General features: G+C 58.3%; 52 protein-coding genes (1 of these 52 running past the window's edge). 37 read left to right on the top strand and 15 right to left on the bottom strand.

Translation table 11 applies throughout. The features are described from left to right. A protein-coding gene (locus GT003_RS26490) for an HD domain-containing protein (protein WP_161703680.1) crosses the window boundary here: on the bottom strand, positions 1 to 323 show its 5' portion. It extends 271 nt beyond the left edge of the window; 323 of the gene's 594 nt are visible here — the first part of the coding sequence; it begins with the start codon at positions 321 to 323; its stop codon lies off the left edge, out of view. 301 nt (positions 324 to 624) lie between these two features. Here GT003_RS26490 and GT003_RS26485 point away from each other — a divergent pair, with 301 nt between their 5' ends. The 4 genes from GT003_RS26485 to GT003_RS26470 all read left to right on the top strand — a co-directional run bounded on the left by GT003_RS26485 (position 625) and on the right by GT003_RS26470 (position 4,336). Continuing rightward, positions 625 to 1,644, top strand: a complete 1,020-nt coding sequence (locus GT003_RS26485; protein WP_161703678.1) for a glycoside hydrolase family protein — start codon at positions 625 to 627, stop codon at positions 1,642 to 1,644. A 51-nt stretch (positions 1,645 to 1,695) separates the two neighbouring features. Beyond that, positions 1,696 to 2,277 carry a hypothetical protein gene (locus GT003_RS26480; protein ID WP_161703676.1) on the top strand — a complete coding sequence of 194 codons (582 nt, stop codon included), beginning with the start codon at positions 1,696 to 1,698 and terminating at the stop codon, positions 2,275 to 2,277. Positions 2,278 to 2,381: 104 nt separating this feature from the next. Beyond that, positions 2,382 to 3,566 carry a GNAT family N-acetyltransferase gene (locus GT003_RS26475; protein WP_161703673.1) on the top strand — a complete coding sequence of 395 codons (1,185 nt, stop codon included), beginning with the start codon at positions 2,382 to 2,384 and terminating at the stop codon, positions 3,564 to 3,566. A gap of 497 nt (positions 3,567 to 4,063) precedes the next feature. Continuing rightward, the gene (locus GT003_RS26470) at positions 4,064 to 4,336 is read left to right on the top strand and encodes a 50S ribosomal protein L33 (protein WP_161703672.1); all 273 of its coding nucleotides are present in this window, start codon (positions 4,064 to 4,066) and stop codon (positions 4,334 to 4,336) included. Positions 4,337 to 4,492: 156 nt separating this feature from the next. On the opposite strand, the gene sdaAA is transcribed toward GT003_RS26470, so the two are convergent. Both sdaAA and sdaAB read right to left on the bottom strand, forming a co-directional pair. Beyond that, positions 4,493 to 5,512 (bottom strand): L-serine ammonia-lyase, iron-sulfur-dependent, subunit alpha, encoded by a 1,020-nt coding sequence (sdaAA, locus tag GT003_RS26465; protein ID WP_161703670.1) that lies wholly within the window; start codon positions 5,510 to 5,512, stop codon positions 4,493 to 4,495. A gap of 15 nt (positions 5,513 to 5,527) precedes the next feature. After that, positions 5,528 to 6,205, bottom strand: a complete 678-nt coding sequence (gene sdaAB, locus GT003_RS26460) for an L-serine ammonia-lyase, iron-sulfur-dependent subunit beta (RefSeq protein WP_161703668.1) — start codon at positions 6,203 to 6,205, stop codon at positions 5,528 to 5,530. Between the two features lie 235 nt (positions 6,206 to 6,440). Between sdaAB and GT003_RS26455 the strand changes: the two genes are divergently transcribed. From GT003_RS26455 to GT003_RS26430, 6 genes are all read left to right on the top strand, one after another. Continuing rightward, on the top strand, positions 6,441 to 8,123 hold the full coding sequence (locus GT003_RS26455) for a response regulator transcription factor (RefSeq protein ID WP_161703665.1): 1,683 nt from the start codon (positions 6,441 to 6,443) through the stop codon (positions 8,121 to 8,123). Next, complete coding sequence (locus tag GT003_RS26450; RefSeq protein WP_161703663.1) at positions 8,120 to 9,895, top strand: cache domain-containing sensor histidine kinase; 1,776 nt, start codon at positions 8,120 to 8,122, stop codon at positions 9,893 to 9,895. Before GT003_RS26455 ends, GT003_RS26450 begins: the two co-directional genes overlap by 4 nt. Positions 9,896 to 10,014: 119 nt before the next feature. Then, on the top strand, positions 10,015 to 11,478 hold the full coding sequence (locus tag GT003_RS26445) for an ABC transporter substrate-binding protein (protein ID WP_161703660.1): 1,464 nt from the start codon (positions 10,015 to 10,017) through the stop codon (positions 11,476 to 11,478). Between the two features lie 150 nt (positions 11,479 to 11,628). Next, positions 11,629 to 12,579: a carbohydrate ABC transporter permease gene (locus GT003_RS26440; protein WP_161703658.1), complete on the top strand. Its 951-nt coding sequence runs from the start codon at positions 11,629 to 11,631 to the stop codon at positions 12,577 to 12,579. Continuing rightward, complete coding sequence (locus tag GT003_RS26435) at positions 12,576 to 13,406, top strand: carbohydrate ABC transporter permease (protein ID WP_161703656.1); 831 nt, start codon at positions 12,576 to 12,578, stop codon at positions 13,404 to 13,406. The genes GT003_RS26440 and GT003_RS26435 overlap by 4 nt, the downstream gene beginning before the upstream one ends. 131 nt (positions 13,407 to 13,537) lie before the next feature. Continuing rightward, on the top strand, positions 13,538 to 15,379 hold the full coding sequence (locus GT003_RS26430; RefSeq protein ID WP_161703654.1) for a glycoside hydrolase family 127 protein: 1,842 nt from the start codon (positions 13,538 to 13,540) through the stop codon (positions 15,377 to 15,379). Between the two features lie 112 nt (positions 15,380 to 15,491). Here GT003_RS26430 and GT003_RS26425 read toward each other — a convergent pair whose 3' ends face one another. After that, positions 15,492 to 17,774: an alpha-amylase family protein gene (locus GT003_RS26425; RefSeq protein WP_161703652.1), complete on the bottom strand. Its 2,283-nt coding sequence runs from the start codon at positions 17,772 to 17,774 to the stop codon at positions 15,492 to 15,494. 339 nt (positions 17,775 to 18,113) lie between these two features. Between GT003_RS26425 and GT003_RS26420 the strand changes: the two genes are divergently transcribed. Continuing rightward, positions 18,114 to 18,761, top strand: coding sequence for a GntR family transcriptional regulator (locus GT003_RS26420; protein WP_170312348.1), 648 nt, complete (start codon positions 18,114 to 18,116; stop codon positions 18,759 to 18,761). A 118-nt stretch (positions 18,762 to 18,879) separates the two neighbouring features. Further along, positions 18,880 to 20,049 (top strand): helix-turn-helix domain-containing protein, encoded by a 1,170-nt coding sequence (locus GT003_RS26415; RefSeq protein ID WP_161703650.1) that lies wholly within the window; start codon positions 18,880 to 18,882, stop codon positions 20,047 to 20,049. A gap of 65 nt (positions 20,050 to 20,114) precedes the next feature. On the opposite strand, the gene GT003_RS26410 is transcribed toward GT003_RS26415, so the two are convergent. Further along, positions 20,115 to 21,023 carry an RraA family protein gene (locus GT003_RS26410; RefSeq protein ID WP_161703648.1) on the bottom strand — a complete coding sequence of 303 codons (909 nt, stop codon included), beginning with the start codon at positions 21,021 to 21,023 and terminating at the stop codon, positions 20,115 to 20,117. 311 nt (positions 21,024 to 21,334) lie between these two features. Between GT003_RS26410 and GT003_RS26405 the strand changes: the two genes are divergently transcribed. The 4 genes from GT003_RS26405 (at position 21,335) to GT003_RS26390 (ending at position 25,544) form a co-directional block, all read left to right on the top strand. Next, positions 21,335 to 22,297, top strand: a complete 963-nt coding sequence (locus tag GT003_RS26405) for a carbohydrate ABC transporter permease (protein ID WP_161703646.1) — start codon at positions 21,335 to 21,337, stop codon at positions 22,295 to 22,297. Continuing rightward, entirely contained in the window at positions 22,294 to 23,124 is an 831-nt protein-coding gene (locus GT003_RS26400; RefSeq protein WP_161703644.1) for a carbohydrate ABC transporter permease, read from the top strand. Before GT003_RS26405 ends, GT003_RS26400 begins: the two co-directional genes overlap by 4 nt. Positions 23,125 to 23,161: 37 nt before the next feature. After that, on the top strand, positions 23,162 to 24,499 hold the full coding sequence (locus GT003_RS26395) for an ABC transporter substrate-binding protein (RefSeq protein ID WP_161703642.1): 1,338 nt from the start codon (positions 23,162 to 23,164) through the stop codon (positions 24,497 to 24,499). An 82-nt stretch (positions 24,500 to 24,581) separates the two neighbouring features. Further along, positions 24,582 to 25,544: a mannonate dehydratase gene (locus GT003_RS26390; RefSeq protein ID WP_161703640.1), complete on the top strand. Its 963-nt coding sequence runs from the start codon at positions 24,582 to 24,584 to the stop codon at positions 25,542 to 25,544. 213 nt (positions 25,545 to 25,757) lie between these two features. On the opposite strand, the gene GT003_RS26385 is transcribed toward GT003_RS26390, so the two are convergent. Then, entirely contained in the window at positions 25,758 to 27,146 is a 1,389-nt protein-coding gene (locus GT003_RS26385; protein WP_161703638.1) for a mandelate racemase/muconate lactonizing enzyme family protein, read from the bottom strand. Positions 27,147 to 27,462: 316 nt separating this feature from the next. Between GT003_RS26385 and GT003_RS26380 the strand changes: the two genes are divergently transcribed. The 13 genes from GT003_RS26380 to GT003_RS26325 all read left to right on the top strand — a co-directional run bounded on the left by GT003_RS26380 (position 27,463) and on the right by GT003_RS26325 (position 35,601). Next, a complete protein-coding gene (locus tag GT003_RS26380; RefSeq protein WP_161703636.1) occupies positions 27,463 to 27,924 on the top strand; it encodes an SRPBCC family protein in 462 nt (153 codons plus the stop codon). Further along, the gene (locus GT003_RS26375; RefSeq protein WP_161703634.1) at positions 27,921 to 28,355 is read left to right on the top strand and encodes a GNAT family N-acetyltransferase; all 435 of its coding nucleotides are present in this window, start codon (positions 27,921 to 27,923) and stop codon (positions 28,353 to 28,355) included. The genes GT003_RS26380 and GT003_RS26375 overlap by 4 nt, the downstream gene beginning before the upstream one ends. 118 nt (positions 28,356 to 28,473) lie before the next feature. Next, entirely contained in the window at positions 28,474 to 29,274 is an 801-nt protein-coding gene (locus tag GT003_RS26370) for an inositol monophosphatase family protein (RefSeq protein WP_161703632.1), read from the top strand. A 60-nt stretch (positions 29,275 to 29,334) separates the two neighbouring features. Next, complete coding sequence (locus tag GT003_RS26365) at positions 29,335 to 29,655, top strand: L-rhamnose mutarotase (protein ID WP_161703630.1); 321 nt, start codon at positions 29,335 to 29,337, stop codon at positions 29,653 to 29,655. Next, positions 29,652 to 30,125, top strand: coding sequence for a hypothetical protein (locus GT003_RS26360; protein ID WP_161703629.1), 474 nt, complete (start codon positions 29,652 to 29,654; stop codon positions 30,123 to 30,125). The genes GT003_RS26365 and GT003_RS26360 overlap by 4 nt, the downstream gene beginning before the upstream one ends. A gap of 65 nt (positions 30,126 to 30,190) precedes the next feature. After that, positions 30,191 to 30,622 carry a metallophosphoesterase family protein gene (locus GT003_RS32710; RefSeq protein WP_239566128.1) on the top strand — a complete coding sequence of 144 codons (432 nt, stop codon included), beginning with the start codon at positions 30,191 to 30,193 and terminating at the stop codon, positions 30,620 to 30,622. Next, positions 30,619 to 30,885: a hypothetical protein gene (locus tag GT003_RS32705; protein WP_239566127.1), complete on the top strand. Its 267-nt coding sequence runs from the start codon at positions 30,619 to 30,621 to the stop codon at positions 30,883 to 30,885. The genes GT003_RS32710 and GT003_RS32705 overlap by 4 nt, the downstream gene beginning before the upstream one ends. A gap of 17 nt (positions 30,886 to 30,902) precedes the next feature. Then, positions 30,903 to 31,391 carry a DUF5662 family protein gene (locus GT003_RS26350; protein WP_338046027.1) on the top strand — a complete coding sequence of 163 codons (489 nt, stop codon included), beginning with the start codon at positions 30,903 to 30,905 and terminating at the stop codon, positions 31,389 to 31,391. A gap of 4 nt (positions 31,392 to 31,395) precedes the next feature. Continuing rightward, positions 31,396 to 31,971, top strand: a complete 576-nt coding sequence (locus GT003_RS26345; protein ID WP_161703627.1) for a GNAT family N-acetyltransferase — start codon at positions 31,396 to 31,398, stop codon at positions 31,969 to 31,971. After that, the gene (locus GT003_RS26340) at positions 31,943 to 32,524 is read left to right on the top strand and encodes a GNAT family N-acetyltransferase (protein WP_161703625.1); all 582 of its coding nucleotides are present in this window, start codon (positions 31,943 to 31,945) and stop codon (positions 32,522 to 32,524) included. The genes GT003_RS26345 and GT003_RS26340 overlap by 29 nt, the downstream gene beginning before the upstream one ends. Positions 32,525 to 32,546: 22 nt before the next feature. Then, the gene (locus GT003_RS26335; RefSeq protein ID WP_161703623.1) at positions 32,547 to 32,924 is read left to right on the top strand and encodes a GNAT family N-acetyltransferase; all 378 of its coding nucleotides are present in this window, start codon (positions 32,547 to 32,549) and stop codon (positions 32,922 to 32,924) included. Further along, on the top strand, positions 32,921 to 34,507 hold the full coding sequence (locus tag GT003_RS26330) for a hypothetical protein (RefSeq protein ID WP_161703621.1): 1,587 nt from the start codon (positions 32,921 to 32,923) through the stop codon (positions 34,505 to 34,507). Before GT003_RS26335 ends, GT003_RS26330 begins: the two co-directional genes overlap by 4 nt. Before the next feature lie 857 nt (positions 34,508 to 35,364). Further along, positions 35,365 to 35,601, top strand: coding sequence for a DUF3977 family protein (locus tag GT003_RS26325; RefSeq protein ID WP_161703778.1), 237 nt, complete (start codon positions 35,365 to 35,367; stop codon positions 35,599 to 35,601). A gap of 141 nt (positions 35,602 to 35,742) precedes the next feature. Here GT003_RS26325 and GT003_RS26320 read toward each other — a convergent pair whose 3' ends face one another. Beyond that, a complete protein-coding gene (locus GT003_RS26320; protein ID WP_161703619.1) occupies positions 35,743 to 36,723 on the bottom strand; it encodes a helix-turn-helix transcriptional regulator in 981 nt (326 codons plus the stop codon). A 258-nt stretch (positions 36,724 to 36,981) separates the two neighbouring features. Here GT003_RS26320 and GT003_RS26315 point away from each other — a divergent pair, with 258 nt between their 5' ends. Further along, positions 36,982 to 37,935, top strand: a complete 954-nt coding sequence (locus GT003_RS26315) for a glycoside hydrolase family protein (RefSeq protein WP_161703617.1) — start codon at positions 36,982 to 36,984, stop codon at positions 37,933 to 37,935. 152 nt (positions 37,936 to 38,087) lie between these two features. Here the strand turns inward: GT003_RS26315 and GT003_RS26310 are convergent, their stop codons facing one another. Next, the gene (locus GT003_RS26310; protein ID WP_161703615.1) at positions 38,088 to 38,957 is read right to left on the bottom strand and encodes an imm11 family protein; all 870 of its coding nucleotides are present in this window, start codon (positions 38,955 to 38,957) and stop codon (positions 38,088 to 38,090) included. Between the two features lie 276 nt (positions 38,958 to 39,233). Here GT003_RS26310 and GT003_RS26305 point away from each other — a divergent pair, with 276 nt between their 5' ends. Further along, positions 39,234 to 41,123, top strand: a complete 1,890-nt coding sequence (locus tag GT003_RS26305; protein WP_161703613.1) for a galactose-binding domain-containing protein — start codon at positions 39,234 to 39,236, stop codon at positions 41,121 to 41,123. A 147-nt stretch (positions 41,124 to 41,270) separates the two neighbouring features. On the opposite strand, the gene GT003_RS26300 is transcribed toward GT003_RS26305, so the two are convergent. The 4 genes from GT003_RS26300 to GT003_RS26285 all read right to left on the bottom strand — a co-directional run bounded on the left by GT003_RS26300 (position 41,271) and on the right by GT003_RS26285 (position 44,904). Next, positions 41,271 to 41,879, bottom strand: coding sequence for a GNAT family N-acetyltransferase (locus tag GT003_RS26300; protein WP_161703611.1), 609 nt, complete (start codon positions 41,877 to 41,879; stop codon positions 41,271 to 41,273). A gap of 948 nt (positions 41,880 to 42,827) precedes the next feature. Further along, positions 42,828 to 43,604, bottom strand: a complete 777-nt coding sequence (locus tag GT003_RS26295) for a class I SAM-dependent methyltransferase (protein WP_161703609.1) — start codon at positions 43,602 to 43,604, stop codon at positions 42,828 to 42,830. A gap of 1 nt (position 43,605) precedes the next feature. Next, a complete protein-coding gene (locus GT003_RS26290; protein WP_161703607.1) occupies positions 43,606 to 43,926 on the bottom strand; it encodes a GNAT family N-acetyltransferase in 321 nt (106 codons plus the stop codon). Between the two features lie 48 nt (positions 43,927 to 43,974). Further along, positions 43,975 to 44,904, bottom strand: coding sequence for an AraC family transcriptional regulator (locus GT003_RS26285; protein WP_161703605.1), 930 nt, complete (start codon positions 44,902 to 44,904; stop codon positions 43,975 to 43,977). Between the two features lie 185 nt (positions 44,905 to 45,089). Between GT003_RS26285 and GT003_RS26280 the strand changes: the two genes are divergently transcribed. After that, entirely contained in the window at positions 45,090 to 45,821 is a 732-nt protein-coding gene (locus tag GT003_RS26280; RefSeq protein WP_161703603.1) for a ThuA domain-containing protein, read from the top strand. Between the two features lie 280 nt (positions 45,822 to 46,101). After that, on the top strand, positions 46,102 to 46,248 hold the full coding sequence (locus tag GT003_RS26275) for a lmo0937 family membrane protein (RefSeq protein ID WP_161703601.1): 147 nt from the start codon (positions 46,102 to 46,104) through the stop codon (positions 46,246 to 46,248). 569 nt (positions 46,249 to 46,817) lie between these two features. On the opposite strand, the gene GT003_RS26270 is transcribed toward GT003_RS26275, so the two are convergent. Genes GT003_RS26270 through GT003_RS26260 form a run of 3 tightly spaced genes read right to left on the bottom strand, consistent with a single transcriptional unit; the run spans position 46,818 to position 51,833 of the window. Next, positions 46,818 to 48,533: an extracellular solute-binding protein gene (locus GT003_RS26270; protein WP_161703598.1), complete on the bottom strand. Its 1,716-nt coding sequence runs from the start codon at positions 48,531 to 48,533 to the stop codon at positions 46,818 to 46,820. Continuing rightward, entirely contained in the window at positions 48,530 to 50,017 is a 1,488-nt protein-coding gene (locus GT003_RS26265) for a response regulator (protein WP_161703596.1), read from the bottom strand. The genes GT003_RS26270 and GT003_RS26265 overlap by 4 nt, the downstream gene beginning before the upstream one ends. Continuing rightward, complete coding sequence (locus GT003_RS26260; RefSeq protein ID WP_161703594.1) at positions 49,992 to 51,833, bottom strand: histidine kinase; 1,842 nt, start codon at positions 51,831 to 51,833, stop codon at positions 49,992 to 49,994. The genes GT003_RS26265 and GT003_RS26260 overlap by 26 nt, the downstream gene beginning before the upstream one ends. 214 nt (positions 51,834 to 52,047) lie before the next feature. Here GT003_RS26260 and GT003_RS26255 point away from each other — a divergent pair, with 214 nt between their 5' ends. From GT003_RS26255 to GT003_RS26240, 4 genes are all read left to right on the top strand, one after another. Next, a complete protein-coding gene (locus GT003_RS26255) occupies positions 52,048 to 53,523 on the top strand; it encodes an ABC transporter substrate-binding protein (protein WP_161703592.1) in 1,476 nt (491 codons plus the stop codon). A 91-nt stretch (positions 53,524 to 53,614) separates the two neighbouring features. Continuing rightward, a complete protein-coding gene (locus GT003_RS26250) occupies positions 53,615 to 54,523 on the top strand; it encodes a carbohydrate ABC transporter permease (protein WP_161703590.1) in 909 nt (302 codons plus the stop codon). Between the two features lie 12 nt (positions 54,524 to 54,535). Then, positions 54,536 to 55,378 (top strand): carbohydrate ABC transporter permease, encoded by an 843-nt coding sequence (locus tag GT003_RS26245; protein WP_161703588.1) that lies wholly within the window; start codon positions 54,536 to 54,538, stop codon positions 55,376 to 55,378. Between the two features lie 24 nt (positions 55,379 to 55,402). Continuing rightward, on the top strand, positions 55,403 to 57,439 hold the full coding sequence (locus GT003_RS26240) for a DUF5107 domain-containing protein (RefSeq protein ID WP_161703586.1): 2,037 nt from the start codon (positions 55,403 to 55,405) through the stop codon (positions 57,437 to 57,439). Positions 57,440 to 57,671 lie beyond the last annotated feature (232 nt).

The raw sequence follows: 57,671 nt of genomic DNA, 5'->3' as shown, positions 1-57,671 counted from the left end.
AGCAGTCCGAAGATCCGTTTGGCCGCCGCTAATTCGCGTTCCCATTTATCCTCGTAGCCCTTGGTGTCGTAGGCGAACGTATCGCCCGTATCGATCTCGACCAAGTCATGAATGAGCAGCAGGTGAACGACCTTCTTCACGTCCAGCGTTTGATCCGCGGCATGCTCCTGAAGCAATAGAGCCATGACGGCGATATGCCACGTATGCTCGGCGTCGTTCTCGCGCCGCGAGCCGTTCATCAGGTACGATTGGCGCAGCACGTGCTTCAGCTCGTCGATCTCGCGTATGAACTGTATTTGCTGCCTGATCCGTTCTGCTTCCATCTCGAAAATCTCCTTCGTCGTGCAGGATTTCAATCGCCGATCCGTTACCGTGCATTTTATCATGGCCGAAGAAAATCGCAAAAGGACTTCTGTCTTGGCGTGAACGACCGGACTTACGGCCGGGTGGATTTCAGGTTGAACGGATCGGACGCGGGAGCCTACGAAGCAGGGATGGGGGGAGCGATGCCGAACTCGTACAGAAGGCGCTTGGGATGCTTGAATACGCGATGCATGGACAGCGCTTGCCGAATTGCGCGGTTGGCAGTCGGACAATCTTTCCGGATCGGAGTGAAGGAAGAACATGATTACCCAGGGGATCGAAAAGTATTTGACGCCGTATAAATTGGATCGTCCCGTGCTGACGGGTTCGGGCGTGCCGGGCGCTTACGACGAGCTCGCGGTGGATTGCCCGTTCGTGTTTCGCCATCAAGACAAGTTCTTCATGCTGCACGTCGGCTTCAACGGCGTCGCCTACCAAACGGCGCTTGCGACGAGCGACAATCTGATCGACTGGACGCCGTACGGCGTCATTCTAAAGCGCGGCGAAGGCAGCGGATGGGACAGCCGCAATGCGGCAGGCTGCTGGCTGCTGCGCGAGAACGACCTGGACGGCGTGCCGAAGCTGAAGAAGTGGAACGACCGTTACTGGCTCGTCTATCATGCGTATCCGGACGACGGTTACGAGGCCGGACCGGCGCGGATCGGACTGGCTTGGACGCAGGACGAGGATCTGCTCACGTGGAACCGACTGCCGGAGCCGATTCTGACGCCGGAGGACGGCGAGGCATGGGAACGCGGCGGCCTGTACAAGGAGTGCATCATCGAGCATGAAGGAAAATTCTATATGTTCTATAATGCAAAGAATATGCCCGACGCCGAGGATGACTGGATCGAGCAGACCGGGTACGCCGTGTCGGACAACCTGACCGATTGGACGCGCTCCGCCGCGAATCCGGTTCTGCGCGTGACCGAAGGCCGCTGGGATTCTCGCTTCGTGAGCGACCCGTGCGTCGTGAAGGACGGGGATCGCTGGCTGATGTATTTCTTCGGGTTTGACGGCCGGCATGCGCAGGAAGGCCTTGCGCTGTCGGACGATTTGACGTCATGGACGAAGCTCGAGGAGCCGATTCTGCGCAGCGGCGAAGCGGGCGAGATCGACGCGACTCATGCGCATAAGCCGAGCGTCGTCAGGCACGAGGGCGTGCTGTACCACTATTACTGCGCGTGCCGCCCGAACCGGCCGGGCGATCCGACGACGAATTTCGGCAATGAGTTCCGCACGATCTGCGTTGCCGCGTCCCGGCCGTTGGCGGGCGAATAGCCGACCGTGAATCGACCGTTGGACGACGGTTCGAAAAAGGAGGAAGCCGCAATGTCCGACAGGACGTTAAGCGAAGCTATTCGCCATGAGGCCGATCGGATTCTGAACGAGCACGGTCTTATGGCTGCAATGGCTGCATACGGACAGCCTGTCGTGCAAGGCAGCTATGCCTTGGATCTGATGACATGGCGGGACCTGGATATGTATTTGGTGACGGAGGACCGCAGTACGTCCTGGTTCTTCGAATTAGGCAAGGCGATCTCCGAATGCTTGCAGCCGTCTAAGATGAGCTACAGGAACGAGTCGAACGGCGAGTCGGCCCATTTGCCGAAGGGATTGTATTGGGGAACGTATGCCAAGCTGTTCGGTCAAGCGTGGAAGATCGACGTGTGGGCGATCGATTCGGAGCAGTACAAGCGGAAGGAAGAGGCGTTCGCGCTGCTGCAGGCCCGGCTTCATGACGGCAACCGGCCCGTCATCCTCGCTTTGAAGAACGAGCTGTACCGGCATGCGGATTACCGGAAACGCTTCTTCAGCGTGGATATCTATGAAGCCGTGTTCGAAGGCGTGCAATCCAAGGAACAATTTTCGGTCTGGCTGGAACGTCATCGAGGCCTGACGTATTCCTTCTAGCCGAACAGTCACGCTTACGAGAAGGCCGGTCTCCGAACTAGGCATGCCAGGGCGGGCAGGACTGGCCCGAATCTCAATTAACTTGCATGAAATGAGGGATACGCATGAACGAATTACGTACGCTGCATCGGGACGAGCTGGCGGATAGCTTCGCGTTGTCCGAGTTCGCGTTTCAGTATGAGCTGAAGGAGGAAGACAGGAACGAGCAGATCGGCCGAACCGACGAGAATCAAGTGTGGGGCTATTTCGCGGACGGCAAATTGGCTGCCAAGCTCCAGCTGATTCCGCTGCATATCTGGGTGAACGGACGACGTTTCGCGATGGGAGGCATCGGCGGCGTTGCCACCTGGCCGGAGTACCGGCGCGGGGGAATGGTTGCGCGGCTGCTCGGTCAATCGCTCAAGACGATGCGGGATCGGGGGCAGACGGTGTCTTTGCTGTCGCCGTTCAAGTTTGAATTCTATCGGAAATACGGCTGGGAGGCGTTCGTCGATCAACTCCACTACGAGATTCCCGTCGACAAGCTGCCCAAGTTCGAGGCGGCGGAAGGCAGCACGGTCAGGCGCGCGGCGAAGGATGGAAAGCTGCTGAACGCAATCTATGCGGAGTACGCGAAGCAATTCAACGGAATGATAGATCGCGACGAGGCATGGTGGACGACGAATACGCTGCGCAAGAAGGGCACGGCGGCGATCTACGCGAACCCGCAGGGAGAACCTCGGGGGTATGTCTATTACCACGTGAGCAATCGGGTTGCGACGCTGCATGAATTGGTGTTCCTCGACGAGGAAGCGCGAAGAGGGCTGTGGAAATTCATTGCCGATCACGACTCCATGATCGCGAAGGTGGAGGTTAAAGCGCCCGTGGACGATCAGCTTCCGTTCCTGACGCAGGATCCCCGGTTCAAGCAGGAGCGGGTCCCTTATTTCTCGGCGCGAATCGTCGATGTCGAAGCGTTTCTGAAGCAGTACGCTTTTGCGGTAGACGCTGAGGCCGAACCGATCCAGCTGCAGGTGACGGACAAGCATGCGGATTGGAATCAAGGGACCTACCGGCTGGAATTCACGGCTAGCGGGGAACCTGCTGCGGTCACGAAGCTTGGCGAAGGCGAAGTGCAGGAGGATGGCATGCTGAGCTGTACGATCCAAACGCTGGCGGCTCTTCTTATGGGGTATCAGCGAGCGGGCTTCATGGCGCGCATCGGGCGTCTGCAAGGCTCGCAGGAACAGGTGAACCGCTTGGAGGCGGCCATCCCGCAGCGAACGCCGTATTTGACGGATTTCTTCTAGACTGCTCGGAAAGCTGCTGATTTGCAGCATTTCAGCGCATGTTGAACGGGGAAAGCTTGAAAAGCTGCATTTTGGCATGATTTTCGGGCTGCACGCCAGCATAGGATGCTCAAAAGCTGCCGTTTTGCAGCAATCCAGGGCATTTGGGCGGATTGGTACTGAAAAAGCTGCCGTGACGCAGCTTTTCGATTCCGAGTGTATACGCGGGAGGCCGGGAGCCGACGCAAGCCATTTGGCAGCTTGCTCGCAATCCGGGTTTCCTCTTGCTCGACAGCTTGTTCGGAAGCCTGCTCGGATGCTTGCTCGACAGCTTGTTCGGAAGCCTGCTCGGATGCTTGTTCGGCAGCTTGCTCAGTTTGCACTTCGGTTTGGGCGTTCCTTCGGGAGCGCCTTTTTTCGATCCGCCCGATTCTATGAAATCCCAGTCACCCTCCTGCGTGCCGGAATAGATTAATAGAGTACTAGATTCAAAGGTACCCAAATGGGAGGAATGGCGGATGGCGATCAGCAAAAAAGAGCTTGCGAAGTATACAGGCAAGAAGATCTACGCGGTCAAGAAGGACGGAACGGTTGTGACGGGGACATTGGCGCAAATTTCGGGCAATCGCGTGGTGCTTGTGCAGGAAAAAGGGAAGACGGTCAAGACGAAGGCGCTTCTCCCCTTGGTACTCTTTGATTTGCTGGCGATTGGCTTGTTCACCGGATTTGACGGCTTCGGGTATGGCGGCTACGACGGCTACGGGTACGGCGGGTATGACGGTTTCTATTAAGGGATAAGAAGAGGCGCTCTTCTCCGGCTGCGGAGGGGGCGCCTTTTTCTTGCGTTGAGGGAGACAATGCTGGAACATTCATGTCGCAAGTGCGGTCAGGAAAGCAGCGGTGGCGGGGAAGAAGGGAAGAAGGCAAGGAAGTGCGGCGCTGCCCCGCTACTTCTTCTTCCGCAAATCCTTCATGATCTGCTGCCCCGTCGGCGTCTGGGCCAGCCCGCCTCTGGCGGTCTCGCGCAGCGTGTCCGGCATGGCGGTGCCCACCTCGAGCATGACCTGGACGACTTCGTCGGAAGGGATGACGCTGCGCACGCCGGCGAGCGCCATGTCGGCCGCGGCCAGCGCGGTGACGGCGCCGAAGCCGTTGCGGACGATGCAGGGCACTTCCACCAGGCCGCCGACGGGATCGCAGACGAGGCCGAGCGAATTCTTGAGCGCCAGGCCGACGGCGTGAATGGCCTGCGTCGGCTTCGCGCCGCGCATGTCCGCCAGTGCGCCCGCGGCCATGCCGATCGCGGAGCCGACCTCCGCCTGGCAGCCGCCTTCCGCGCCGGAGACGAACGAATTGTTGGCGATGACGTAGCCGATGGCACCCGCCGCGAAGAGACCGTGCGTCATGTCCTCGTCGCTCCAGCCGAACCGCTCCTGGCAGCTGACGAAGACGCCGGGAATGATGCCGCAGGAGCCGGCGGTCGGCGTCGCGATGATGCGGCCCATCGAGGCGTTGACCTCGGAGACGGCTAGCGCGTAGCTCATCGCGAGGCTTGCCTCGTCGCCGAGCAGCGTGTGCCCGCCGGGCGGCACTTCCGCGCCAAGCGGCGCTTCCGCATGGGGGGGCGATCCCGCGCCGAGCGTCGCCTTCGCGCCGGGCGAGGCATCCGCGCCAGGCGCCGCCCCTGCAATAGGCGGCACTTCTACGCTAGGCGTCGCAGCTCCGCCGCGATAAGCCAGAATCCGCTTCGCATCCTGGCCGGTGAGCCCGCTGCGGGACGTCGTGTCCTCCGTTAAGCCGCGGCGGACGGCATCCTTCATGATCCCGTAGTATGTCGCCATCTGCTGGAATTCCTCTGCGGGCGTCTTGCCGGACTCCCCGGCTTGTTCCTGCAGCATGTACCGGCCGATGGACAATCCGGCGGCTTCCGCTTGCTCGGCGAGCTGCCGCAGCGTTCGGAAATGCATGGAATCGCGCTCCTCTCACGTGATATGAACGAAACGAACGGAATGGATCTCGTCATAGGCGGCGAGCTCGCCTCGCAGCGTCGGCGGGAAATCCTCGTCCGTCTCCAAGACCATCATCGCCTCGCCGCTGCGGCTCTTGCGGTCGACGGACATGGTGCCGATGTTGATGCCGTGCTGCTGCAGCAGCCGCGCCACGATGGCGATCATGCCGGGCGCGTCGGCGTTCTGGATGACGAGCGTCGGATAATTGCCGGTCATTTTCACCTTGAAGCCGTCGATGTCGACGATCTCGATATTGCCGCCGCCGATGGAAGTGCCAACCAATGTAAACGCCGGCTTTTCATCGCCTGCGTCCGCGTACAGATGCAGCTCGGCGGTGTTGGGATGGGGGAACAGCCCTTTTCCCGTAATGGCGTCCGCCTGCATCCCCGACTGCTCCGCAATCGCGAGTGAATCCGGCAGGCGGACGTCGTCCGTCGCCATATCCAGCAGGCCGCCGACAATGGCGGCGTAGGTGCCGTGTCCCTCGTACGTCGCGGCGAACGAGCCGTAGAAAATGACGTCCGCCCGCTTCGGAAGCGGCCCGAACAGCTGCCGCGCCGCACGCCCGATGCGCGCCGCGCCGGCGGTATGCGAGCTTGACGGCCCGATCATCGGCGGCCCGATGATGGAGAAAACGTCTTTGAATCGCACGGCGACTCCCCCCGATGGGCCGGTTCCCGCCGGCCCGTTCATGATAAGTTCCAGTCAAAATGGTAGTATGTGGAACGCGCCGCGAATTATGCATTCCATCGGCATGAGCCACTTAGAAGGCCGTTTTAGCGACAGTGGGAAATAAATCCTATTGAAAAATTCCCTATCCAACGCCCGGCAGACGTAGTACTGTATGAAGAAAACAAGAGGTCAGACAGGCTGAAAGGAGATCGGGATGAACATTCTCATCGTAGACGATGAACCCCGGCATGTAAGAGGGATGGTTCACATGCTCCGGACGATGCGCCCGGATGCGCGCGTCACGACGGCGAAGGACGGGGAAACCGCGCTTGCGAGCGTGCGCGCGGAGCTGCCCGACGTGGTGCTGAGCGATATTCAGATGCCGAACATGGACGGGCTGACTTTCCTGAAGCGGCTGGAAGAGGAAGAGCTGAGAACGAAGGTCGTCATGGTATCGGCGTACAATCTGTTCGAATACGCCCAGACCGCGGTTCGCCACGGTGCCTATGATTATTTGCTGAAGCCGGTGGATACCGGCAAGGTGGATGCGCTGCTGGAGCGGCTGGAGCAGCAGCTCGCGGCCGAATTGCAGGAGCGGGAAGCGTCCGCCGAGATGCTGCAGCGGCTGCAGCTGGCTTCGCCTGCCTACCGAAGCCGGCTGCTTCATCAGTGGCTGGCCGGCGAGCTGCCGGCCGAAGAGCGGGCAGGACTGTACGATTGGGAGCTGCTGCGGGAAGTCGATGTCCTGATCGTGACAGAGATCAACCGGCAGCCGCAGCGTCCGACCGAGATGATCTCGAAGCCGCGCAACAGCGGCGATAGCGATAAGGAAGCGGATTCGCAGTCGATGCCGCTTCAGGCGCTGACGGAAGAGCTGAGCCGGCTGGCCTCGGCATTCGGACAGGCCTGCGTGTTTCCGCTGCAGACGGAGCCGAACCAAGCGATGCGGCTGGTCACCGCGCTGAAGCTTGCGAAGCCGCTGCGGCAGGAGGAGCTCCGCGGCGCGCTGCTCGCGATAACGGATGCCTGGCGGCAGCATGGCATCATCCGCCATGGCATTGGGTCCATGCCGACGTCTGGAGAAGAAGGCATGGGCAGCGGCGAGTATGCCGACATCCCTTCCCTGTACCGGCAAGCCCGGACTGCCCTCGGCTTCGCCTTCCATGACGAATGGCAGGGAGTCGTCTTCGGCGAAGCGCTTATTCCGCAGTCGGCAAGCGCGGCCTTCAGCCTCGACGGGGAAGAGCTGTTCGAGGCGCTTCAGGAACCGACGCCGGCAGCGGCCGAGGCGCTGTGCCGCCGTGCCTTCCGGGAGCTCGCGGCGCAGGGACATGCCGAGCCCAAGCTCATGAAGGATCATGCGGCGCTCATGCTGATGAAGATCAAGAGCCGCACCCGGGATATCGTCGACCCGCAGGTTGGAAACGTTCTCACCGGCGCGGCTGCATCGGATATTGCAGCGTGCCCGAGCAGCAGCGCGCTGATGGAGCTGCTGCTGGAGTGCCTGAACGCCGTGCAGCGTTCGCTCGCCGAGCGCAAGCAGGGCCGCGGCGAGTTCGTCGTGGACACCTGCTTGAGCTGGATCCAGGCGAACTACCAGGCGGACATTACGCTGGAGATGGCGGCGGTGCAGTTTCACTTCAACGCGTCGTATTTCAGCACGTTAATCAAAAGCCGGACGGGCCGCTCGTTCTCCGAACACGTGACCGAAGCGCGCATGCGGCGGGCCAAGGAGCTGCTCGCCGCAGGCCGGCTGAAAATATACGAAATCGCGGATCAGTGCGGCTACCGGGACACGAAGTATTTTACGCGGATGTTCAAACGGCAGGTCGGACTGTCTCCGGAAGCTTATAAACATACGGCGCGGCCGAACGCCGGGAACGAGGAGGCGCCATGACATTCCGGATGAGGCTGCTGCTCAGCTACCTGACGCTGATCGCGCTGCCGCTCTTCATACTGAGCACGCTGTTCTATCGGACGAGCCTGAACGTCGTCACCGAACAGGCGCAGAAGAACGTCTATGCCGTCGTCCAGAAGAACAACGACGTGATCGACACGAAGCTCGGCATCGCGGATCAGAACAGCCGCGCGCTGTTCGTGGACAAGGATCTATTTAACATCTTCAACAAGCTTAATCCGTCCCGCGAAGAGGAGCTGATCGCGGCCGACCGCCAGGTATCCGCGATTCTAAGCAAATATTTCTCCCAAGACGAGGACGTTTACAACGCCCAGCTGTGGACGTCGTATCTCAGCTTCGGCTTGTCGCGGGCCATGCCCCAGGGCGATCCGACGCAGTCGCAGGTGTACAAGGAGGCCGTGAAGGCGGCGGGCAAGATGGTCTGGTATCCGACGTACGACTTCATCCGCATGTTCGATCAGCCTTGGTTGACGGAGGGGGCGATCGATTACCGGTATTTGTTCTCCGCGACCCGGCTGCTGAACTTTTCCCACATGGAAGACAGCACGATGGTGAAGCTCAAGCCGAACGTGGAGCGTCCGGTGCTGACGATCAGCTACAAATCCACGGTGCTCGATCAGCTGTTCGAGAAGAGCATCCCGACGGGGTCGTCCTACATGGTCCTGGACCCCGATAATATCGTCGTGGCCTCGAGCGACAAAGCGCAGATCACCAAGCGTTACGAGCAAGCCTGGCTCGATGCGCTAAGCAAGCAAAAGAGCGGAACGCGGCGTTTGAAGCTCGGCGGGGAGAACCAGATCGTCTGCTTCGACCGCTCGGAGGTGACGGGCTGGATGTCGATCGTCATTACGCCGCAGTCGGCGCTCGTGAGCAACCTCGTTCCCGTCATCCGCACGTCGACGATCGTCAGCGCGCTGGCTTTGATCATCGTTGCGCTGTTGTTCGCGTATTTCATCCTCGCCAGAATGACCGGTCCCATCAAGAAGCTGATGAGCGCGATGCGGTCCGTGGGCGAAGGGGATTTCCAGACCCGCGTCGAGGTCGCCCGCAACGACGAGTTCGGCCTGCTGTCGCAGCGGTTCAATCGGATGAACGACCGTATCCACCTGCTGGTCAAAGAGAATTACGAGATCAAGCTGAAGGAGAAGGAAGCGGAGATTCATGCGCTCAACATGCAGATGAATCCGCATTTCCTGTACAACACGCTCAATATCATGAACTGGACCGCGATCGAGAACAATCAGAAGGAGCTCAGCCACATGCTCGTCTGCTTGTCCAATATGCTGCATTATACGTCCCGTAAAGACTGGGGCGCGGTGCATCTCTCGGAGGAACTGGAATGGATGCGCAATTATTTCTACATTATGGCCGTCCGCTTCGAGGGGAAATTCGTCGTTGCGTACGATATCGAATCCGCGCTCTATGAAGAAAAGCTGCCGAGGCTGCTGTTTCAGCCGTTCGTGGAAAATGCCATCCTTCACGGCTTCAGCAGCCTGGAGCAAGGCGGCCTTATCGAGATTCGCGGCTGGACGGAAGGAACAAGCCGGTATTTCGAGATTCGCGACAACGGCCGCGGCATCAGCAAGGACGGCATCGACGCGATCCTATACAAGGAATCCGCATCCGTCGGCATCAAGAATACAATCTCGCGCATTCGAATGGCTTACGGGGATGAATACGGCATCTCCATCCAGTCCGTGCCGGGCGAAGGAACGAGCGTGAGAATCCATCTTCCGCACAAGACCCAATAATAGTCCACCATTCTAAAAATGCTCGGGTTTTGAAAGCGTTACCGTTCTCTTACAATAAGATCATCATAGACTGCAGCTATGAGCCAATGAGGATGAACGCAGAGAGGGGCTCGCTATTCATGGTAAGAAAACAATGGAAATTCGTTTCCGTGCTCTTGGTCGTCATGCTTTCGAGTATCGCTATCTTGTCGGGCTGCACGAAGTCGGACAGCGGCAACACGAATGCCAATGCAAATTCTAATGCGAATACGAATGCCGCCGGAAGCAACGGCGCAGGCGCGGACGAGAACGCAGGGTCGGCCGACGCGGGCAGCGGAGAGAAGATCAAGCTTCGGCTTACGGGCTGGGGCGCGCCGGACGAAGTCGCGGCTTACAAATTCGCCATCGAGAAGTTCGAGAAGGCGCATCCGAACATTAACGTGGAATTTCAGGCGATCAGCGCCGATTACGATACGAAACTGACGACGATGGTGGCCGGCAACGACGAGCCGGACGTGGCCATGATGGAATCGGCTACGATCGCGTATCCGCTTGCCGAGCAAGGCAAGTTCGTCAACTTGCAGGATTACCTGAGCGCGGATACGGAAGTCACGCCCGACGCGCTGGTGCCGAACATTACGTACTCCGCGGAGCCCGGCAACGTGATCGGGATCGGACCGGGTCCGGAAACGTTCGTGCTGTACTATAACGAAGACGTGTTCAAGGCCGCGGGCATCGAGCCGCCGCCGGCAGACCCTGCCCAGGCGTGGAAATGGGATCAATTCGTAGACGTGGCGAAGCGTCTGACGATCGACAATAAAGGCCGCAACGCGACCGAAGAAGGCTTCGATCCGAAGAGCATCAAGCAATTCGGCATCAACCTGCCGACGTGGTGGGGCGTCTACAGCAACTTTATCTATTCGAACGGCGGGGATTTCCTCTCTGCCGACGGCAAGACGCTGGCGCTTAACCAGCCGGAAGCGGTCGAGGCGCTCCAGAAGATGGCCGATCTGATCAACGTGTACCATGTCGCGCCGTCCCCGCTGCAATCGAAGAACATCCCGGGTACGAACGTCGCGCTGCAGACGAAGAAGGTCGCCATGGCTTTCGACGGGCAATGGGCAACCGCGAGCCTCGCGCAGTCCAAATTCAATTACAACGTGGCGCCGATGCCGGTGTTGAAACAGCCGGTAACGACCATCGTGGCAGGCATGTTCTCGATCTTCAAGTCGACCAAGCACCCGCAGGAATCGTGGGAGCTGCTCAAGGCGCTGATCGATCCGGATGCTTCGCTGGACGTGATCACGGCCGGCACTTGGATGCCGTCCCATAAGGATTGGTACACGGATGCGGACAAACTGGCGAAATGGACGCAAAACCTGCCATCCCGTCCGTCCGGCTACAAAGGCGCGGTCATCGACATGCTGCTGAACCACAGTCACGCGACGCCGACGTCGTACGTGAAGAACTTCAACAAGATCATGGATGTCATCAATCCCGCCATGGATAAAGTATGGCTTGGCAAGCAGTCGGCCAAGGAAGCGCTGGATGCGGTCGCCGCGAAAGCGCAGGAGCAAGTACAAGGCCGCCGCGACGTGAAGTAGATCGTTCGCTCGCGTCCGCCGGCTAGGCGCAGGACGCCAGGATGCCGCCGGCGGAGTCAGGCATGGCCGTCCGCAGCCGCGGACGGCCGCTATCGGGGGCAGCGCTCCGGCATGGAGCGCTGCCTTTTCCATAGACAGGAGGGGTTTGGCATGGGGATTTCGGCTGTTGACGGGCAAACCGCCCGCGCCCGCAAGAAAGGCACCACGAGCAAGAGAGAGCGGAAGGCGTTGTTTTACGGCCTGCTGTTCACGTCGCCGGCGATACTCGGCTTTCTGATATATACCTTGGGTCCCATGGTTGCGAGCTTCTATCTCAGCTTGACGGATTATAACGTGTTTAAGGACCAGACGACTTTTATCGGATTCGACAATTACGCGAAGCTGTTCTCGGGGAAAGACGAGCTGTTCTACCAATCGCTAGGCGCAACGTTCTATTTCGTCGTCCTGCGCGTGCCGGCGGTCATTATCATCTCGTTCCTCCTGGCGCTTCTGCTGAATATGAACGTGAAGGGCCGTTCCATGTTCCGGACGATTATTTATCTGCCGAGCATCGTGCCGGCGGTCGCTTCGTCGATGATATGGCTGTGGCTGCTGAACCCGGATCTCGGGCTCGTCAACACGGTGCTGGATTGGCTTCATCTGCCGACGAGCAGCTGGCTGTTCGGGGAGAAGAGCGTTATTCCGTCCATCGTCCTCACGACGCTGTGGGGGATCGGCGGCACGGTCATTATTTTCCTGGCCGGACTGTCCGGCATTCCGAAGCAATATTACGAGGCGATCGACGTCGACGGCGGCGGCTGGTACCATAAGCTGCGGCATATTACCATTCCGATGGTGACGCCGACGATTTTCTTCAATACGATCATGACGATCATCGGTTCCTTCCAGGTGTTCAGCGAGGCGTATATCCTGACGCAGGGCGGACCGAATAACAAAAGCATGTTCTTCGTCTTCTATCTGTGGCGGACCGCGTTCCGCGATACGGAGATGGGCTACGCTTCCGCGCTGGCTTGGATCCTGTTCGTCATTATTCTCATCTTCACCTTTATCGTCTTCAAGACGTCGAAATCCTGGGTGCATTACGAGGGGGATCGATCATGAGAGAGTCCAGGCTGAAGCTAACCGCAGGGTATGTCGCCCTGCTTATCGTGTCCGTGATGTTCATCGTGCCGTTCGTCTGGCTGCTGCGCAGCTCCGTGATGGACTTGTCCCAAATCTTCATCATGCCGCCGGAATGGATTCCGAAGCCGTTCCATTTCGAGAATTTCAAGAAAGCCCTGACGGTGCTGCCGTTCGGCACGTTCTTCACGAATACGATCATCATCGTCTTCAGCGTGCTGCTCGGCACGGTCGTCTCGAGTACGGTCGCGGCGTTCGGCTTCTCGCGGATTCGCTGGAAGGGACGCGATATGATCTTCGCCGTGCTCATGACGGGGATGATGCTGCCGGCGGCCGTGACGCTCATTCCGAGCTTTATCGGCTGGAAAGAGCTCGGCTTCTACGATACGTTCTATCCGCTGATCGTGCCTGCGTATTTTGGCGGCGGGATCTTCAACATCTTCCTGCTCCGCCAGTTTTACTTGACGATTCCGCAGGACTTCGACGAGGCGGCCTTCGTGGACGGGGCGAATTATTTTCAGATCTATTGGCGCATTCTATTGCCGCTTAGCCGCTCCGCTGTCATCGTGGTCGCGCTGTTTACGTTTCTCGGCTCGTGGAACGACTTCATGGGACCGCTCATTTACTTGAAGAGCGACAGCCGGTTCACGCTCGCGCTCGGCCTGCAGATGTTCCAGGGCAGCTACACCGCGCAGTGGGACCTGCTCATGGCGGCTTCCGCAACCGTCGTTCTGCCGTGCGTCGTCGTATTCCTGGTCGGGCAGCGTTACTTCTTGGAAGGAATTACGCTGACGGGCTTGAAAGGATAAAGGAAAAGACGATTGGTTTGCGTTCGCCGACGGAGGTCGGAGAATGCAGCATTCGCCAGCTTCCTCGAAAGGTCGGGGAATGCGGCATTCGTCTGTTCATGGACGACGACTAGATAAGGAGGCATGCAAGCATGTCGAAGGTAGAGAATACGGTGAAGGGCTGGCAGGGCGTTCCCTTCTCCGCCGTGCGTATCGATGATGCTTTCTGGCGTCCGCGGCTGGAGGCGCTGAAGAACGTCACGATCGACGTCTGCCTGCGCAAATGCGAGGAGACGAACCGGATCGCGAATTTCGCGCTGGCGGGCGGCTTGGCCGAAGGCAAATACGAGGGCATGTACTATAACGATTCCGACGTGTATAAGGTGCTGGAAGGCGCCGCTTACTCGCTGATGACGGACCGCGATCCGAAGCTCGAGGCGGAGGTCGATCGGATTATCGGCTTGATCGAAGCGGCCCAGGAGAGCGACGGCTATCTGTCGACGTATTACACGGTGGAAGCGCCTGACCTGAAATGGACCGATATGGAGAAGCACGAGATGTACAACGGCGGTCATCTGATCGAGGCCGCGGTCGCGTATTATCAAGCGACCGGCAAACGCCGGCTGCTGGACGTGGCCTGCCGCATGGCCGACCATTACGATGCCTTGTTCGGACCGGGCAAGCGCCACTGGGCCGAGGGGCATGAAGAGATCGAGCTGGCGCTCGTGAAGCTGTTCCGCGCGACCGGAGAAGAACGCTACTGGAAGCTGGCGCTCTGGCTGCTGGAAGAACGCGGCCATGGCCACGGCGTCGGCGCGATCTGGGATAAGCCGGACTGGGGTCCGGCATACTGCCAGGACGACGTTCCGGTCCGCGATATTCATGAAGTGAAAGGGCATGCGGTCCGCGCGATGTATCTGTACACGGCGATGGCCGACGTCGTGCTTGCCTCCGGGGATCCCGCTTATCTGGATGCGCTGGACCGCGTATGGGCGCACACGGTGGAGCGAAACATGTACGTGACCGGCGGCATCGGGCCGTCCGTGCACAACGAAGGGTTCACGCATGATTATGATTTGCCGAACGAATCGGCCTACTGCGAGACCTGCGCCGCGATCGCGATGGCGTTCTGGAATCACCGGATGAACCTGCTCCACGGCGACGGGAAGTACGCGGATATCGTGGAACGGGAATTGTTCAACGGCGCGCTGTCGGGCATCTCCTTGTCCGGCGACCGGTTCTTCTACGTCAATCCGCTGGCGTCCAAGGGCGAGCACCATCGGGTCGAATGGTTCCATACCTCTTGCTGTCCGACGAACCTGGCGCGTTTCCTGCCATCGATCGGCCAGTATGCGTATGCCAAGGCGGAGGACGGAATCACGGTCAATCAATATATGGGCAGCGAGACGACCGTCGAGCTGAACGGCGGTCGTAAGGTGCGGATTGTCCAGTCCACGGCTTACCCGTGGAACGGACGCATCACGCTCGCGGTTACGCCGGAGCAAGCCGGGGAATTCGCCGTGCGCTTGCGTCTGCCGGGCTGGTGCAAGGGCTATCGGGCAGCCGTGCAAGGGCAGGCGGTCGGCGGTGTCGAGGCGTTGGCGCAGAAGGGTTATCTCGTCCTGAAGCGGCAGTGGGCACCGGGCGATACCATCGAGCTGGAGCTGGATATGCCCGTCGAGGCGGTCCGTTCCCGTCATGAGGTGGAAGCGAATCGGGGACGAATCGCCATTCAGCGCGGGCCGGTAGTGTACTGCGCCGAGCAGGCCGGCAATGCCGAGCTTGGCTGCGATGCCTTCGCGCTGGACGCGCAGGCGGCGTTTGCCGTTCAACACCGCGGCGAGCTGCTCGGCGGCGTAACCGTGCTGCACGGCCGCACCGCGGAGGGCGCGCCGTGCGAGCTGATCCCGTATTATGCGTGGGATAACCGCGAACCGGGATTTATGCAGGTATGGCATCGCGAGGCGGAGGACCGGGGGCTGTATCGGTCTTAAATGCATGTCATTGGTTGATTAGAATCGAAAGAGCTGTTCGCGGTAGGCCGCATGAAGTGGCTGCCGTGGACAGCTCTTTTTGTCTTGCTGTCAGGTTACCGGACCTCCTCGCTTATTCCTCGATCAGGAAACCGGCAATCGAATCGAGCTCGCTTTCCGTTGCGATCAGCTTCCGTTCCGGCAGGTCGGCGGCGGCGATTGTGCGCTCGAGCCTCAGCTTGCCGCCTTCCGCCGCATAGACATGCACCCGGCTGAACGGACGATCCAGCCGCAGCTCGCCGGCCGCGAACGGAATGCAGGCGACCCTGGCCGAATCCGCGAGGTCGCGGTCGTCCTGCGCGATGAGGGCCCAGCGGCCGGTGAACGAGACCGAACCCGCGACGGGATAGCTGACGGCAGTCTCGCCCTCGCAGCGAAGGGCAAGCGCCGTAAGCCGGGATGCCGCGCTGCCGTCTAGTCGGGCGTCCGGCCCGGCGCCCTCCGGACGAATTACTTTCTGAGTAGCGTCAACTGGAGTAACCGCATTCAGTCCAGCGCTATGTGGATGAGCGCCAACCGGTTCGGCCTCCAGCCGCCCCCACGAGACGAGGCACGGCTCGCCCTTGAGGCTGCCGGGATCGGCGTCGAGCCACAGCGGCTTCCAGCCGCAGGTGCGCCGATGCCAGCTCTGCAGCGCCGTCCAGCGGTTACGGTCGGCGGCTTCCATGCGATGGCCGTCGTTGTCGGTTTCTCCGAGCGTCAGCCCGTTGACGCCGACGACGGCCGTATCGAGCAGAATCGAGCCGAGCGCTTTCCAGTAATAGCCGGTCGACGTATTGACCGCCATGCCGTGCCTCGCCGCGAGCGAAGCCCACAGGCAACGCTGGTTATGGCCGGCAATCTCGTGCGCCGCGCTGTCTCCGGCGTCTCCCAGATCGTCGATGCTGACCAAGTCGGAGACGGCGCGCATGAGCGGATGAATGCCGTAGTAGATGATGGTCACGTTCGGATCGACGGATTTGGCGGCGTCGTGAACCAGCTTCAGCAGCGAGTAGGCCAGCCGCTCGCCGCGAAAGGCCGGATCGCGGGGAACGGCCGCATCCGGCCCCGGGAAGCCGTAGCCGAAGTCGAGCTTCAGCGCCGCGGGCTTCCAGCGTTTCACCAAGCGTTCCGTGCGCGCGGTGACCAGCCTTCTCGTCCGCTCGGAGCTCGGATCGAGCAGATAGTGGAACTTGCCGCCGAACGGGCTGCCGGACCAGCGCCACTCGCGCGGTTCGCCGTCCGGGCCGCACAGCAGATCGTCCTTCGTCAATCCCTGAGCCGCGGGATCGTCCGTCCAGCCGACGCTCTGCCAGAACGCAAGCTCGAATCCATGCTCCCGTATATTCGCCAGATCGTTGTCGAAGTCCGGGAAGAGCGCGTAATCCGGTTCGGCGCTGCCGACGAACGTCTCCCACGAATCGTCCAGAATGACCATGTCCGCCGGCGTGGCGCCGGACACCCGCTGCACGAATCGTTTCAGGTCGAATCGTCCTTCCTTGAAATCGCCCCATGTGCAGAGGAAGGAACGGAGATGCCGAGGAGACTTCGTCTCGAACGGGCCGAAGCTGTCGAAGAGCGCGCCGAGCGCATCATAGCCGGTGCCGCCCCAAGCGAGCCTCAGCGGTTCGGCCCAGACGCGCTTGGCTGCTGTTCCCGGTCCCCACAGATCCTCGCGGTAAGCGTAATGCATGCTGGCTGTCGAGGATCGAAGCTGCAGCGTAAGCGGCGCATCCGGCACCTCGCCGGGGCCGAAGGCCAGCCAGCCGTGCCGGCCGCCCATCGCCGCGGCGTAGAGCGGGCGCGGGAAGGCCGCAGCGTACGGCGTGCCCATGGCATCGCCGAAGCTGCCGAGCGGCAGCCGCGCGTTCCCCATGTCCCACGAGCGCCAGAACGAATGGGTCGGCGAGGAGCCCGCTGCAGGAACGCAGTAGCCTTCCGCGGCCCAGTCCGGCCAATGGACGCAGGCGGCGGACGGCGTACGGCGGCATTCGGCCGGCGTCAGCGGCCGGGTACCGAACTGCATCGAGACGATGCGCGGGATGCGAAGCCAGCCGAGCTCCAGATGCTTGACGCGAAACCCCCATGCGGGCAAATCGCAGGTCAGGACTCCCGATCCGTGCTCGCCGAAGTCGAGCGCGATTTGCCAATCCCCGTTCTCCCCGAGTACGGCGATGGCCGCCGTCGCTTTCACGTACAGATTCGTTCCGTCGGCTTCAAGTTCGAATGCGGGCAGCAGACTGCCTGTCCAGACCGTCCGGCCGCCGGCATCCGGGCCTGAAGTCAGCAGCCGCGCCTCGTCCTTCGCAATGTCCCACTCCAGCTTCATGCCTGCCGCAGTCCCCGTCAGGACCGTTGTTTCCGTTCCGCTCACCATGGACGATCATTCCCTTCGCGATTCTTGTCGCTCTCATTATAGAAGCTTGAAAGGAAAAAGTATGCAGCCGATACCGGGGAACGGGGATCCATCTCGCGATTCGGGACGGTTGATACCGGTTTGCTGAAGGAGAGCTAGTCTCGGCACGCATCTATCCGCGCTGACCGCGCATAACGGAACCGCTGCGTATCCCGAATCGGTTTTTTCGCGTTTACAGAAGGCGACGAATTTCTACAATAAAAACGGTTGTGGAGCCCGGAAACAATCCCTATAATAAGAGCTACGCACAACATTATCGATTATCGATAATCAATAATGTTGAAAGGAGCAGTGAACGCCATGAGCAGCAATCAGGTGAATTATCCGAACCAATCGATCAGCGAACATGTGTATGCGGGCTTGAAGAAGGACATTCTCGCCGGCATTCTCCAGCCGGGCACCCGCCTGATCGTCATGGAGATCGCGGGGAAATACCAGATTAGTCAAGCCCCCGTGCGCGAGGCATTGGAACGGTTGAAGCAGGAGGGCTTGATCACCGGCATTCCGAATAAAGGTTCGGTCGTCTCCACGATCACCGCGAAGGAAATCAAGGATATCTTCATCCTCCGCGAAATTATCGAAGGGTTCGCCGTCCGGCAGTCGATGCCGCTGTTGACGGAAGAGGACTATGGTTACCTCCACGGCATCATCGGAGAGATGGAGATCGCCAACAAGCAAAAAGAAATGCTGCGCATTCTGGAGCTGGACATGGATTTCCATGCGTTCTTCTACAAGCGCTGCGACAATCACGCCATTCTGGAGCTGTGGAATCATATGCGCACTAAAGTCATGCGGTTCATGGCCTTCTCCAATCGCCATTATACGACCGAGGTGCTGGCCGAATGGCATCTCCTTCTTATCGACGCGCTGCGCTCGGGCGATGCGGACGCGGCCGAGGCCGCGTTTATCGAGCACATGCACGCTTATAAGCTCATCGATTTGGAATAGCGGCGGGGTAGGAATCAATCCGGGGAAAGCTCTTGAAGGGAAGCGCAGATGCAATTTCCCCGGACAAGCTGGCGGCATGCATGCTGGCAACCATCCTTTCATAAAGGGGAAATCGACTATGCTTCGTGAAGGGCTGCTGTACGAAGACGATGTCATCCTGACCTGGATGAGAGACCGCTTTCTTCAGGATCTTGTTCTGGGACGCACGCAGAATATCGAGAATGTGAAAGAAGGCTTGTCCTGCCTGAATTTGAATCCCTACTTTACTTATCCGGCGCTGGCGCTTCTGGAGCCGGATTCCTCCAGCGCCGACGAGCACGAGCGCATCCCTCGCACCGAGGAGATACGCGATTATTTGCAGCAGCGGGCCATGCGCGGCAGCATCGTGTTCATGGATGACCAGAATCGGATCGGCCTGCTGTTCTCGTGGGCATCCGCCGGACATTTGGAGGCCGTTCAAGGCATGCTGGGCCAGCGCTTCGGCCAGCCGGTCAACATCGGCGTCGGCAAGCCCTGCAGCCGTCTTCGCGACGTCCATCAATCCTACGAGCAAGCCGCCCGCGCGCTGCAAAACAAATTTTACCGAGGAACGGGTAAAATCATTCATTACAGCGAGCTTCCTCCGTACGAGACGCCAGGCGACTACCCGGCGGACATGGAGAAAGAGCTTCATGATGCCTTGAAGGCGGCCGACACGGATGCCGACATCGAAGAGGCCGTCGAAGCCTTCTATCAAGCCTTGCTCGAGCAAGGACCGATCGACATTCAGGCGATGTACGAATTGACGGCCCGCCTGCTGATCGGTTCCGAGAAGAAGCTGCTTGCGGGCGTCAATTATGACAGCGCTTGCAATAAATGCGAGGTCATGTCGATCGTCAAGATGGAGACGCTGGAGGAGATCAAGGCGTACGTCAGCCATTTCTTCGTCGGCGTGAGAGGCGCCATGCTGCCCGATCAGAAGGAAAGCCATCGCAGCATCATCAAGAAGGCCATTCATCACATGGAGCAGGAATACCAGGCGGTGTCGCTGCAAAGCGCGGCGCGGAAGGTCTATATGACGCCAACTTACTTGAGCCTGCTCTTTAAGCTGAATACCGGCAGAACCTTCATCGAGCATTTGACCCATATCCGGATCGAGAACGCCAAAAAGCTGCTGTGCAGCACGCATTACAAAAATTACGAGGTCGCCGAGCAGGTGGGGTATCAAGACCCGCGGTACTTCAGTCAAATTTTCAAACGGAAGGTTGGCTTGTCCCCGACGGACTATCGGGAATCCGTCGGTAAATAAGGCCAAGCAAAAGGGACCTTGGAAGCGGCCGAGCCGTTCATCCAAGGTCCTTTTCCTTGTCGCGATTACAGACGCACGTCATGACGATGATCGCCGCCATCGTCCAGCCTTGCCGCGTCCTCGAGTTCTTTCTCCCATGTTAGATGCTGATACTCCTTCGCGGACGGGTCGCTGCGGAACCAGGCAGCGAAGTCGTTCCATAAGGCCGAATTCCATGCGGCATCGATCTGGGCCGTGGAGTACGCGCCTTCCTTGAGGCGGACGAAGCCGAAGATGTCCCGAACCTGGGATTTCTCCGCCTGCGCGACCGTGAGCTCCGCGAGGTGGGGCGGGATGAAGATGACGCCGGAAGGGGTGCCGAGCACGACGTCGCCGGGAAGGCAGATCGCCCGGCCGATGCGCGTCGGCACGTTCATGCCCACCATCGTGACGTCCGCGATGGCGGTCGGATCGCTTCCCCGGTAATAAATATTGATGTTCTCGATCTCGGCCACCTGTTGATTATCCCGTATGCCGCCCCAAATGACCGCGCCCCCCCGTTTGGTACGGGTCGATATCGCGGTGGACAGATTGCCGCCCACGTACGTGCCCAGATGAACCTTGTCGAACATATCGATGACGGCTACGTCGTCCTCCACGAGCGAATCGATCACCCACTGGTTGAAGAAGCCCTTGCGGCCTTCCTGCTCATGACCGTAGTTCAGCAGCGTCTCGTGCAGATCGGGGCGTTTGGGGACCAAGACGGCCGTAACTGCCCGGCCGACCATGATGTTGTCGGGATGGACGATTTTGAGATCCCCCTCGAATTGAAAGGCGTAACCCCTGTTCCAGAGCGGACCCCAGGCCTCCTCCAGGGTGATCTTGCGCATGCGGCGCAGCACGTCCTCCGGTACCTTCGGGCGGCCGTTCGGGAACCGTTCTCCTTGCCATTGCGGCGTAAGCTGAACGATATCTTCGGAATTGTCGAATTTCATGCGGTGCACCTCTTTCGCAAAGTATAGTGGGGGTTCGTCGTTCATCGGCCTGATGCGGCCGGCTCTCGAGTCTATTGTTAGGGACGGGCGGACATTTGTCGATGCGACATTCTTAAGGCCTTTTCCGGCCGCCGCATAATTATTTCCCCCCTATTCAGCCGGCTTGGAACGGTGCGAATCCCAAAGCGGCACTTTCTTAAAATAATCCGACCATTTCATAATTTCATCGCCTTTCCCCATGTAACCGCTTTCGGTAGAGTAAAGAAGTGTCAAATACGCAGGATTATGACAACGCCCAGAGGAGGAGATACATGGGTACTGCTGCACCGTTATCGCAGGCAGGCTACGCGGAGGCGGTAAAGGCTCCCGGCAGAAAGCGCAAGAACAAGGGAGAAACCAATTTAGCCGGCTATCTGTTCATTTCCCCGTGGCTGCTCGGATTTTTTCTGCTGACGCTATGGCCCATCGCGCAGTCCTTCTACTTGTCCTTCACGGACTATTCGCTGCTGGAGACGCCCGTTTGGACGGGAACGTCCAACTACGCCAACATCTTCACCGATGACGCGACCTTCACCAAATCGCTCAGCGTAACGTTCGTCTTCGTGCTGATCTCGGTTCCGCTGAAGCTGTTCTTCTCGCTGATGGTCGCGATCGCGCTCTCCAAGAACATTCGGGGAATGAACCTCTACCGGACGGCGATCTACTTTCCGTCGCTGATCGGAGGGAGCATCGCGGTGGCCGCGCTTTGGCGCAACATGTTCGGCCTGGACGGGTACGTGAACCAAGTGCTGGCCTGGTTCGGCATTCAAGGCGTCGGCTGGATCACGAATCCCGATACCGCGCTTGGGACGCTGATTCTGCTCAATACGTGGCAGTTCGGCTCGACCATGGTTATCTTCCTGGCAGGGCTCAAACAAATTCCGCAAGAGCTGTACGAATCCGCCTCGGTGGACGGAGCCGGGCGCTTCCGAAAATTCATCCGCATTACGCTTCCCATGCTCTCGCCCGTCATGTTCTTCAATCTGGTGCTAGGCATCATCGGCTCGTTCCAAACTTTCACCTCGGCCTTCATCATCACCAAGGGCGGCCCGATCAATTCGACGTACGTCTATGCGTTGTTCCTCTACGACAAGGCGTTCAAGCATTACCAAATGGGTTACGCGTCCGCGCTCGCCTGGATTCTGCTCGGCATCGTGGCCGCGCTGACCGTCCTTAATTTCCTGGCTTCGCGCTACTGGGTATTCTACGAGTCGGATGGGGGGAAAGCCAAATGAGTTCGATGCGGGGCAAATTGTCCAACCATTTGTTCTTGACCGTCTTCTCGCTCCTGATGCTGTACCCGGTTATCTGGTGGGTCGGCGCTTCCTTGAAGAAGACGGTCGAGCTGGGGCTGCCTACGATCTGGCCTTCGACGCCGATGTGGGAGAATTACAGCAAGGGCTGGCATTTCTCCGGCGACTACACCTTCGCGCATTTCTTCGGCAACACGCTCCTGATGGAGCTCGGAAACGTAACTGGCGGCGTGTTCACGGCGGCGCTCGTGGCGTACGGGTTCAGCCGGCTCCAGTTCAAGCTTCGGGGCGTCTGGTTCTCGATCTTGCTGCTCACGATGATGCTGCCCGGCCAGGTGATCGTGGTGCCGCAGTATATTCTGTTCAACAAGCTCGGCTGGGTCGACAGCTACGTGCCGCTGGTGCTGCCGCACTTCTTCGGCGGCGGCGCCTTCTTCATTTTCCTGCTCGTGCAATTCATCCGCGGCATTCCGCGCGATCTGGACGAAGCGGCCAAGATCGACGGCACGTCCGTGTACGGCATTTTCTTTCGGATTATCCTGCCGCTGATCAAGCCCGCGCTCGTCACGGTCGCGATCTTCACCTTCATCTGGAGCTGGGACGATTTCTTCGCGCAGGTCCTGTACATCAGCTCCATCGACAAGTTTACCGTAGGGCTTGCGCTGCGCATGTTCATCGATCAGTTCGACATTCAATGGGGTCAGCTGCTAGCGATGTCCTTGCTGTCCATCACGCCTTCCGTCATTATCTTTCTGTTCGCCCAGAAGTACTTCGTCGAAGGAATCGCCACGACCGGACTGAAAGGATAGCGAATCACGAATCGAATTCGAGAGGGGATTGCGAGTTATGCGCGGAAAAAAGCCATCGGCTCTAGTATTGACGGGTCTGACGCTGCTGCTTGCGGCGACGGCCTGCAGCAGCAACGGAGGAGGGAACGGTAACGGCAACGACGGCGGGAACGCCGCCGGCACCAACGAAGGCGGCGAGACGAAGGCCGCGGATTCGGTCACGCTCGGCATGATGTGGTGGGGCACCGACGAACGCCACGAAGCGACCAAGAACGCGCTCGCGCTCTACGCGAAGCAGAACGCGGGCGTGACCTTCAAGCCGGAATTCATGGCTTGGGACGCGTATTGGCAGAAGCTGCCGACGCTGGCGGCTTCCAAGTCGATCCCGGACGTGCTGCAAATGGATGCCGCGTACATTCAGGAGTACGTCGCCAGAGGGCAGCTTGAGGATTTGTCCGATATCGACCTCGACGGAATCGTGGATCCGAATGTCGTGGACAACTTGAAGATCGGCGGCAAGCTGTACGGCATTCCGCTCAGCCAGAACGCCTCGGGCATCGCCTTCAACAAAACGGAGCTGGAGCAGTACGGCATTCCGCTTCCGAAGCAAAATTGGACGTACGACGAGTTCTTTCAATGGGCGAGGGACGCCCGCGCGAAGCTGCCGGAGGGCAAGTACCCGATCGGGGACACCACGGCCTGGGACGGTTTCAACTTCTACCAGACCTCCATGGGCAAGGATCCGGTCATGTCCGACGGGGGCAAGAAATTCACGCTCGACAAGGACCTGTTCATGACCTTCTATAAGACGTACGAGGAGTTCCGCAAAGCCAAGATCGTTCCGCCGGCGGAAAAAGGCGCCGCTTTCCTCGAGAACGACCCGCAAGCCGATCCGATGGCATCCGGCGTGGTCATGACGCGGGGGGCGACGACCGGTTCGGTAAGCGCGCTGGAGCAGCTGATGCCCGGCAAGGTAGGCGTCGTGAACATGCCGACGGGTCCTTCCGGCGGCGGCTGGGCGCAATCGACCATCTTCCTGAGCGTCAGCGCCAATTCCAAGCACAAGGACGAGGCCAAACGGTTCCTGCGCTGGTTCATCACGGACAAGGAAGCCGGCAAGACGCTCGGGCTGACGCGCGGCATTCCGATCAATCCGGTCATCTACAAGGACCTGGAGCCGACGCTCGCGGAGAAGGATAAGCTGGGCAAAGAAATCTACGACCTGTCGGTCGAGAAGGCGCTGCCGTTCTATTCGGCCGCGGCCGGCTTCTCGGAATGGGTAGACACGTACAATAAAGAGATGCAGGCCGTCACCTACGGGCAGCAATCCATTGAAGACGCCTACGACAAAATCAATAAGATGGGCACGGAGCTGGCGGCGAAAGCCGGATCCTAAAAGCGCGCCGAAGCCGGGCGCGGCCGACGGGCCGGAGATGGTTAAACGATAGAACGATGCCCTACGAGAGGAGCCAGCATTCATGCAGCTTGCGGAATTTTTCTCTTCCCAGCCGTCCCGGTTGTGGCAGCTCGCGAAGCAGATGAACGTGAATTACGCCGTCGGAGGCTTGCCTTGGGAGGAGAAGACCGAGAAGCCGTGGGACCTGATGCCGCTGATTCGGATGAAGCAGCGGTACGCGGACCATGGGCTGACGCTGTCGGTCATCGAATCGATGCCGCCGAGCAATCACATCAAGCTTGGCACGCCGGGACGCGAGGAAGAGATCGAAGTCTTCCAGAAGTTCCTGATCAATATGGGGGCGGCCGGGATCCCGGTGCTCTGCTACAATTTCATGGCCCAGTTCAACTGGTTCCGCACGTCGACGACGACGAGCACGAGGGGAGGCGCGCTGGTCTCCAGCTACGATCACAGCCTCATGAAGGACGCTCCGCTGACGGAGGCGGGCATCGTGACGGAGGAGCAGCTCTGGGAGAACCTGCAGTATTTCATGGAACGGATCGTGCCGGTCGCGGAGGAGGCCAAGGTAAGGCTGGCGCTGCATCCGGACGACCCGCCGATTACGCCGATCCGCGGCGTCTCCCGCATCCTGCGGAGCGCGGCCGCGCTGCAGCGCGCGATCGATCTGGTGCCGAGCGCGTACAACGGCATTACGCTATGCCAAGGAACGCTCGCTACGGCCGGGGACGACATCAAGGCGGTCATCCGCGATTTCGCCAAGCAGGATAAACTGTTCTTCGTCCATTTCCGAGACGTGCGCGGCACGCCGGAGAAGTTCGAGGAAACCTTCCATGACGACGGGAAGACGAACATGCTGGAAGCGATGAGAACGTATTACGAGGTGGGGTACTCAGGGCCCGCGCGACCGGATCACGTGCCGACGATGGCCGGGGAGAATAACGACAATCCGGGCTATGAGCTGCTCGGCAGACTCTACGGCATCGGGTATATTATTGGGCTGATGGAAGCCGCCGCCGCAGGCTAAAGCGCGGCAGGCCGTCCCGGCAGTCAGGATAACCGGCTGACGGGACGGCTTTTTTTGACTAGGCGCCGGCGCGGGAGAGCAAGAGCAGCGACGCGAAAATATCCCCCTTCGTTCAACCCAAGTTGAGCGGAGGGGGATATTTGCCGAAGCCGCGATTGAGGGGAGCGGCAGGGGATGCTGCTTTATTCGTCGATTGCCGTTTCGCTTGTTTGCTCAGCTCCAGAGCCGGTCATTGGAATGGTGCTTGTTCCACTCGTCCGTCGACGCCCACAGCTCCGGAATATCCGGGTGCAGATGCTGCGCGAGGACCTCGTCGTTCAAGTCGTCGATCCCGAGTCCGGGCGCGTCCGTCATCGTAATGAATCCGTTCTGCACCAGCTTCTTCGGCAGCTTGCCCCCGATGACGATGTCATCCCACCAATCGACCTCGCAGGAGTGGTACTCGAGCGCGAGGAAGTTCTCCGTGGCTGCGGCGACATGCGCGGCCGCCAGGCAGGCGATCGGACTCTCCGCCATATGAATGGCCATCGCGACGCCGTAATCCTGCGCCATATCGCCGATCTTCTTCGTCTCCAGCATGCCGCCAGCCGTCAGCACGTCGGGATGGATGACGGAGACGCCGCCGGCCTCGAGAAGCGGCCGGAAATTTTCCTTCAAATAGATATCCTCGCCGGTACAGATCGGCGTCGTTACCGCGCGCGCCAATCTCGCGTACTGCTCCGTATACTGCCATGGAATCATGTCTTCCATCCAGGCCAGGTTGAATTTATCGATGCGGCGGCCGAGCTTGATGCAATCCTCGAGGCCGATATGGCCGAAATGGTCGATGGCGAGCGGCACCTGATAGCCGATCACCGCGCGAACGTCCGCCACGTATTGCTCCAGCATATCCAGTCCCGTTTCCGTGACGTGGATGCCGGTGAACGGATGCGGGATATTGTAAATGTCGTAATGGCGGTTGCCGATTTCCCGAATCTGGTCGTCCGTCATGCCGTCGAAGTTCTGGTTGTACCGATTTCTGGACTTCTCCCGCATTTCTTCGAGAAAGCCGAGAGGCGCGCTGAGCGTTCCGGGAAGATGAATCAGCTGCCCGATGCCGAGGTCCATCTTGAGAAAGGTAAAGCCGTCGTCCATCCGTTTCTTGAGCGCTTCGCCCATCGCCGTGCCGGTGGCCTTGTCGACGACGTCCGTATCGCAGTACATGCGGATCTTATCGCGAAATCGGCCGCCAAGCATCTGGTAGACGGGCATGCCGTACGCTTTGCCCGCCAGATCCCACAGGGCGATCTCGATCCCGCTCACGCCGCCCCCTTGACGGGCATGGCCGCCGAACTGCTTGATGCGGCGAAACAGCTTGTCGATGCTGCAGGGGTTCTCTCCCAGCAGCCGGCTTTTGGCGATTTGCGCGTAGACCTTGTCCGCTCCGTCGCGTACTTCCCCAAAGCCAACCAGTCCTTGGTTGGTATGGATTTTGATCAAGCTGCTGTGAAACGGGGCACCGACGATGTCGGTGAAGCGGATATCGGTAATACGGAGCTCCGTCGGGCTCGAGTGCGTATTTACGTGGGCAAGCGTGTCTTCGTAGGCTTGCTTGTTCGTCATATCAATCAACCCTCCTACGCTGGATTCCGGCGGTCCGATGGCGGGAGCGCCGAACGGCCGAATATGGCTCCGTTCTCTTCCGATACGGAAGATGACCTTCGCCTCTTAATCTTAGTGAACCGGACGAGAAGCGGCGATGCCGTAAAGTTATGATTTCGTTTGTTTTTTTGAGAGGTCTTCCGGGTGTTTCATTTAAGGCGTGGACGAAGACGCACGTGAAGAAATTCATAAGATTCCGAAAGCCCGGTATGGAAATTTCTAGTATGCCATGGGATACTGCTAGTAGAAGAGGCTGGCAAGGAAAGGTGGCGCCCTGGTGGTTACCGTGACGACGCGAATCGAGATCGAAGCTCCGATCGACCTCTGTTTTAGTTTGGCGAGGGATATCGATGTCCATACCCGAATTGTATGGAAGCATACGAAAGAAAAGGCCGTAGGGGGCGTTACTTCGGGACCGATCGGTTCCGGGCAAACGGTCACCTTCGAAGCGACCCATTTTGGGATTCGGCAACGGCTGACATCGAAGATTACGGCGTTTGAACAACCGTTTCGGTTTACGGACGAAATGCAGAAGGGTGCGTTCAAGAGACTAAGGCATTTGCACGAATTCGTGGAGCAAGATCGCAAGACCATAATGACGGATACGCTGCAGTTCGAGGCTCCGCTGGGGTTCTTGGGCTGGATGGCCGAACGCGCGGTGCTCCGGCGTTATATGCAACGATTCTTAGAGCATCGCAACGAGCAGTTGAAGCAAATCGCAGAGGCGGCGATAGGATGAGCGACATCCGGATTCATGCCTGTACGGGGGAGGACGTGCATGTGCTCGCCCTGCTCAATAAGCAGCTGATCGAAGACGAGAAGCACGATAATCCGATGAGCATCGAGCAATTGCAGGATCGTATGAGGCAATTTATGGAGATAGGCTACGCTGCGTACACCTTTGTCGAGGATGAACGGCTCAGAGGCTATGCGCTGGTCGATCACCGGAGGGATCCGCTGTACGTTAGGCAGTTTTTCATTTGCAGGGATAGCAGGAGAAACGGCTATGGGAGGCTGGCATTTGCCAAGCTGCTCGCGTATCTCGATTCGCCCCATATCGACATCGAGGTGCTGCGCGGGAATGAAAGCGGCTATGCGTTTTGGAAGTCGCTGGGGTTCCAAGAACGAAGCGTTTATATGCGGTTGGAGCTTCCTCAAGAACTACAGTAGGCAGGCAATCACAAGCGATCATAGGGGTCGCAATCTCCCAGCAATCAGGCAATCCATGCAATCGCAGCAATTACTTCCATCCCGACGCTGCTAAAATCCACGTACATGGAGGTGTCCTATGGATACTCGCATCATTCAACAGGCCAAGGAATTATCGGAGCGCATCATTCGGCAAGCAGGCGCCATCGCTAGAGAGAGATTCGATCAAATTGGGCAACTGGAGGCAAAAGGCGATTTCGGCGACATCGTCACGGAAGTCGACCATTTAGCCGAAGCGCATCTCCTGCGGCACATCCGTCCCGCCTTCCCCGACCATCAAATTCATAGCGAAGAGGCAGGCAGCTTGGGGAACGAGAGCGACTGGCTGTGGTTAATCGATCCGCTGGACGGGACGAATAACTATGCGATCGGGCTGCCGGTGTTTACGGTATCGATCACGTTAATGTATAAGCGAGAAGCGGTACTCGGCGTTATCTACGAACCGATGACCGATCGATTGTTCGTGTCCGCCATTGGCGAAGGCGCGTTCTGTAACGGAAAGCCGATGGCGATGAGAAGCAGCCCTCATCTATTGAAGGGGAACGTCGGCTGGATTCAAGGGCATGCCGTGCGGAACGACGAACGGGCCGTTCGATTAAGGCAGTTCATCGACCTGCGTTTCAAACGGATGATGCGATTATGGGCGCCCACTTTGCAGTGGTGCATGCTGGCCAAAGGCGATATCGACGGCATTATTTTGTACAACTCCGAAGGGGACGATCTGTATTCGGGGCTGCTCATGGTCCGGGAAGCCGGAGGCGTCGTCATCGATTTCGAGGGAAATCCATTCACGGGGATGCGGGAAGAACCGTACATCATCGCTTGTCATCCGGAGCATCGCGAGCAGCTGCTTCGCATCGTAAGAGAAGGCCTGGGCTGATTCGCTTCGGAAGTCAGAAGTTCGACAGCTCAATCCACCATTCCGGGGAGGAATTCTATCATGGAACATATCTCGTTCGCGCTTCGCATCGACCCTGCCAACATCGAGGAGTATATCAGGCGGCACGACAACATCGACCCTGAGCTCGAAGCCGCTTTCGCCCGGTACGGCATCAAGCAGTATCATATCTTCCACATGGGAGACGGCACGCTGTTCGCGCATATGCAGGTCGAGAACCACGAGGAAGCCATGCGAGGCATCGCAGCGACGCCGGCCAACGAGACATGGCAGCGCCATATGGCGGATCTGCTGCTTCCTTGGGAGAACGGCCAGCTGTCCAAGCCGCTGCGCGCCGCGTATGCGTTCGAGGCTGGCGAGTGAGCGGCGTCGGAGGAAGCAGGAGGACGATTACGCCGGAAGAAGCCCGATCTTTGGGGACTGACGTGGCCCATAACGAAATGGATAACGGTCAGAGGCGATTCCGCTTGGTTAACGAGGATGGGAGCTCGTATATAAGAACAGAGGGATCGGATAAGGGAGCCTGGGAAAATAGCCATTATCATAAACAAGTGCATGAACTGTACATTGTCGAGCGCGGGTGGATTGTATATGCGGAGCTTAACGACAGGGGCCAAGCAGCGTTTACGTACTTGTCGAAGGGCGGGACCATCGACGTAAAGCCCATCACAATCCACAACATCTATATGCCGGCATTTGCCGTCATTCATGTGGTTAAATATACAGGCGGCAGCACGCTGAAACCGGACTGGTTTGCTTCGCCTGAACTGGACGACGTAACTAAAGGCATATCCGAAGATAAACTATTGCAATCCCTAAACAAAGATCGTTGAGTTCGGCACGGACTTGTCCGGTTACGTTATTGCGACTGATTGGCGCTAGAGGGAGGGGATGCACGATGAAGAGACGGCTAGTCATCAGCGATATCCATGGCTGCTATCAAGCCTTCAATCAATTGCTTGACCGGGTTAACTATCATCCGAGCTCGGATCAGCTCATTCTCTTGGGTGACTTCGTCGATCGAGGCCCGCAAAGCAGAGAGGTTGTCGAACAAGTCTTGCATATGGTGATCGAAGACGGGGCCATTGCGATTCAAGGAAATCATGACGAACGGTTCGCCGATGTCGTGCGAGGCAAGAAGCAGGAAGCGGAATCGAAGTTCTATGAGCACGGAGGACAAGCAACGTTGTCGAGTTATGCATCGGAGGATGCGAGCCTGCCGCAGTTTAGGGAAACCGTCCTCGGGGGTACCGCCATCATGCTGCCTTCCTGGAGCAGCTGCCCTATTACTATGAAGATGAAGACTTTATCTACGTACATGCGGGCTTGAATCCGAGCTATATCACCTGGAAAGAGCAGTCGGCCCGGGACTTCTTGTACATTAAGGAACCGTTCATCAGCGCGAGTACGGCGGTCGATAAGCCTGTGATATTCGGACACACCAAGACGATCGATATTCACGGATCTGCCGGGGTCTGGTTCGGGGACGGGAAGATCGGCATCGATGGCGGCTGCGCATACGGCTATCAGCTCAACTGTTTGGAGATTCTGGCGGATCGCGAGATGAATGCGTACCATGTGAAAGCGGACTAGACGATCTGTGAGGTGGGATTCTTATCGGTAATCGAAGCAGCATCGCAGCCTGCTGGCGTTATTTTCTATACGTCGCGGACCACAAGCTTAACGTGCTCGTCGAATGCTGGCGAGAGGGGCTGTACCTTCAGGGAATCGTGCACGATCTGTCCAAATTTCATCCCGAAGAGTTTGTCCCTTATGCGCTCAAGTTTTATGCCGATCGCAAGGACGAGCAGACCGAATTGCGCTGGCAATACGCGTGGCTGCGCCATCAGAACCGCAACAAGCACCATTGGGAGCACTGGGTCGTCAATAAACAGACGAGGGAAGCGCTGCCGATGCCCCGGAAATATATCATTGAAATGGTCTGCGACTGGCGATCCTTCTCGCGAAAATGGGGACGCAAAGTCAAAGCGTCGGGTTTGCTGGAACGCATACTGAAGTCGGATAGCATCATTTTACATCCGGCGACGAGGCAGGAACTGAACGATTATATCCAATCCCAAGCCCATGCAAGCAGGTGACGAGATGAACATTAGAAGATTGCAGGTTCAAGATATAGCTGCTTATTGGCGCCTGCGATTGCAAGCGCTGAAGCAATTTCCGCAGTCGTTCGGAGCTTCGTACGAGGACGCGAAGGATACGCCGATCGTGAACATTCGGGAGAAATTTTCCGCAGCGGACGATAACTTCATCGTGGGTGCTTTTACGGAGTCGGGCGAGTTGATCGGCATGGTTGGCTTCAGGCAGGAGACCCCGCGCAAGATGCGGCATAAAGGAATGGTGTGGGGGATGTACGTGGAGGAGAGCTGCCAGGGACAAGGCGTTGGGAAACGATTGTTAATGGAGCTCTTGCAAAGCGCCCATCGAGTACCCGGACTTGAACGAATCCACTTGTACGTGGTAGATACCAATCTCCCAGCCAAACGGCTCTATCAATCACTGGGATTTCGAACCTACGGCTTAGAGATTCATGCCATGAAGTTGGATGCGAATACCTACGTTAATGAAGAGTTAATGGTCTATGAGCTTGAGCGGGCCGGCAGCGCACGGATAAACGATAAGGAGCGTGAGGATGACGATGGAATCTCCAATCTCCGGTAACCCCGTTCTCGAGACGGATCGGGTCAGGCTAAGAAAAATCACTTCCGCCGACGTGCCCGCGATTTATAAGTATTGCTCGGACAACGAAGTAGCCCGCTATACGAGCTGGCATGCGCATATCACGCAGGCGGATACGGAGGGATTCGTCCATCATATTCTCCAGTTGTATGCGGATCAGCGGCTGGCCCCGTGGGGAATCGAAGATAAAGAAACCGGTACGATCATCGGTACGGTCGGATTCGTTTATGTCGATCCGAAGCATGCCCGGGCAGAGGTCGCCTATGCGTTATCTCGCCACGATTGGAATAAGGGGATCATGAGCGAAGTCGTCGCGCGTGTCCTTGCGTACGCCTTCGACGTTCTGCGATTGGTGCGGGTCGAAGCGCGCTGTCTGGTCCCGAATACGGGTTCCGCGAGAGTAATGGAGAAGTGCGGCATGGCATTCGAGGGGATCCTGAGAAAGCATCTTCTCGTCAAAGGGAAATTCGAGGATCTTAAAACGTACGCTATCGTACATGACGATAATTTGAAACGGCTGCAGGGATTACCTTAATTTCGGCCGACCCGGCAGCCTTATGCCGCTGATCGTAATAAAGCCGCGAGCGAGGTTCTTTGCCGCTGTCGAAGGGAACCGCATCGTCGGCTCGTATGCCTTGCTCCGAAGCGAACTGAACAGCAGGCAGGACTTGAGTCCTTGGTTTGCCTGCCTGTACGTGAATCCCGATGCCCGGGGCAGGAAGATCGGCGAGCTACTGCAGCATCATGCCATACAAGAGACATGGGAAAAAGGTTACTCCAGTCTGTATCTCTGTACGGATCTGATCGGTTATTATGAGAGAAATCAATGGGTCTACATCGGGAAGGGCTATTCTTTGAATGATGATGAAACTCGAATCTATGCCTATCACATGGACAAGCATCTTGGGAAATCAGAAACGGAGCGTACACGATGAATGCAGCTGTCTATCCCAATAACGTCAATATCATTAACTTCATTCGCGGCGTAGAGCCAAGAGAGCCGATCAATCTACTCGAACCGGTCCAAGAGCAGCTGGCGCTCGTGCAGAAGCACGGCCTGCCGGCGAGCTGGCTGCTTCAGTACGATGCGTTGATCAACCCGGCGTTTACGGATTTGCTGAAACGCGAAGCCGATGCGGCGCAGGAGATCGGCGTTTGGTTCGAAGTCGTGCAGCCGCTGGCGGAGAAAGCGGGCATTCCGTGGAGAGGCCGCTACGCCTGGGATTGGCATGCGCATATCGCCTTCTCCGTCGGATATACGCCGGAGGAGCGGGAGCGGCTCGCGGACGTGCTGATGGAGGATTTCCGCGCGATCTTCGGCTATTATCCGCGATCGGTCGGATCGTGGTTCATGGATGCGCATTTATTGGGCTATCTATCCGATCGGTATCGCATCGTGGCTTCCTGCAACTGCAAGGATCAATGGGGAACGGACGGCTACACGCTGTGGGGCGGTTACTACAATCAAGCCTATTATCCGAGCCGCTTGAACGGATTCATGCCGGCGCAGACCGAGGAAGGCCAAATTCCGGTTCCCGTGTTCCGCATGCTCGGCAGCGATCCGATTTATCAATACGATGCGCAGCTGGGCGGCAACGGGCAGAGCGTCATTACGCTTGAACCCGTGTACTCGGGCGACGAAGGCGGAGGCGGCATTCCCGAATGGGTCCGATGGTTCTTCGACGTCAATTTCCGCAAGGAACAGGTTTCCTTCGGTTACGCGCAGGTCGGCCAGGAGAACTCCTTCGGCTGGGACTTGATGAAGGACGGTTTGATCCAGCAGGTCGAACTGCTTGCGAGCAAGAGGGCGGAAGGCGTATTGAAGGTGGAAACGCTCGCGGAATCCGGGGAGTGGTTCAGAGCCCAATATCCCGTCACGCCGGCCTCCTCGCTGGTCGCGCTGACGGATTGGCGGCATGAGGGACGGCAATCGGTCTGGTATTACAACCGCTTTTACCGGCTCAATCTCTTGAATAATGACGGCGAGCTCTGGATTCGCGACATTCATTTGTTCGACGAACGGTACGAAGAGCGTTATATGAACGCTGTGTGCCTGGATAAAAACAGCCACTACGATACGCTGCCGGTCGTTGACAGTGCGCGCTGGAGCGATAAGCTGACGTCAGCCGGCCTCCGTCCAGTCAGTTATGATGCCGCCGGCAAGGCTGTGCCGGTTGTCGTGCAGGCGATGGAGACGGACGAGTCCGTGAGCGGCGAGCTTGCGATTCGGATTCGGTTGGAAGGGGAGCGGACACTGCAAATTCGCTGCTCGGAGCGCAGCATCGCATTCTCCGCGAATTGGACGGGCTGGGGCATGCAGCTGGCATGGGGCGATACCCCCGAGCTGCCGCAGATGGAGCTGGAGGCGAATGCGATCCGGTACGCCTTCAATGGCTATCCGTATAAGGTGGAATTAGAACATAACCACCCGCCTGAAGTAATCTCGGATTTAGGCGGCAAGGCTGCGGGCGGCGTGGAGATTCGCGCCGTCGGCAGCGAATTGACTATAGTGGTTTAAGCTGCGGCATAGGACGAAGGCATGAGGCATAAGGCAAAAGGCGGTCAACATTGGATTTGTTGGCCGCCTTGTTTTTGTTTTGCCATGATCCTATGAGCTCGAATGCCCGCATGCAGCCTCGGCTTGCATCGGGCAGGCCGGCTGCTCGCACGGGCTACGCGCTGCGCGCCCCGCCCGGCTGTGCGCACGGGCTACGCGCTGTACGCCCCGCCCGGCTGTGCGCACGGGCTACGCGCTGTACGCCCCGCCCGGCTGTGCGCACGGGCTACGCGCTGTACGCCCTGCCCCGACTGTCCACATATGCTTCGCTTCGGCTGCTCACACGCGTTTCGCTCCCACAGATGATTCCTGCATAGAAAAATAAGTGCAAATATGCACTTATTTTTTTGAATTTCACCCGAAATAGGTAAATAAGTGCAAATATGCAACTATTCGGCCGAGATCGAGCATTTTCAGCGATAAATCGTTGAAATAAGTGCACCAGCGCACTTATTTCGTCCTACCCGCGCTGCTGACCGGAAATAAGTGCAGATTTGCACTTATTTTGAACGGACAGTTTCCTTGAGCCCGGTTTAATTCGCTGCTCTAGTTAAAATTTATCAGGCATTGGTCCTCGCGGACCGCAACGCTGTCAGGGTCCCGATGCGTTTTTTATACGGGGACTCTCTTGTCTGGCAGGGTTCGCAACGAACCTGCAGGGAACGAATCGAAATATCCATATTGGGGCCAGATCGGCGGGGTCGAGCGAGTCGGTTGATTGTCCGGTTGATTGGCCGAAAATTACCGGGGAGAGTATCGGGCGCGAGCACCCCATCATGGTCTACCGATTCTTGAAACAGTCCCAAGGAGTGATTGTTCTGAAGTATATCGAATTCGGCATCGGCAATCGATGGCTGGTGCGGACGGAAACCGAACTGGCCGATGGCACGGAGATTGAAGAGGAAGGAATCGTCAGGCCAGTCCGGTTCCATTCCCTGTATATTCGTATCTGGATTCACCAAACGGTATGGGTGCTCGATATGAGAGAAGGTTTCAAGCGAGCAAGAAAGAACCGGATAGCATTTAAGCTGATCGTGGGGATTACGAGTCATTAAGCAGCAGCGAACGCCGTACGAATCCCTGATTTATCACGATATTTCCCGCTGATCCAGTGTTCAGCTGCTTTTGTTACATGGACATAGTGCTTGATTACTTTTGTGTGCAATTGGATAATTTTCCTTCGTGTAGTCGCTCGTTCAACCCCGTACCTCGAACTGCTTTCGATAGGCCGAGGGGCTCAGCGAGACGGAAGCCGCGAATCGGCGGGCAAAATAAGCCGGGTCCTCGAAGCCGACGGCCGCTGCAATATCCGTTACGGGCTTATCCGTCGTAAGCAGCAGCAGCTTCGCTTGCTCCAGCCGGTATTCGTTCAAGAACTCGTTCGGCGTGCGGTCATAGACGGCGCGCATACATCGCGTAATATAGATCGGATGATAGTTCAGCTCCTCCCGCAGCCGCTCGTTCGTAACCGACTGCCGGTAGTTGGCCTTCAGCCACGAGGCCGTACGCTCCGCGAGCTTGGTCACCGCGGACTCCGTATGTTCCCCCTGCGCTTCCTTGCACAGGCGGAACAGCAGCCGGTGAAAGATCGTTTGCTGCCGCCAACTGCCGGCCAAGTCCGCACGCGCGCTCAACGCAAGCAAGCCGTCCATGTCGGCATACGTCTCCTGTGGATTTGCCAAGGCTGCATACCGCGGCAGACGCAGCTCGTATTGGTGGCCGAAATCGCTTGACTGCACGTGGTCGGCTAGACCTTCTTCCTCGTTCTTATCCGTGTCGACCCGGCTCGCGAAGCGTCCGCCAGCCGATCCGTGCAGTCCGCTCACGGGGCTCGATCCACTCGCCGAGTCTGATCCGCTCGACCCGCTTGCTCCAATCGATTCGGTCCACGGAGATCCGATTCGAAAATGAACCCAATAGAAATGCGTCTCCGCCTCGCAAGGCTTCGTCGGGTAATGGTGCAGATCCGGCCGCAGAATGAGCGCTTGTCCGGGCCCGACCCGCTTATTCGTGCCGGCCTCTCCTATATGCAGCGCGCCGCCGGTCACGACGATCAGATCGAAGACGCCGATCTGCTGCCGCTCGACATGCTGGCTCCCGGGCGGAAATACGTCCTGTCCCGCAGTCAGAAAATGGGGCAGCGGCGGAATTTGGATCATCAATTCGTTCAGCGGCATCTTCGATTCCTTCTTTCCTGCGAACGTTTCATTCCTTCAAGCCGATACGGGCCGTAGTAAAATAAGCGCTCCTATCTTAACCTCAGTAAGCGGCCGTGTCAATTCGTTCGCCGACGTTAGGGCATCCCGATCCCGAGGCTGCCAGCTGAAGATAAACTGGTTTCAAAAGTCCAAGCGATCGTTTGGATCATTGCTTGTTCGGTTCTTCACTCAGCGCTATAGTGGGACCTAGAGACGAATACCAGGAGGAATGAACGCATGAGCGAGAAACTATGGCAGCTATTCCAAAGCAACTATCGGCAAAATTGCCTGTCCTGGCACCACTCCGAGCATAATCCCGTCATCCCGGCAAGCGGCGATACCTGGCGGAGCGTCTGGGTCGCGAACCCGGATACGTTGACCTTCGGCGGCCGCCAGCTGCTCTATTATCGCGGCAACGGCATTCAACCCGGCACGGACGGACAGCGCCATGACCGTCTGGGCGTAGCCGAGATCGTCCGCGTGACGCGGAACACGATCGAGCTGCGCGATCTGAACGACGGCGAGCCGATCGTGGACGTCGGCGGTCCGGATGAATTCGACGGCAAGGACGTGCTTGATCCTTCGGTGGTTGCGTTTGGCGGCCGCGTCTACGCGTACTATTCCGCGATCGGAGCGGGTCCGGACTGCGTCGGACTCGCGGTCAGCGAAGACGGCGTGCATTTCGAGAAGGTCGGCAACATTATGGAGGGCCGCGCTCCCGCAGCCATCGTGAAGGACGGCTCTATCTATATGATCTATCAGCTGTTGGCGGATAACGGCTACCGTTTGTATCTGTCGCGCTCGAGGGACGGGATTCATTTCGAATCCGTATCGGACAAGCCGATTTTCGTCGGCGAAGCGGGCAGTTGGGATGCGCTGTCCATCGTAACGGCACGGCTGATGCAGGACGGAGATCATTTCTATATGATGTACGGCGGCAGCTCGTACCTTGCGGACGAGCCGGATTTCTTCGGCCTTGCCCGTTCGACGGATCTGCTGAACTGGGAGCGCCATCCCGGCAATCCGATCTTCGGCTGCGGCGCGATGGGGCAGGAGGACGGCGGCGCGATCTGGTTCCCGGCGCTGATCGAGACGGAGGATGCGTTCGTCATCCTGTACGAAGGCAGCCGCGGCAAATACAGCTGGGACATCTCCTCGCAGATCTGCATGGCGTCGATTGCAAAGGCGTAACGCGCTGGCACCGAAGCGTTTAATATCCGTGGCTTTGTAGAGACGAGAATGAGAAAAAGCTATTTCCGACGATCTTATAGGCCGGGAATAGCTTTTTTGGTTCTTTTAGTTCGGTATAGAGGGTTGATTTGTTATTGTGGCGTTGGCTATTTTTACGATTTCTTCCGACCGGCGAAGACGCCGTCGATTTTGTCCAGCAGTGCAGGCTTCTCCGGCAGCGGGTCTATGATCCCCCAGGTCAGGCTCAGCAGGATCGGCGGAATAAAATACGGATCGATCCAGTTGTAGGTGCCGTCCTGCATCAGATCGCCGAGCTGCAGACCGTTATCCGGGTCGTGGCGCATGGCCCACTTGCCGCTGTAGACGTCGATGCCCCTCTGCTCGCAATGATTCACGGCGGTCGAATAGTCGAATGTCATCGTCAGCGAGTCCGTCACGGCGTCGATCATGGCTTGATAGTCGGCTTCATGCTGCTGCCAGCTGTAGTCGGAATCCCACATTTCAATTAACTGATAGCCGGTAAGGTCCGAATTCGTAATGGCTTCATGCAGGACATCGCCGACAAACGGATATTGAACGAGCCGGTCGCCCTCGTGAAATCGGACTCTGAGCATGCGGTGCGGCTCGACCAGGCTCGCGTGAAACGCATATCGCTCGTATTCGCTCAACATGCCGTTGGACAGGCATTTCAACTTGCTGTTGGCGGCATCGATGCACGAGACGAGATTCAGCACATGGGCAAAATAAAGGGTTTCGCTCCCGTGGGGCACCGGCAGAAATTCGACTTCCCCTGGTTGCAGATGCCGCTCGAACAAGGCTTTCGCTTTCTGCGTCAAGAGAAGCGCGCCATTGTGGCATTTCAGAAAATCGGACGGCTGATCGCCCAGCGTGCCCGTCATTCTCGGAGGAATCCATGCGTTCGCTAACGGGTGGCCGGCAAAGGTCAATCTTTCGAAATCCTCGAATTGTTCGAATTGTATATTCGCGTAAGCGGGATGGTAATCAAGCAGCCACAGCTTCATCGGCAGGTCACGGTCTCCTCAAACATTGGTGGATTATTTTTTCCTTATTTTGGACGGATAACTATAATCCTAGCAGAATCGGCACGTATTGTCCTCTATGATTTCAGAGACCGGTAAAACGCAGCATCGAAACGGTAAACCGAGGCAATCCCATTCTTCCAATGAAGGCGCTATACTCTTCGTGCAAGCGGAGGTCATTCCAAGCAAAGGGGGATTCGATCGAGAACTCGGCTTCATTATGAAGGGCAAAACCTTATACGAGAGGGAGTGCAGGTCATGAGATCAATTAAATGGCTGGCGTCGGCCGCCATGGTGCTGGTGGTCGCGGCGGGCTTGCTGCCGGCCCAGTCGCTGACGCAGGTTCAGCGCGCGTATGCCGACAATCCGAATCACACGCTGGTGGGCGCCATTCGCTGGGATGCCTGGGTGGGCACGACGAACACGGACGGCGTGGGCGCGCCGCAGGTCGGGTTGCAGGTGGAGCAGACGCTGGGACCGAACAAGTATCATTTTCGACTGCCGTTCTTCGGGGTGGAGACGGGGACGAATTCCGTCAACGCGCGGCAGCTTACGCAGAGCTTGATGGATCAGGACATCGCCTTCGCGAAGTACGCGGGCATCGATTATTGGGCGTTCTGTTATTATCCGGATGGCAGCGGCATGGACACGGCCAGAAACCTGTATGATGCCAGCACGCATAAGAACGACGTGAAATACACGTACATTCTTGGAACGGGCGACCTGCCGTCCACGAAATTCGACTGGCTGGTGAGCAAATTCGCGGAGACCAATTACCAGAAGGTGCTCGGCGGCCGGCCGCTGCTGTATATCTTCGGAGGAACGGGCGGTTACAGCGCAGCGGACATGACTTCGATCCGGAACAAGGCGGCCGCGGCGGGGCTTGCGAGTCCGTACATCGTCGTCATGTCCGATAATTCGTCCGGAGCGTCGAGCGCGGCGTCCTCGATCGGGGCGGACGCGATCAGCGCCTACATTACGTGGGCCGGCGGCGGCGGAGCGTATTCGGGCTTGATGACGCAAGACCAGTCCAACTGGAACAACCATAAGGCGACGGGCAGGAAGGTCATTCCATGGGTGACGACGGGCATCGACACGCGTCCGCGGTACGACCATCCCGTAAGCTGGACGACGGTCGGACCGAACGACTGGGTCCAGACCGCGGCGCCTTCGGAGATCGCGGCGAACCTGACGAACGCGCTGAGCTGGGTGGGCAGCAACGCGTCGACGGCGGAAGCGAACGCGGTCATCATGTACGCGTGGAACGAGTACGACGAAGGCGGCTGGATCGCGCCGACGCTGTACGACGGCACGGCACGGCTCGACGCGATCAAGAACGTGCTGCGGCCGTCCGCCAATCCGTCGAACCTCGCGCTCGACCGCGATGCATACAGCAGCTCTTCAAACTGGGACGCCGCCCAAACGGCGGCCAAGGCGTTCGACAGCAATGCCGCTACCAATTGGCAGGCCGCTTCGGGCTCGGCCTATAACGGGCAGTGGGTGCAGGTGGATTTCGGCGCGAACACGAGCTTCAATCAAGTGAAGCTGTCCGAGTACGGCGGCCGTACCACCGGGTACCGCATCGAATACTGGAACGGCGCAAGCTGGGCGACGGCTTATACCGGCACGACGATCGGCGGCGCGGCGTCTCCTACGACGGTGACGTTCCCTACCGTGAAAGGCACGAAGGCGAGAATTTACTACACCGGAGGCAGCTTCACGCCGATTCTCTATGAATTCGAGATCAACCGCCAATACGTCAATCTCGCCGCGGGCAAGACCTATGCCAGCTCCTCGAACTGGGATGCCGCGCAGACGGCGGATAAAGCGTTCGACGGCAATCTCGCCACCGATTGGCAGGCGGCTCTTGGCTCCGCGTACAGCGGGCAGTGGGCGGAAGTGAATTTCGGCGCGAGCACCACGTTCAACCGGGTCGCCCTGGCGGAATACGGCAGCCGGACGACGGGCTACCGCATCGAATATTGGAACGGTTCAAGCTGGGCGACGGCCTACGCCGGCACGACGATCGGCGGGCCTGGCGCGCCGACGGCGGCGACGTTCCCTGCGGTGACGGGCACGAAGGCGCGCATTTACTACACCGGCGGGACGGACACGCCGATACTGTACGAGTTTGAAGTCACGAATTGACAGCAAGCTGAAAAAAGCCTGGCGGGCGAAGACATTCTTCGCTGCGCCGGGCTTTTGTTAGAGTAAACGTCGAGAGACGGAGCTGCTGCCCCGGGGGCACTGCGTTTGCCGACGATAGTCTCAACCGGCTCCCGGTTCTCGGCGCGTTCAACCAATGGGACCAGCTCCGTGTCTACTGGTGAGCAGCTGTTGCAATCGCTGCTGCACTTCCGGCCACTCTTCTTCCAGAATACTGTAAAAAACGCTGTCGCGGATATGTCCGTTATACAAAATCTTGTTTTTTCGGAATATGCCTTCCTGCTTGGCGCCGATTCTTAAGATGGCTTCGTTGGAACGCGTGTTGCGCAGATCCGCTCTGAATTGAACGCGGATGGTATGTAATGCTTCGAAACAATACCTCAGGAGCAAATATTTGCATTCCGTATTCACCCGCGTGCGCCAAACTTTGGAAGAATACCATGTCCAGCCGATCTCTGCGCTGCGGTCTTCGGTTGAAATGCCGAGCACTCTGGTCATCCCGACAAGTTGATTCGACGCTTTATCCAGCACGGCAAAGGGCAGGTCCGTTCCTCGTTCCCGGCCATCCAGCGCTTCGCGGACATGTGTCGTCATGTCCTCCAAGCCCTCCATCCGGCAGGGCAGATAGCTCCACACTTCGGGGCGGTCAATGGCGTTGAACAATGGCTCTGCATGGTCAAGGCGGAGCGGAAGCAGGCGGACGCGCTCCCCCTCCAGCGTAACGGCGTGTGATTCCATGGCTTGTCTCCCTCGGTTAATGGCATGAATGATTAGATAGCCTAAGCAGCCCCTGGCTAATGCCTCCTGAGCGCAAAAGAACAGCTTAATAACAAGCCTAACAGCGAGAATACGCCAGCAAAGTATGCCAATGCGCCGTAATGATGGTATTCCGCATCGTGATTAAGGACGAACCATAAGCCCAACATAAATATCCCCGTGAGCGTTAGCTGAATGCCTAACAGCACCATAAGTACGGGTTTAAACCATAAGGCGAACCAGTTGGCCAAGAAAATGATGACTAAGATAATGGGCAAAGTAAGAATGAGGCTGGGAAGGGTAGTCATGGCTAGTATAGGGACTCCTTTCAAAAGCTGGCAGCCTCACAGTAGGAACGAATAGCGTTGTGGGCTAGCCAAGTCGACCTAGGCAGTTCAGGTGATCAAAGTGACCTAGGCGATCAAGGCGATCTAGGCAATAAAAGCGAGCAAAATGAACAAGGGCGAACCAAGGCTGCGTAACGCTAACGCATGTCACAATCGCTAATGAGCTCCATTCAGGCGTTTGATTTTTCTAACGAATCTCAGACGCGCTATTGTACGATAAAGTCCGTTATTTCCCCCTATTTCGAAGGAATAACGCTTGTGAGAATCGTTAGCTTTGCGAAAGGGCCATTTCTCGCTGAATAAGCTTGCTGAGGTGCGTTAGCAAGGCGGGAGCAGGACGCGACGGCCAGGCGGCACGCCTTGAGCTCGCTCGCGCACCGCCCGTGCAAACGCCGTGCCCCGGCCTATCCCAATCGTGCCCCGTGCAACGCCGTGACCCGTGTACGCCGGCAACCCTTCCGCTTCCTCGCTTGAGGAAGCGCGTCCGTGCCCACGCCGTGGCGCACTTCGACACCTCAGTGTACTTCGCCCCTGTGCAGGTCGGCACGACTTGGTCCTCCACCCGCACCCCTCACGTTCCAACTCACAATTTCCGTGCCGTCACCACCGGCTGGTAATAACCGCTTTCCTCAGGCATCAGCCACTCGATCTCCGAGAACCCGACGGTGCGCAGCGCATGGCTCAATTCATCCCGCAATAAAGCTCTGTACCGGGTTTGGCTGTGCTTGGTGCTCCAGTGCCCGTCGGTTTCCTGCAGGATAAAATGATTGACCCGGTACGTCTTCGCGTCGTCCGCCCAATCCCATACTTGAAACACGATCCGTTTCCCGTTATCGAACGTGCGAGGCTGGGAAGCGCCGGGCTTCTCTTGCGCCAGCATATCGTAATCTCTCATCGTGAGCAGGAGCAGTCCGCCGGCTGTAACCTTGGCATGCATATTGCGCGCGGCGAGTGCCAGATCTTCATCCGTCAGCAGGTGGGGGACGGCATTATCCGCCGAGAGAACGACGTCGAACTCGCCGGCGACATCTTGCGCCAACGTACGAAAATCAGCCATGCCGAAAGGAATGTCAACGCCAAAAGACGCGGCTTCCCGCCTCGCCCGCGCTATGGATACCGGACTTAAATCCGTTCCAGTTACTCTGAAGCCATGCTGAGCCAGCCCGATCGCTTGCGTGCCGATCCCGCAGGAACAGTCCAGAAGCGAGAGTGCCGCGGCTTCGCGCGCCCCTCCGAGTCTCGCCTCGATAATGCGGCTTAACACGTCCCCTTGCCATGTAACCGCACGCTTCCAATCCGCGAATAAGAGATGGTAATCTTCCGTTAGCTCGTCATAGAAATCCAGAACCGACTCGTTCATCCTACTCACTCTCCCGCGGCGAAATGGCATATCCCCAAATAGCATCGTATTCCTTCCATAACATTGACATAAGGATGAGCGACTCATATCGGTCCCCGACTCGAAGACGTTCGCGAAGGGTGCCTTCGTAGACGAATCCGAGGGACGCGTAGACATGGCGGGCCCGTTCGTTGAACGCTTTGACGTCGAGCCATACGCGATGGGCGGACCGGGTATCGAACAGCCAGCGCAGCGCGAGCTTCAGCGCTTCTTTCCCGCAGCCCCGCCCTTTGGCTTGGACGACGATGCGTTGGATACAGACGGAATCATGCGGGTCCTGCAATGACTGCGGAGAAATTCGAAACGCTGACTTGCCTCGTCTCTAAACGCCTTACGCCCGCACCGCGGCATCCGCCCGCAGCCGGTCGCGGAACTGCTTCGGCGAGCAGCCGTTCAGACGGTTGAACAGCTGATAGAAATGCCCCAGGTTCGACATGCCGACCAGGGCTGCGGCGTCCGCGATGCTGATGTCGCTCGTCAGCAGCAGCTGCTCCGCGCGCTTGATGCGCTTGAAGACGACGAATGACGTGAACGTCATGCCCAGCGCCTTCTTGAACGATTTCATGAAATGCGCCGGGCTCATGTTCAGCAGGCCGCTGACGGCTTCGACGGACAGCTTCTCGCTCAAGCGCTCCTCCACGTAATGGATAGCGGGACGAAGTCTGTCGTACAGCAGATGATCATGGTAATGGAGCAGCTTGCGGCTGTCTCCCCGCAGGAGCAGCAGCAGAATCATCTTGATGCGGGAAGAGACCGCCAGCTCGCAGCCGATCTGCCGATCGTTCATCTCCTTGTAAATATCGCGAATCAGCGAGGCGATCCCCGCGCGGGCTTCCCGGTTCTCGCGGAAGATATAATTCAGCGCGCTGAGCGGCCGGATAATCTCCGCAAAATGCATCATGTTGTTTATCGTGCTGTGGTCCCAGTACGTGCGCAGGTTCAATTGAAAGACGAGATAGCTGAGCGGGCTGTCCTTCGTCTGCACGGTGGCATGGGGCTCGGCCGAGCCGAACAAGGCGACGTCGCCTTTGCGGAGCGGCAGCTGCTCATCCCCGTAATAAGCGGTCATCTCGCCGCGGAGGATGAGCAGGAATTCGATTTCGTCATGATAATTCCAGATGGGATACAGCGGTTTCCGGCCGGTTTGCTTGCTCAGGCGGAGTGCCCTGTCGTCCTCCCGGTCGGAATCGATCCGCCAGATCTTGATGGCGAGAAACGGATTCTGGTACGCAACGTGCTCATGGTGGATTTCGGCTGTCATCATGCGGCTCCTTGGATTCTATCAGTATGCGATGGCGTAAATCCAGTGTAGCATGAATCGGAGGTCTTGGACGCGGGATGACAGGATACCGTAAAAAAAACCCGCGATCTGCAATCGATCCCAAGCGACGCGTTCCTTATAATAAAAGCTAAATTGAACACCCTTACAGGAGGATCGAAACGAACATGACACAGCAGGCGATCAACGTCACGATTTGGAACGAATACCGACACGAGAAATTGAACCCGAAGGTGGGCGAAATCTATCCGCAAGGCATGCACGCCGCGATTGCCGAGGGACTGAACGTACAAGGCAAAGTGCGCTTCGCGACGCTCGACGAGCCGGAACACGGCTTGACGGAAGAAGTGCTGAACGACACCGACGTTCTGATCTGGTGGGGACATCTGGCGCATCACGAAGTGAGCGACGAGATCGTCGAGCGCGTACAGCAACGCGTGCTGCACGGCATGGGCTTGATCGTCCTGCACTCCGGTCACTTCTCGAAGATCTTCAAGAAGCTGATGGGCACGGGCTGCGACCTGAAATGGCGCGAAGCCGACGAGAAAGAGCGCATCTGGATCGTGAATCCGGCACATCCGATCGCGGCCGGCCTCGGCGAATACTTCGAGCTGCCGAAAGAAGAGATGTACGGCGAGCACTTCGACATTCCGCAGCCGGACGAGCTCGTCATGGTGAGCTGGTTCGAAGGCGGCGAAGTGTTCCGCAGCGGCTGCTGCTTCACGCGCGGCTCCGGCAAAGTGTTCTACTTCCGCCCGGGTCACGAGACGTACCCGACCTACCGCGATGCGAACGTGCGCAAGGTCATCGACAATGCAGTCAAATGGGCAGCGCCGGTAGGCCGCGAGTATCCGAAATACGGTCATGCTCAGCCGCTTGAAGAGATCAAAGCGAAGTAATCCGCTGCCGATCGTAAAGAAGAACGAGTAAAGCGCAGCAAACGAACCGAGCGTAATCCCATCCTTAAAGAAAACCGAATGAACCGCAGGCATGCGAGGCGGGTTCATTCGGTTTTTTTGCATGCGCGGCGCCTAACCGGGCAACGGCCAGTCCGGTTCTTGATGCGAGACTGACTGTCAAGATGTGCCTATTCTTGATGTTAATATTTTCCATGATTAATAATCGCTGATCGTGGTAATAACAACCCATGAATAGGATAACACGAAGGGGGACATGCACATGCTTTGGGGCGTATTCGTAATCCTGATGATACTGTGGCTTCTTGGTTTTAGTTTTCATATTGCGGGCGGATTGATTCACATTCTCCTCGTCATCGCGCTGATCGCGCTGATCTACAACCTGGTTGCAGGCAGAAGAAGCCGTTAGCCGAATGACTGCATTATCATGATATTCATGGGCCTGCATCGGCTCATACAGGGAAAGGCTGTCGAGAATGTCTCGACAGCCTTTCCTGTGTTCAATTAAGCCTGCTTGGCGAAGAAGACGTATTGCCGACGATACAAGTAAATATAGTAAGCATGCCAGCGCAAAACCTACTTGAAAACAGCTAACGATTGCACGAGCGGCTAATAGGCTCCAAATTGCCCTTTTCGACCGCTAACGTCTGCCAGGAAGCTTATTCCGAGATTTCCCCGTGTAAATCAGCTCCTACTGGCCCAATAGCGTCTCGTATAACCGTTAGAATATTGTTAGCTGTAATTGAAGTCGAATAGCACCGCTGGCAACCGTTAGATATCAGTCCACACTTATGTTGAAGACCGGCTGCACCATCACGTACACCACGCAGAACATCACGACGAAACACCACGCAGAACATCACACGAACCCTCACGCAACACCACGCAGAACATCACACGAACCACCACGCAACACCACGCAGAACATCACACGAACCACCACGCAACACCACGCACCATTACGCTTACGGAACGCGCCTACTCGATGCCCAATTCCTTCGCCTTCGCGTTCACTTCCTCGATCATTTTGTCCAGCCCCTTCGCTTTGTAGCCGTCCACGATCTCCTGCCAGATGGTCTCGACCGGCAGCTTGCTGATCATGACCCGGATCATGTCGTCGCTGTCGAAGATCGTGAAGCTGTCCTTCGTCGGCGTGGACAGGTCCGTGAGACGGCCGTCGTAGTCCTGCTTCTTGGTCATCTGCATGGAGTAGTCGAGCAATTCGTGCTGGGCGGCCTGCCCTTCGGGAGTAATGCTGACGTTGGCCGGATTCAGCTTGAACATGCCGTCCCAATCGAGCAGGTTCGCGAGGCTCGAGAAATACTTGTATTTCGTCAGCAGGCTGACGCCGGGGTCGACCATCTTCTTCGTCCCGTCGGCGGTTTCCGCGTAGTCGACGTCCTTCAGTCCGTAATGGCGCATATCCTTGAACTCGGGCGAGTTCATGTAATCGTACAATTGCAGAATCCGCGCCATCTTCTTGTCGCTGACCTTGGCGGAGATGTAGCTCTCCGACCAGAACGGCTTGAATACGGCGTGATACCGGTTGCCATCCACCGCGGGGAGCGGCTTCAGCACTTTGACGTTGTCGTAGAAACGGCTATCGCCCGGATGAAGCTTAAGCCATCGCTCTTGATAAATGTTGATGTCGACGCTTTGAATCGAACCGGCGATCAGAAGCGCGGCGGCCTTGCCTTGGGCGAATTTATCCCGGCCCATCTCGCCTCGGGTGGCGGGCAGATCCGGATCGATCAGCCCGTCCGCGTAGAAGTCCCGCAGCAGCCGGAGCGAGTCGACGGCATGCTTGGAGAAGACGGCGGGAATGAATTTCCCGTCTTCCTTGATCCACTTGAAGTCGCTGCCGCTGCCGTCGCTCGTCGCCGCGGGCGAACTGTACAGCCAGAACAATCCGCCGAGCAGCAGATTGTTGACGCTCGTCAGCCCCGTGATCCGCTTGCGTTCGGGATCCTTGGCGACGATCGCCGCGAGCATGGCCCGGAATTCCTCCCAGGTCTCGGGCTCCTTGGCGATGCCGGCCTGCTGCGCGAGGTCCCAGCGGTAGATGACGAGCCTGTCGAGCACGTTGTAATCGGTGCTGTCGTACGTCTTGCGCGGGATGAAATACAGCTTGCCGTCGTCCTTCAGCTTCGCGGTCTCCGAGGTGGCCAGATACGCCTTCAGATTGGGATAGGCGGACAGATCGTCCGGAAGCGCCCGGATGGCGCCGCGATCCCGCCAGTCGTTGTAGTACCGGGAGTTGATGGCGTCGCTGGAGAAGATATCGGGCAGCTGCCCCGTCGAGGCCCAGATCTGAAACTGCTGCATATAGTTCTCGGTCGTAATGGGAACCGGTTTGATCGTAATATTGAGCTTCTGCTCCATCTGGTGCACGAGCGGGTCGTCGGCCGTCATGTTCTCGGCGAGATCCCATAGGGCGACCGAGATATCCATATGCTCCGACAACGGACCGGAACGCGGCGGGATGGAAGCGGCGGGAAGGGCGCTCTGGCAGCCGGCGATCAGGGCGATCACGGTGGTAAGCGCCGCCAACGCGGCGGCTCGGCGCTGCATGCCGTTCATTCGCGCCCTGCGCGCCATTCGTTTCATGCGGTCCCAATGGGTCACTCGTTTCCCGCTTATCGCAGGCTGATCCCCATGCGCTGGCTTCAATAGCTTCATGTCGTCGTCCATCATCGTTCCTCCGCCTCGCGTACCGGCGCGGCGCCGCCGGAATCCGATTTCTCCTGGAGCCGGTACTGCCGCGGCGTGAGCCGGGCATGCTTCTTGAACGTCCGGATAAAGTAGAAGTAATCCCGGAAGCCGACATGCTCCGCCACCTCGCCAATCGACAGCCCCGAATCCCGCAGCAGGACCTTGGCTTGCTGGATGCGGACCTTAGTCAAATAATCGGTGAACGTGACCTTCATTTCCCGTTTGAACAGCTGGCTCAGATAGTTGGCGTTCATGAAGAACCGTTTCGAGATGCTTTGGATGGAAATATCGGTGCGATACTGCTCCTGGATGTGCTTCACGATTTCCTTGAGATTGGCGTGCTCGGTCCGGTTCTCCTCCCGAATCGGGGAGGAGCCGCCGGTATCCCGAAGCAGCTCGATCAGGCTCCCGATCATCGCGTCGAAGCCGCGGTAGAGATGGAAGAGCTGCTCCTTGCTGAAAATATAATCGTCCTCCGGCGAATTCACCCGTCCGTAGGAGACGTGGAAGTAGACGATATTATAGATTTTGAGCGCGTGATGGATGCGCAGGCAGCGTTTGTTCGCCGGCAGCAGCATGTCGCCGAGGAGCGTAAGCAGCAGCGCGGCGTTCTTCTTCGAGATCGCTTGTTCGAGGCTGCGGACGAGCCCGTTCGCCTTTTCTTCCCCCGAATCGCCGTCCCCGCATTCCTCGCGCTCCCCGTAGCAATCGTTACGGCCTTGAATGAAGAAGTCCCACGCCCTTGCGGTCGCTTGCTCGATCGTCCGGATCATCGCGCCCATGTCCCGTTCCGAGCGAACGATGCCGATGCCGAGAATGCCCTCGGGAACCGGCGCTCCCAGGAGGTCCGCCGCAGGGCCGCCGTCCGGATATTGCACGAAATAACCGCAGCGCGCGCTTCCCAGATGGAAGCTGATCGTCTTCGTTCCAGCGGGAAACGTCAACCGTCCCTTGCCGATGGCTACGGCGACGTGAACGGTGTCCGCGAGCAGCCCGGCATCGGACAAAATCTGCAGGAAGGCGTCCCGCGACGTCTCGGTCGGCTGGTCATCCATCAACTCGAGCAGATGGCTTTCGCGCTTCAGCTTGATTTCGCCGATGGTTTTGGCTGCGGTCCGCAGCAGCGTCTCGATCTCGTAGTCGTCGAACGGCTTCAGGCAATAGCCGAGCACGCCGTAATTCAGCGACTTCTGGACATAGGCGAACTCGGCGTAGCCGCTGATGACGACGATTTGAATATCGGGGTCCAGCGTCTTGATGCTCTTGATGAGCTCCAGGCCCGACATGCCCGGCATGCGGATATCGGTGAACACGATATGCGGCTTCAGGTCCGCCACCAATTGAAGCGCTTTCGCGCCGTTGTTGGCTTTGCCCGCGACGCGGAAGCCCGATCGGCTCCAGTCCACGCCGGCCTCCAAGCTCTTGATTACCAGGTTCTCGTCATCCACTAGCAGCACGTTGTACATCGCCGTTCCCTCCAGGTTGTCGAATGTCGCCGGGCATCTTGAGCGTAATGCGGGTTCCGGAGCCGGCTTCGCTCTCGAACGTCAAGCCATAGCCCGAACCGTAGGTCAACCGCAGCCGATTGTTCACGTTCTGCAGCCCGATGCTGTCGTTGCGGGAGAGATTGTGGCCGCCTTGGCTTAGCGAGGACGGCTCCTCGCGCAGCCGGTTCTGAATGTCCCGCAGCAGATCGGCCTCCACGCCGATGCCGTCGTCCTCGATTCGAATGACGAGCGTGGACGCGCGATCGCCGGCGACCCGGCCGCTGATCGTCAGCAGGCCCTTGGTCGTCTTCGGCTCCAGGCCGTGGAAGATGGCATTCTCGACGAGCGGCTGCAGGATCATCTTCATGACCGGCGCCCGAAGCGCCTCCTCCGTGAAATCGTACCGGACGTCGAACCTTCCCTCGAAGCGGATCAACTGCAGGAAGACGTAGGATTTGACCGCGTTCAGCTCCTGGTCCAGCGTGACGTAGCCGGAACCCTTGATGCTGTAATGGAACAGCTTGCCGAGCGCTTTGGTCATATCCACGATCTGAGGAGCTTCGACTTCGAGCGCGACGCCCTTGATCGACTCCAGCGTGTTGTACAGAAAATGGGGATTGATCTGGCTGCGCAGATAAGCGCTGGCGGCTTTCTCCTTCTCGATCTCCGCTTCGAGCAGGTGGGTGGTCGTCTCGACGAGCTTGTGGGTCAAGGCATCGATCTCGCCCAGCATCCCGTTCAGCTTCTCGGCGACGACCTCCATCTCGACGTTGCCTTCGAGCTGCAGCGTCATTTTGAGATCCTTGATCCGGCCGGATTTGATGCCGTTAATGAACTTCACGAGAATTTGGATCGGCTGCAGGATGTTGTTGATGATGACCGCGAAAGGAATCGCCATCAAGGCCAGCGCCAGCACCACGATCAGGATGCTCCGGGTGCGCACGGCGCTAAGCTCCGCCAGCAGCGCTTCCTCCGGCACGAAGCTGAGCACGGAAGCCTGAATGGGGTCCAGCTTCTGAATCTGAATCGCCCCCTTGACCCCGCCGACGTAATCCGTTCGCTTCCGCTCGCCGTCCGGATCGCTGCTCATCGCGCGAATGCTTCTTGCGATGTCGGGCGAATGGGTGTCCGGGAACACTTTGCCGTAACGGTCGATCAGGAAGAAGCCTACGCCAGGCTCGGCATTCGTCTTGTCGGCGTCGAAGAACATGGCGTCCACGTTGGCGATAACGGCGATATAACCGATCCGGCTGCCGCCCGCGACGCCGCCGATATCGATGGCATAGATGTTCTGCGCGAACACCATGCTGTTCTGCAGGCTGCTGCTGTAGCTGAATTTCTCCAGGCCGCTGACGAAGGAGGACTTGCTGCCGAGAATGCCGGCTTCGAGACGCTGCACGTAGGAGATGCCGCCGTTCAGGCTGTACTTCGTGCCGCTTGCCCCGATCAGGACGATGTCCTCGATGCCTTTCCGGCCGGCCTTGAGCGAGATAATCTTGCGGTCCAGCTCCTTGGTCATCTCGTACGAGAGGCTCGGATCGTGCTGGACGAGGAATTTTTGGACAAAAGGGTCGAAGCCGAGATTCAGCATGATCTGGGCGATCTCGTCCGTCTTCTGCGAGAGGGAGACCTGGAATTTGCGGATCGTCTCTTCCGAATATTGGTTGTTGTTGTGGATGACGATGCGGGAGGTCTGGGCGTAGAGCGAGTAGATGATGATGAGCATGATGACGAGCATGCCGCCGACCGCGATCATAATCTGAGTTTTAATGCGCAATTTCTTCAGCAGCGTCACGCGGCAACACCTCTCTGGCGGGCAGGAATTATAACGGTTCGGAGCGTTCAAGTCTATGTAGGGTGATTATATCATCTTTCTTTTCGGTTGAATCGCTTCCGCGCGCACTCCTAATCTGCGTCCATGTTTTCCTAACGGGGAGACATACTTTGGGCGCCGTGAATTCCCTATACTCACACTTGTAGGCGATTACCGACCATAGGGGGAATGGAACATGAACAAGGGGAGCAGGGCATTCGCGACCGCATTGGTGTCCACGATGCTGGCGGTTACGGCATTGGCGGGCTGCGGCTCGTCGAACGATAAGGAGCATTCGGCCAATTCGAACGCGGCGGCGAACGGAGCGGCAGCGAACGGTAACGCGGGGGCGAACGGTAACGCGGGGGCGAACGACAACGCCGCGGCAAACGATGCCGCAGCGAACGATGCAGGCGCGTCCGGCACGACGGACGCGGCCAAGCTGTCGGGCAAGGTCGTCTTCTGGTCGATGTGGAGCAACACCGAGCCGCAGGCGAAAGTCATCGACGAGGCCGTAGCCGATTTCGAGGCGGCCAATCCGGACGTGGACGTGGAAGTGAAGTACAACGGACGCGACATCAACAAGCTGATCAAGCCGGCGCTCGAGAGCGGCGAGACGATCGACGTGTTCGAACAGGATCCCGGCTCGGCGCTGTCCAATCTGAAGGATCACGTGCTGAAGCTCGACGACCTGCTCGCGCAGCAGGGTATCGGCAGCGACGGCAAGACGGTGAAGGATTCCATCATTCCGTCCCTGCTCGGTTGGGTCAAATCCCTTGCCGTGCCGGCGGGCCTGGACGAAGGCTATTACGCGATCCCGCAGCAGCCGTATGCGGTCTTGTTCTTCTATAACAAGGCGCTGTTCCAGAAGGTCGGCATTACCGCGGTTCCGGCAACCTGGGAAGAGTTCCTGGCGGACTGCGAGCTGCTCAAGCAGGCCGGCATCGAGCCGATCACGTTCGACGACGCGTACCGCGATCTCTTCATCGGCGGCTACTTCGGAAGCGCGATGGGCAGCGATTGGACGGACGGCCTCGTCAAGGATACGACCGGCGAGCTGTGGAAGGATCCGATCGTCAGCCAATTCGCGAACGACATGAAGCTGCTTGAGGAGAAGGGCTACTTCTCCAAGAAAATCGCGGGCAACAAATATCCCGCCGGCCAGCAGGACCTCGCGCTCGGCAAGACGGCGATGTACCTGAACGGCACCTGGCTGCCGAACGAGATCGCCGCGACGGCAGGGCCGGACTTCCAATGGGGCTCCTTCCAATTCCCGGACGTTTCGAACGGCAACGGCAAGGGCGGCCGGCAAGGGCTGTCGTTCGGCGCGCAAGGGCTGTTGATCAATAAGAACAGCAAGAACGTGCCGGCCGCGTTCGAGCTCTTGAAGTATCTGGTCGGCAAGAAAGCGCAGGAAGGCATGGCGTCTCAAGCCGTGGCGATCCCGGCGACCGTCGATTCGACCTGGCCGGCGCCGCTCGAGGAAGCGAAGGTAGCGTTCCAGAACGCGAAGTCCAACATGCCATGGGGCTTCGGCATCGATAACGGCGGGGACTTCTCGACGGGGACGGTCATTCCGGTCTTCATGGAGCTGGCGACGGGCAAGCTCGCGCCGGACGCCTACGTAACCAAGATGGCGGCGGAAGCGAAGAAATTCTACGCCGGCAAATAAAGGATTCGGACGGGGCGCGGCGGCTTCTTGAAGCACCGTGCCCCGATGTCCGATCGACGCAGCATGGTGGATTCGTTTCGGAGGTGACGTCATGAAAATGAACAAATCGATTATCGCGCTTTTCCTGCTGCCGGCGGTGCTGATCTATCTCGTTATTTTCCTCTATCCGACGCTGCGGACGCTGGCGATGAGCTTCTACGATATTCCTTCGCTCTCCAGCCAATTCGCGGAATGGCACTATGTCGGCCTGCTCAACTATAAGGATTTGATGCACAGCCCTTATTTCGTCTCCTCCATGAAAAACGTGCTCGGCATCTGGGCCATCGGCGGGGTGCTGATCTTCGCCTTTGCCTTCCTGTACGCGGTTATCCTCGCCTCGAAGGTCCGCGGCACGCACTTCTGGCGCTCGGTCATTTTCCTGCCCAACACGGTGTCGGCCGTCGTCTTGTCGGTGGTGTGGCTGCAGTATATTTTCAATTCGAGTTACGGCTTGCTGACGACGGTATTTAGACGTCTCGGATTAACGGCGCTTGCTGATATACAGTGGACGGACAACGAGCATATTTATTTCTCCATGATCATCGCGTTCAGCTTCGGCTCGATCGGATATTTCATGCTGATCCTGAATGCCGGCATTAACCGGATTCCCGGGGATTATTACGAGGCCGCAACGCTCGAGGGAGCGAGCCAGCGGGTCAAGTTCTTCGCGATCACGCTGCCGCTGCTTCGGGATGTCTTCCGCACGACGCTGGTGCTATGGACGATCACGGCGTTTAACTTCTTCGTCTGGTCGGCGACGTTCGGACTGGACGATCCGCATACGGTGACGCCTGCCTTCTACATGTATCAGAAGGTGTTCGGCCGCGGCAATAACGTATATGTGGAGGATGCATTCAACGTCGGATCCGGCGCGAGCGTCGGCATCCTGATTACGCTTGCGACCTTGATCGCATCCGCGCTGATTAGCCGTCTATTCCCGAAAGACCGGCTGGAATACTGAGGAGGTGGTAGTATGCGAAGCAGAACGGCGAAACGGATCGGCAGCTTGCTGCCGGCCTATATACCGCTTTATGCGTGGCTGATCTTCACGATTATTTTATTCGGGTGGGTGATTCTGGCCTCCCTCAGCACGACAAGGGACATCTTCACGAATTCGCTGCTTGGCAGCGGCATTCATTGGTCCAACTACAGCGGCTTGTTCAAGGACCAGGGAATGGGCCGGTATTTCGCCAACAGCGTCGTCTACACGGTCGTCTCCTGCATCGGCATCATCGCGGTGGCGGCACCGGCCGCTTACATACTGGGCCGTGCCCGGTTCAGAGGCCGCGCGCTCGCGAGCACGATGTTCATGTCGGCGCTCGCGATTCCGAGCATTCTCATCACGATTCCGCTGTTTTCGGTCTTCGTCGCGCTGAAGCTGACGGGGTCCGTCGTGACGCTGGTGATCGTGTACATCTGCACGAACGTGCCGTTCGGGGTGTTCTTCCTGACGGGCTTCTTCTCTTCCATTCCGAAGGAGTTCGAGGAATCCGCGGCGATGGACGGGTGCGGGCCGATCCGGACGTTCGTCTCGATCATTCTGCCCGTCGCGCAGCCCGGCATCGTCACGTTATCGATCTTTAATTTCCTCGGCGTGTGGAATGAGTACTTCTATGCGCTGATCTTCGCCAACGATTCGAGCGCGCGCACGCTGGCGCTTTCCCTGCAGTCCATCGTGTACGGATTCGCCAACACGGGCAATTACGGCGGCATATTCGCGGCTTGCATGGTCGTGTTCCTGCCGAGCTTCGCCGTGTACCTGTTCGTGTCCAAGCGGATTATCGCAGGGCTGACCGTCGGCGCGGTTAAGGGATAACAACATCTGGAGAGGATGCGGACCATGAAAGTCACGACGGCAACGCTCATGATCGAAGGGGCGGAATTGGAAGGCGAGAATCCGCTGCCGATGTTCCGGAACAGGAACCCGCACCGCGAGGTCTCCGATAACGGAAGCCTGACGGCGGAGCGAATGAAAGGAATGGGCGAGAACGCGGGCGAGCGGTTCCTGCCGTATCGGATGCAGGATCGCTATTCGAGAGGGCGGAGCATGATCCCGCTCAAGACGATCGTGCTGGAGAACGACGCGCTGCGGGCGGTCTTCCTTCCGGATTATGGCGGGAGGCTGTATTCCCTCAGGGATAAGCGGGCAGACAGGGAGATTCTCTATAAAAATCCGGTGTTCCAACCTGCGAATCTGGCCATTCTGAACGCGTGGTTCTCCGGCGGGATCGAATGGAATATCGGGCATGTCGGGCATACGTTCACGACGTGCTCGCCTGTTCATGCCGCCGCGATGACGGATGCCGAAGGGAACGAGTTTCTTCGCCTCTACGAATACGAGCGATGCAAGAACCTGTGCTGGCACATCGATTTTCATCTGCCGCCAGGCGCCGAGCAATTGCAAATCTACGTGCGGATCGTCAACGACAACGACCGGCCGGTTCCGATGTATTGGTGGACGAACATCGCCGTGGAGGAAACCGAGCGCGCCCGCGTGTTCGCTTCGACCGGCGACGTCATCTACATCGACCCCGCGAACCAAGGCTACGGCTTCGACCGGCTGCCCGAGCTGCCTTCCGTGCCTGGCGCCGATGTCTCTTATCCGCAGGGATTCCCGTATTCGAGCGAATATTTCTTCCAAACGCCCGCCGCCGAACGCGCTCCGTGGGAAGCGGTGGCCTACGAGGATGGGAGATTGTTCTATGAACGCTCGACTTCCAGGCTTCGGTACCGCAAAATGTTCTGCTGGGGCAGCCATGCCGGCGGCAGACGCTGGTGCGACTTCCTGGCGAAGCCGGGCGAGGGTGACTACATCGAAGTGCAGGGCGGCATGGCGCCGACCCAGCTCCACGATATCGAGATGCCGGCGCAGGCCGTCTGGGATTTCACGCAGCTCATCGGCATGAGCGATATGGAGACGGAGCGGGCTTGCCAGGACAGCTGGGAGACAGCCAACGCCTATGTTGGCCGGTACATCGAAGACAAGCTCAGCGACGAGCAGGTGTACGCCGTTCACGAGCGGCTGCAGTCTTATGCATCGGCGGCGCCGTCGACAGCCCTGCACGCGGGCTCCGGCTGGGGCGCGCTGGAGCGGCTGCGGCGGGAACAGGAGGAAGGCCGGGGGATGCCGGACGGCTTCGTGTTCGCCGAAACGACGCTCGGACCGGCCCAAGATCCGTGGTTGGCGCTGCTGCGGGAAGGTTATGTACCGGCGCATCCGGTCGACGAGGCGCCGCCGTCCTGGATGGTGCAGGCGGAATGGCAGCGGCTGCTTGAAGCGAGTCTGCGGGAAGGTGCGGAGCCCGATCGGAGAACATGGACCGCGCTGCTGCATCACGGAGTCATGCTCTTCGAGCAGGGCAGGGAGGACGAGGCGATTGCCGCGTGGGATGCCTCGCTGGCTGCGCAGCCTTCTGCTTGGGCGTACCGGAACTTGGCGGAGGCCATGCGGTTGAGGGAAGAAACGGACATTGCGCTGCTGTATATGGAGAAGGCTTACGAGATCGCGAACGGTTTTCCCGACAGGGCGTTCGCCGAAGAGTATTTGAAATGGCTCATTCAGGCCAACCGGTTCGAGCGAGCCTGGCGCGTGTACGAATCGCTGCCGGCGTCATTCGCCGAGAGCGACCGCATACGGATCATCGTGGGCGCGGTCGCCTTGGAGATGGACAACGATGCTTACATGGAGCGGCTGTTCGAGACGGAGTTCGCCGTCATCCGCGAGGGCGAAGTGCTCATTATCGACCTCTGGTACGGCTACAACGCCAAGAAGCTGGCCCGCGAGAGGAAGATCGGGCTGACGCCGCGGCTGCTCGAAGAGGCGGCCGAGCGGTTTCCGCCGCCGAGAGCGATCGATTTCAGAATGATTGGCGGGTAAGCGGACGTTGAAGGCCGCGGATGCGCCGCGCGAATAAAGTTGGAGATTGATCGCGTAACGAAACAGCAGCAGCGAAGGACTGAAATGATATGCTCCCCATACGGTAGACAGGTGAAATAATAAAACCTGTTATCGTTAGGGGAGTTTTTTATGTCTCTAGGAAAGTATAGTGCTTTGGAGAAACTTGCTATTCTCGAAGAAGTATCAAATGGGGAAATTGGTTTTCTGGCAG

The organism is Paenibacillus sacheonensis (assembly GCF_009909195.1).
In the GTDB taxonomy this organism is placed as follows: Bacteria; Bacillota; Bacilli; order Paenibacillales; family Paenibacillaceae; genus Paenibacillus_Z; species Paenibacillus_Z sacheonensis.
The sequence above is the reverse complement of the archived record's forward strand: the minus strand, read 5'-3'. Positions and strand labels throughout refer to the sequence as shown.

Bases quoted from the DNA above. Each gene is read 5' to 3' on its own strand.
- GT003_RS26400 (WP_161703644.1), top strand. From the start codon at position 22,294: ATGAGTTCGATGCGGGGCAAATTGTCCAACCATTTGTTCTTGACCGTC.
- GT003_RS26335 (WP_161703623.1), top strand. From the start codon at position 32,547: ATGCCGCTGATCGTAATAAAGCCGCGAGCGAGGTTCTTTGCCGCTGTC.
- GT003_RS26480 (WP_161703676.1), top strand. From the start codon at position 1,696: ATGTCCGACAGGACGTTAAGCGAAGCTATTCGCCATGAGGCCGATCGG.
- GT003_RS26250 (WP_161703590.1), top strand. From the start codon at position 53,615: ATGAAAATGAACAAATCGATTATCGCGCTTTTCCTGCTGCCGGCGGTG.
- GT003_RS26330 (WP_161703621.1), top strand. From the start codon at position 32,921: ATGAATGCAGCTGTCTATCCCAATAACGTCAATATCATTAACTTCATT.
- GT003_RS26315 (WP_161703617.1), top strand. From the start codon at position 36,982: ATGAGCGAGAAACTATGGCAGCTATTCCAAAGCAACTATCGGCAAAAT.
- GT003_RS26405 (WP_161703646.1), top strand. From the start codon at position 21,335: ATGGGTACTGCTGCACCGTTATCGCAGGCAGGCTACGCGGAGGCGGTA.
- GT003_RS26320 (WP_161703619.1), bottom strand. From the start codon at position 36,723: ATGCCGCTGAACGAATTGATGATCCAAATTCCGCCGCTGCCCCATTTT.
- GT003_RS26485 (WP_161703678.1), top strand. From the start codon at position 625: ATGATTACCCAGGGGATCGAAAAGTATTTGACGCCGTATAAATTGGAT.
- GT003_RS26475 (WP_161703673.1), top strand. From the start codon at position 2,382: ATGAACGAATTACGTACGCTGCATCGGGACGAGCTGGCGGATAGCTTC.
- GT003_RS26430 (WP_161703654.1), top strand. From the start codon at position 13,538: ATGTCGAAGGTAGAGAATACGGTGAAGGGCTGGCAGGGCGTTCCCTTC.
- GT003_RS26435 (WP_161703656.1), top strand. From the start codon at position 12,576: ATGAGAGAGTCCAGGCTGAAGCTAACCGCAGGGTATGTCGCCCTGCTT.
- GT003_RS26310 (WP_161703615.1), bottom strand. From the start codon at position 38,957: ATGAAGCTGTGGCTGCTTGATTACCATCCCGCTTACGCGAATATACAA.
- GT003_RS26415 (WP_161703650.1), top strand. From the start codon at position 18,880: ATGCTTCGTGAAGGGCTGCTGTACGAAGACGATGTCATCCTGACCTGG.
- GT003_RS26270 (WP_161703598.1), bottom strand. From the start codon at position 48,533: ATGATGGACGACGACATGAAGCTATTGAAGCCAGCGCATGGGGATCAG.
- GT003_RS26300 (WP_161703611.1), bottom strand. From the start codon at position 41,879: ATGGAATCACACGCCGTTACGCTGGAGGGGGAGCGCGTCCGCCTGCTT.
- GT003_RS26345 (WP_161703627.1), top strand. From the start codon at position 31,396: ATGAACATTAGAAGATTGCAGGTTCAAGATATAGCTGCTTATTGGCGC.
- GT003_RS26265 (WP_161703596.1), bottom strand. From the start codon at position 50,017: ATGTACAACGTGCTGCTAGTGGATGACGAGAACCTGGTAATCAAGAGC.
- GT003_RS26445 (WP_161703660.1), top strand. From the start codon at position 10,015: ATGGTAAGAAAACAATGGAAATTCGTTTCCGTGCTCTTGGTCGTCATG.
- GT003_RS26390 (WP_161703640.1), top strand. From the start codon at position 24,582: ATGCAGCTTGCGGAATTTTTCTCTTCCCAGCCGTCCCGGTTGTGGCAG.
- sdaAA (WP_161703670.1), bottom strand. From the start codon at position 5,512: ATGCATTTCCGAACGCTGCGGCAGCTCGCCGAGCAAGCGGAAGCCGCC.
- GT003_RS26385 (WP_161703638.1), bottom strand. From the start codon at position 27,146: ATGACGAACAAGCAAGCCTACGAAGACACGCTTGCCCACGTAAATACG.
- GT003_RS26275 (WP_161703601.1), top strand. From the start codon at position 46,102: ATGCTTTGGGGCGTATTCGTAATCCTGATGATACTGTGGCTTCTTGGT.
- GT003_RS26395 (WP_161703642.1), top strand. From the start codon at position 23,162: ATGCGCGGAAAAAAGCCATCGGCTCTAGTATTGACGGGTCTGACGCTG.
- GT003_RS26365 (WP_161703630.1), top strand. From the start codon at position 29,335: ATGGAACATATCTCGTTCGCGCTTCGCATCGACCCTGCCAACATCGAG.
- GT003_RS26455 (WP_161703665.1), top strand. From the start codon at position 6,441: ATGAACATTCTCATCGTAGACGATGAACCCCGGCATGTAAGAGGGATG.
- GT003_RS26285 (WP_161703605.1), bottom strand. From the start codon at position 44,904: ATGACAGCCGAAATCCACCATGAGCACGTTGCGTACCAGAATCCGTTT.
- GT003_RS26425 (WP_161703652.1), bottom strand. From the start codon at position 17,774: ATGGTGAGCGGAACGGAAACAACGGTCCTGACGGGGACTGCGGCAGGC.
- GT003_RS26240 (WP_161703586.1), top strand. From the start codon at position 55,403: ATGAAAGTCACGACGGCAACGCTCATGATCGAAGGGGCGGAATTGGAA.
- GT003_RS26370 (WP_161703632.1), top strand. From the start codon at position 28,474: ATGGATACTCGCATCATTCAACAGGCCAAGGAATTATCGGAGCGCATC.
- GT003_RS26280 (WP_161703603.1), top strand. From the start codon at position 45,090: ATGACACAGCAGGCGATCAACGTCACGATTTGGAACGAATACCGACAC.
- GT003_RS26245 (WP_161703588.1), top strand. From the start codon at position 54,536: ATGCGAAGCAGAACGGCGAAACGGATCGGCAGCTTGCTGCCGGCCTAT.
- GT003_RS26440 (WP_161703658.1), top strand. From the start codon at position 11,629: ATGGGGATTTCGGCTGTTGACGGGCAAACCGCCCGCGCCCGCAAGAAA.
- GT003_RS26470 (WP_161703672.1), top strand. From the start codon at position 4,064: ATGGCGATCAGCAAAAAAGAGCTTGCGAAGTATACAGGCAAGAAGATC.
- GT003_RS26410 (WP_161703648.1), bottom strand. From the start codon at position 21,023: ATGAAATTCGACAATTCCGAAGATATCGTTCAGCTTACGCCGCAATGG.
- GT003_RS26295 (WP_161703609.1), bottom strand. From the start codon at position 43,604: ATGAACGAGTCGGTTCTGGATTTCTATGACGAGCTAACGGAAGATTAC.
- GT003_RS32710 (WP_239566128.1), top strand. From the start codon at position 30,191: ATGAAGAGACGGCTAGTCATCAGCGATATCCATGGCTGCTATCAAGCC.
- GT003_RS26450 (WP_161703663.1), top strand. From the start codon at position 8,120: ATGACATTCCGGATGAGGCTGCTGCTCAGCTACCTGACGCTGATCGCG.
- GT003_RS26420 (WP_170312348.1), top strand. From the start codon at position 18,114: ATGAGCAGCAATCAGGTGAATTATCCGAACCAATCGATCAGCGAACAT.
- GT003_RS26375 (WP_161703634.1), top strand. From the start codon at position 27,921: ATGAGCGACATCCGGATTCATGCCTGTACGGGGGAGGACGTGCATGTG.
- GT003_RS26340 (WP_161703625.1), top strand. From the start codon at position 31,943: ATGACGATGGAATCTCCAATCTCCGGTAACCCCGTTCTCGAGACGGAT.
- GT003_RS26255 (WP_161703592.1), top strand. From the start codon at position 52,048: ATGAACAAGGGGAGCAGGGCATTCGCGACCGCATTGGTGTCCACGATG.
- GT003_RS26305 (WP_161703613.1), top strand. From the start codon at position 39,234: ATGAGATCAATTAAATGGCTGGCGTCGGCCGCCATGGTGCTGGTGGTC.